Annotated in this window: 48 protein-coding genes and 7 pseudogenes; 37 read left to right on the top strand and 18 right to left on the bottom strand. The window is 57.1% G+C overall.

The annotated features are described in order from the left end of the window. Positions 1–205: 205 nt before the first annotated feature. Positions 206–1,114 (bottom strand): LysR family transcriptional regulator, encoded by a 909-nt coding sequence (locus tag VC35_RS15645; protein WP_046041267.1) that lies wholly within the window; start codon positions 1,112–1,114, stop codon positions 206–208. Positions 1,115–1,220: 106 nt separating this feature from the next. Between VC35_RS15645 and VC35_RS15640 the strand changes: the two genes are divergently transcribed. From VC35_RS15640 to VC35_RS15630, 3 genes are all read left to right on the top strand, one after another. Then, complete coding sequence (locus tag VC35_RS15640) at positions 1,221–1,817, top strand: short chain dehydrogenase (protein WP_046041265.1); 597 nt, start codon at positions 1,221–1,223, stop codon at positions 1,815–1,817. A gap of 110 nt (positions 1,818–1,927) precedes the next feature. After that, positions 1,928–2,596: a COG3650 family protein gene (locus VC35_RS15635; protein ID WP_046041264.1), complete on the top strand. Its 669-nt coding sequence runs from the start codon at positions 1,928–1,930 to the stop codon at positions 2,594–2,596. A 95-nt stretch (positions 2,597–2,691) separates the two neighbouring features. Beyond that, positions 2,692–4,305: an NAD(P)/FAD-dependent oxidoreductase gene (locus tag VC35_RS15630; protein WP_046041263.1), complete on the top strand. Its 1,614-nt coding sequence runs from the start codon at positions 2,692–2,694 to the stop codon at positions 4,303–4,305. 134 nt (positions 4,306–4,439) lie between these two features. Here VC35_RS15630 and VC35_RS15625 read toward each other — a convergent pair whose 3' ends face one another. Beyond that, positions 4,440–5,537 (bottom strand): PLP-dependent cysteine synthase family protein, encoded by a 1,098-nt coding sequence (locus tag VC35_RS15625; RefSeq protein ID WP_185754795.1) that lies wholly within the window; start codon positions 5,535–5,537, stop codon positions 4,440–4,442. A 247-nt stretch (positions 5,538–5,784) separates the two neighbouring features. Here VC35_RS15625 and nhaA point away from each other — a divergent pair, with 247 nt between their 5' ends. Beyond that, positions 5,785–6,972: a Na+/H+ antiporter NhaA gene (nhaA, locus tag VC35_RS15620; RefSeq protein ID WP_046041260.1), complete on the top strand. Its 1,188-nt coding sequence runs from the start codon at positions 5,785–5,787 to the stop codon at positions 6,970–6,972. 104 nt (positions 6,973–7,076) lie between these two features. Here nhaA and VC35_RS15615 read toward each other — a convergent pair whose 3' ends face one another. Further along, positions 7,077–7,541, bottom strand: coding sequence for an outer membrane lipoprotein (locus VC35_RS15615; RefSeq protein ID WP_007992400.1), 465 nt, complete (start codon positions 7,539–7,541; stop codon positions 7,077–7,079). 165 nt (positions 7,542–7,706) lie between these two features. Between VC35_RS15615 and VC35_RS15610 the strand changes: the two genes are divergently transcribed. Then, on the top strand, positions 7,707–7,943 hold the full coding sequence (locus tag VC35_RS15610) for a hypothetical protein (RefSeq protein WP_046041257.1): 237 nt from the start codon (positions 7,707–7,709) through the stop codon (positions 7,941–7,943). A gap of 5 nt (positions 7,944–7,948) precedes the next feature. Here VC35_RS15610 and pdxH read toward each other — a convergent pair whose 3' ends face one another. The 5 genes from pdxH to dinG form a co-directional block, all read right to left on the bottom strand. Next, positions 7,949–8,596 carry a pyridoxamine 5'-phosphate oxidase gene (gene pdxH / locus VC35_RS15605; protein ID WP_046041256.1) on the bottom strand — a complete coding sequence of 216 codons (648 nt, stop codon included), beginning with the start codon at positions 8,594–8,596 and terminating at the stop codon, positions 7,949–7,951. A 24-nt stretch (positions 8,597–8,620) separates the two neighbouring features. Continuing rightward, on the bottom strand, positions 8,621–9,628 hold the full coding sequence (locus tag VC35_RS15600) for an OmpA family protein (RefSeq protein WP_046041255.1): 1,008 nt from the start codon (positions 9,626–9,628) through the stop codon (positions 8,621–8,623). 112 nt (positions 9,629–9,740) lie between these two features. Further along, positions 9,741–10,886 (bottom strand): EstA family serine hydrolase, encoded by a 1,146-nt coding sequence (locus tag VC35_RS15595; RefSeq protein ID WP_046041254.1) that lies wholly within the window; start codon positions 10,884–10,886, stop codon positions 9,741–9,743. Positions 10,887–11,004: 118 nt separating this feature from the next. After that, a complete protein-coding gene (locus VC35_RS15590; RefSeq protein ID WP_046041252.1) occupies positions 11,005–13,392 on the bottom strand; it encodes a beta-galactosidase in 2,388 nt (795 codons plus the stop codon). 96 nt (positions 13,393–13,488) lie between these two features. Further along, on the bottom strand, positions 13,489–15,633 hold the full coding sequence (dinG, locus tag VC35_RS15585) for an ATP-dependent DNA helicase DinG (RefSeq protein WP_007992389.1): 2,145 nt from the start codon (positions 15,631–15,633) through the stop codon (positions 13,489–13,491). 368 nt (positions 15,634–16,001) lie between these two features. Here dinG and VC35_RS15580 point away from each other — a divergent pair, with 368 nt between their 5' ends. Then, entirely contained in the window at positions 16,002–16,466 is a 465-nt protein-coding gene (locus VC35_RS15580) for a CopD family protein (RefSeq protein WP_046041249.1), read from the top strand. Between the two features lie 178 nt (positions 16,467–16,644). On the opposite strand, the gene VC35_RS15575 is transcribed toward VC35_RS15580, so the two are convergent. The 4 genes from VC35_RS15575 to VC35_RS15560 all read right to left on the bottom strand — a co-directional run bounded on the left by VC35_RS15575 (position 16,645) and on the right by VC35_RS15560 (position 19,309). Continuing rightward, positions 16,645–17,403: a hypothetical protein gene (locus VC35_RS15575; protein WP_046041247.1), complete on the bottom strand. Its 759-nt coding sequence runs from the start codon at positions 17,401–17,403 to the stop codon at positions 16,645–16,647. Then, complete coding sequence (locus VC35_RS28970; protein ID WP_080925321.1) at positions 17,396–17,674, bottom strand: DUF1145 domain-containing protein; 279 nt, start codon at positions 17,672–17,674, stop codon at positions 17,396–17,398. Before VC35_RS28970 ends, VC35_RS15575 begins: the two co-directional genes overlap by 8 nt. 148 nt (positions 17,675–17,822) lie before the next feature. Continuing rightward, the gene (locus VC35_RS15565; RefSeq protein ID WP_046041244.1) at positions 17,823–18,530 is read right to left on the bottom strand and encodes a PA1041 family peptidoglycan-binding anchor lipoprotein; all 708 of its coding nucleotides are present in this window, start codon (positions 18,528–18,530) and stop codon (positions 17,823–17,825) included. 89 nt (positions 18,531–18,619) lie between these two features. Beyond that, the gene (locus VC35_RS15560; RefSeq protein ID WP_046041243.1) at positions 18,620–19,309 is read right to left on the bottom strand and encodes a PA1041 family peptidoglycan-binding anchor lipoprotein; all 690 of its coding nucleotides are present in this window, start codon (positions 19,307–19,309) and stop codon (positions 18,620–18,622) included. A gap of 189 nt (positions 19,310–19,498) precedes the next feature. On the opposite strand from VC35_RS15560, the gene VC35_RS15555 reads away from it, so the two are divergent. The 10 genes and pseudogenes from VC35_RS15555 to VC35_RS15505 all read left to right on the top strand — a co-directional run bounded on the left by VC35_RS15555 (position 19,499) and on the right by VC35_RS15505 (position 30,495). Further along, positions 19,499–19,996: a DUF6231 family protein gene (locus tag VC35_RS15555; RefSeq protein ID WP_046041242.1), complete on the top strand. Its 498-nt coding sequence runs from the start codon at positions 19,499–19,501 to the stop codon at positions 19,994–19,996. Between the two features lie 424 nt (positions 19,997–20,420). After that, positions 20,421–20,870 carry a site-specific integrase gene (locus tag VC35_RS30040; RefSeq protein WP_259674437.1) on the top strand — a complete coding sequence of 150 codons (450 nt, stop codon included), beginning with the start codon at positions 20,421–20,423 and terminating at the stop codon, positions 20,868–20,870. Continuing rightward, positions 20,770–22,420 (top strand): annotated as a pseudogene (locus VC35_RS15540) (hypothetical protein). The gene VC35_RS30040 and the pseudogene VC35_RS15540 overlap by 101 nt, the downstream one beginning before the upstream one ends. Beyond that, a pseudogene (locus tag VC35_RS15535) lies at positions 22,417–24,308 on the top strand (site-specific integrase). The pseudogenes VC35_RS15540 and VC35_RS15535 overlap by 4 nt, the downstream one beginning before the upstream one ends. Further along, the gene (locus tag VC35_RS15530) at positions 24,305–24,733 is read left to right on the top strand and encodes a hypothetical protein (protein WP_046041237.1); all 429 of its coding nucleotides are present in this window, start codon (positions 24,305–24,307) and stop codon (positions 24,731–24,733) included. Before VC35_RS15535 ends, VC35_RS15530 begins: the two are co-directional and overlap by 4 nt. A gap of 800 nt (positions 24,734–25,533) precedes the next feature. Beyond that, complete coding sequence (gene rfbB, locus VC35_RS15525; protein ID WP_046041236.1) at positions 25,534–26,604, top strand: dTDP-glucose 4,6-dehydratase; 1,071 nt, start codon at positions 25,534–25,536, stop codon at positions 26,602–26,604. A 1-nt stretch (position 26,605) separates the two neighbouring features. Next, positions 26,606–27,499 carry a dTDP-4-dehydrorhamnose reductase gene (gene rfbD / locus VC35_RS15520; RefSeq protein ID WP_046041235.1) on the top strand — a complete coding sequence of 298 codons (894 nt, stop codon included), beginning with the start codon at positions 26,606–26,608 and terminating at the stop codon, positions 27,497–27,499. After that, positions 27,496–28,389, top strand: a complete 894-nt coding sequence (rfbA, locus tag VC35_RS15515) for a glucose-1-phosphate thymidylyltransferase RfbA (RefSeq protein ID WP_046041234.1) — start codon at positions 27,496–27,498, stop codon at positions 28,387–28,389. Before rfbD ends, rfbA begins: the two co-directional genes overlap by 4 nt. Further along, positions 28,386–28,952: a dTDP-4-dehydrorhamnose 3,5-epimerase gene (gene rfbC, locus VC35_RS15510; RefSeq protein WP_046041232.1), complete on the top strand. Its 567-nt coding sequence runs from the start codon at positions 28,386–28,388 to the stop codon at positions 28,950–28,952. The genes rfbA and rfbC overlap by 4 nt, the downstream gene beginning before the upstream one ends. 376 nt (positions 28,953–29,328) lie before the next feature. Next, a complete protein-coding gene (locus VC35_RS15505; RefSeq protein ID WP_046041231.1) occupies positions 29,329–30,495 on the top strand; it encodes an acyltransferase family protein in 1,167 nt (388 codons plus the stop codon). A gap of 661 nt (positions 30,496–31,156) precedes the next feature. Here the strand turns inward: VC35_RS15505 and ltrA are convergent. Beyond that, positions 31,157–32,266 carry a group II intron reverse transcriptase/maturase gene (gene ltrA / locus VC35_RS15500; protein ID WP_221174488.1) on the bottom strand — a complete coding sequence of 370 codons (1,110 nt, stop codon included), beginning with the start codon at positions 32,264–32,266 and terminating at the stop codon, positions 31,157–31,159. A gap of 565 nt (positions 32,267–32,831) precedes the next feature. Between ltrA and VC35_RS15495 the strand changes: the two are divergent. Then, positions 32,832–33,087: pseudogene (locus VC35_RS15495) on the top strand (transposase domain-containing protein); the annotation flags it as partial. 142 nt (positions 33,088–33,229) lie between these two features. Here the strand turns inward: VC35_RS15495 and VC35_RS30035 are convergent. Then, positions 33,230–33,538 (bottom strand): annotated as a pseudogene (locus VC35_RS30035) (transposase); the annotation flags it as partial. Here VC35_RS30035 and VC35_RS15485 point away from each other — a divergent pair. From VC35_RS15485 to VC35_RS28950, 10 genes and pseudogenes are all read left to right on the top strand, one after another. Further along, positions 33,474–33,705: pseudogene (locus VC35_RS15485) on the top strand (HU family DNA-binding protein). The pseudogenes VC35_RS30035 and VC35_RS15485 overlap by 65 nt on opposite strands. Before the next feature lie 255 nt (positions 33,706–33,960). Next, on the top strand, positions 33,961–35,028 hold the full coding sequence (locus VC35_RS15480) for an LPS O-antigen chain length determinant protein WzzB (protein ID WP_046041226.1): 1,068 nt from the start codon (positions 33,961–33,963) through the stop codon (positions 35,026–35,028). A 31-nt stretch (positions 35,029–35,059) separates the two neighbouring features. Continuing rightward, on the top strand, positions 35,060–35,317 hold the full coding sequence (locus VC35_RS30030; RefSeq protein ID WP_259674436.1) for a nucleotidyltransferase substrate binding protein: 258 nt from the start codon (positions 35,060–35,062) through the stop codon (positions 35,315–35,317). After that, positions 35,265–35,483: a nucleotidyltransferase substrate binding protein gene (locus tag VC35_RS30025; RefSeq protein ID WP_311132822.1), complete on the top strand. Its 219-nt coding sequence runs from the start codon at positions 35,265–35,267 to the stop codon at positions 35,481–35,483. Before VC35_RS30030 ends, VC35_RS30025 begins: the two co-directional genes overlap by 53 nt. Further along, complete coding sequence (locus VC35_RS15470) at positions 35,480–35,803, top strand: nucleotidyltransferase domain-containing protein (RefSeq protein WP_046041225.1); 324 nt, start codon at positions 35,480–35,482, stop codon at positions 35,801–35,803. The genes VC35_RS30025 and VC35_RS15470 overlap by 4 nt, the downstream gene beginning before the upstream one ends. 93 nt (positions 35,804–35,896) lie before the next feature. Beyond that, the gene (locus VC35_RS30020; RefSeq protein ID WP_259674435.1) at positions 35,897–36,154 is read left to right on the top strand and encodes a polysaccharide biosynthesis protein; all 258 of its coding nucleotides are present in this window, start codon (positions 35,897–35,899) and stop codon (positions 36,152–36,154) included. Beyond that, positions 36,114–37,376 (top strand): oligosaccharide flippase family protein, encoded by a 1,263-nt coding sequence (locus VC35_RS15465; RefSeq protein ID WP_046041224.1) that lies wholly within the window; start codon positions 36,114–36,116, stop codon positions 37,374–37,376. The genes VC35_RS30020 and VC35_RS15465 overlap by 41 nt, the downstream gene beginning before the upstream one ends. Before the next feature lies 1 nt (position 37,377). Further along, complete coding sequence (locus VC35_RS15460; protein WP_046041222.1) at positions 37,378–38,730, top strand: O-antigen polymerase; 1,353 nt, start codon at positions 37,378–37,380, stop codon at positions 38,728–38,730. Then, a complete protein-coding gene (locus VC35_RS28955) occupies positions 38,720–39,535 on the top strand; it encodes a glycosyltransferase family 2 protein (protein ID WP_185754791.1) in 816 nt (271 codons plus the stop codon). Before VC35_RS15460 ends, VC35_RS28955 begins: the two co-directional genes overlap by 11 nt. A 1-nt stretch (position 39,536) precedes the next feature. Beyond that, positions 39,537–39,906 (top strand): annotated as a pseudogene (locus VC35_RS28950) (polysaccharide biosynthesis protein); the annotation flags it as partial. Positions 39,907–39,954: 48 nt separating this feature from the next. Here VC35_RS28950 and VC35_RS28945 read toward each other — a convergent pair. Then, positions 39,955–40,233 (bottom strand): annotated as a pseudogene (locus VC35_RS28945) (IS66 family transposase); the annotation flags it as partial. A gap of 146 nt (positions 40,234–40,379) precedes the next feature. On the opposite strand from VC35_RS28945, the gene VC35_RS15445 reads away from it, so the two are divergent. The 3 genes from VC35_RS15445 to VC35_RS15435 all read left to right on the top strand — a co-directional run bounded on the left by VC35_RS15445 (position 40,380) and on the right by VC35_RS15435 (position 41,691). Next, entirely contained in the window at positions 40,380–40,901 is a 522-nt protein-coding gene (locus tag VC35_RS15445) for a YchJ family protein (protein ID WP_046041219.1), read from the top strand. An 86-nt stretch (positions 40,902–40,987) separates the two neighbouring features. Next, positions 40,988–41,482, top strand: coding sequence for an LEA/WHy family protein (locus VC35_RS15440; protein ID WP_046041217.1), 495 nt, complete (start codon positions 40,988–40,990; stop codon positions 41,480–41,482). Further along, positions 41,479–41,691: an SEC-C metal-binding domain-containing protein gene (locus VC35_RS15435; RefSeq protein WP_015093814.1), complete on the top strand. Its 213-nt coding sequence runs from the start codon at positions 41,479–41,481 to the stop codon at positions 41,689–41,691. Before VC35_RS15440 ends, VC35_RS15435 begins: the two co-directional genes overlap by 4 nt. A gap of 155 nt (positions 41,692–41,846) precedes the next feature. On the opposite strand, the gene VC35_RS15430 is transcribed toward VC35_RS15435, so the two are convergent. Continuing rightward, the gene (locus tag VC35_RS15430; protein WP_046041215.1) at positions 41,847–42,404 is read right to left on the bottom strand and encodes a cysteine hydrolase family protein; all 558 of its coding nucleotides are present in this window, start codon (positions 42,402–42,404) and stop codon (positions 41,847–41,849) included. Between the two features lie 191 nt (positions 42,405–42,595). On the opposite strand from VC35_RS15430, the gene VC35_RS15425 reads away from it, so the two are divergent. From VC35_RS15425 to VC35_RS15400, 6 genes are all read left to right on the top strand, one after another. Further along, positions 42,596–45,046, top strand: a complete 2,451-nt coding sequence (locus tag VC35_RS15425) for a penicillin acylase family protein (RefSeq protein ID WP_046041213.1) — start codon at positions 42,596–42,598, stop codon at positions 45,044–45,046. A 373-nt stretch (positions 45,047–45,419) separates the two neighbouring features. Next, positions 45,420–46,202, top strand: coding sequence for a transporter substrate-binding domain-containing protein (locus VC35_RS15420; protein WP_046041211.1), 783 nt, complete (start codon positions 45,420–45,422; stop codon positions 46,200–46,202). Between the two features lie 56 nt (positions 46,203–46,258). Beyond that, the gene (locus VC35_RS15415; protein WP_046041209.1) at positions 46,259–46,987 is read left to right on the top strand and encodes an ABC transporter permease; all 729 of its coding nucleotides are present in this window, start codon (positions 46,259–46,261) and stop codon (positions 46,985–46,987) included. Next, positions 46,984–47,694, top strand: a complete 711-nt coding sequence (locus VC35_RS15410; protein ID WP_027925663.1) for an ABC transporter permease — start codon at positions 46,984–46,986, stop codon at positions 47,692–47,694. Before VC35_RS15415 ends, VC35_RS15410 begins: the two co-directional genes overlap by 4 nt. A gap of 27 nt (positions 47,695–47,721) precedes the next feature. Then, the gene (locus VC35_RS15405; protein WP_046041205.1) at positions 47,722–48,840 is read left to right on the top strand and encodes a succinylglutamate desuccinylase/aspartoacylase family protein; all 1,119 of its coding nucleotides are present in this window, start codon (positions 47,722–47,724) and stop codon (positions 48,838–48,840) included. A 13-nt stretch (positions 48,841–48,853) separates the two neighbouring features. Further along, positions 48,854–49,618, top strand: coding sequence for an ABC transporter ATP-binding protein (locus tag VC35_RS15400; RefSeq protein ID WP_046041204.1), 765 nt, complete (start codon positions 48,854–48,856; stop codon positions 49,616–49,618). 70 nt (positions 49,619–49,688) lie between these two features. On the opposite strand, the gene VC35_RS15395 is transcribed toward VC35_RS15400, so the two are convergent. Continuing rightward, a complete protein-coding gene (locus tag VC35_RS15395; RefSeq protein ID WP_008052149.1) occupies positions 49,689–49,898 on the bottom strand; it encodes a hypothetical protein in 210 nt (69 codons plus the stop codon). Between the two features lie 107 nt (positions 49,899–50,005). Then, entirely contained in the window at positions 50,006–50,572 is a 567-nt protein-coding gene (gene dcd, locus VC35_RS15390; protein ID WP_007940589.1) for a dCTP deaminase, read from the bottom strand. A gap of 353 nt (positions 50,573–50,925) precedes the next feature. Between dcd and VC35_RS15385 the strand changes: the two genes are divergently transcribed. Beyond that, entirely contained in the window at positions 50,926–51,135 is a 210-nt protein-coding gene (locus tag VC35_RS15385; RefSeq protein ID WP_002554837.1) for a cold-shock protein, read from the top strand. The last annotated feature ends 95 nt before the right edge of the window (positions 51,136–51,230 follow it).

Here is a 51,230-nt window from a genome sequence, read left to right as displayed (position 1 = left end):
CTTGCGGCCAAAGGTCAAGCAGTGAGGCTTAACTGATCGGCATTAGCCTTCGGGCCGTTTTTTATGTCTGGCACAACCTCACCAACAACACAGAACCCTGTAGGAGTGAGCCTGCTCGCGATTGCGGTGGGTCAGGTAACATCTCTTTTGAACGTGAAATTGCTATCGCGAGCAGGCTCACTCCTATAGAGGTTCGAGTGATGATTTAGAGCCGATCCAACACCTCGCCGCTGCGCTTGAACCACCCGATCAGATAATCCGCCAGCACCTGCGTGCGCTTGGGCAAACCGCCCTGATACGGATGCACCAGATACATCGGCATGCTGCGGGTCTGATAATCGCGCAGGAGCCATCGCAATCGCCCGTCCGCCAACTCCGTTGGCAAACAGTAGGACGGCAGGCGTGCAATACCGGCGCCGACCAGCGCGGCTTTCTTCAACAGGTTGTAGTGGTTGCTGGCGAACGGCCCCGACACCCGCACCCGCAACAACTCATGTTGCTGGTGATACAGCCATTCTTCGCGGCCACTGTAATGACTGTTGAGCAGGCAGCGATGCTCGGCCAACGCCTGGGGAGTTTGCGGTTCACCGTATTGCTCCAGGTAAGCCGGGCTGGCACAGGTCAGTTCCTGCCACGCCAGTAGTGGACGCGCCACCAGTCGCTGGTCAATGGCCACGTCGGAACGAATCGCCAGATCGAAGCCGTCGCGAGACAGTTCACGGTAGCTGTTGTTGAGCTCCAACTCGATCTGCACCTGGGGATACTTGGCCGAGAACTCCAGCAGCAGGCCATCGAAGAAGGTTTCCCCTAGCGACACCGGCACCGTCATCCGCACCGGGCCGGCCATGTCGTCTTTCAGGCGCGCCAGGGCCTGGCGTGCCCGTTCGACTTGCACCACCAGCGCCTGGGCCTGCGGCAACAACGCAGCGCCAGCGGCGGTCAGGCTCAAGCGGCGGGTGGTACGTTGCAACAACACCACGGAAAACTGCGCTTCCAACTGGCTGATGCGCTTGGACAGCTGGCCTTTGCTGCAACCAAGCTGCTGCGCCGCCAGGGTAAAACTCCCCGCTTCGATCAACACCGCGAACGCGGCCAGATCATCCATCTCGCTCATGGATTGTTTCCATTTGAAAACCAAAGGTTGCCTATTAGTGCGCTTATCTAGAGAAAAAACCACCCTAAACTGATACCTCGTTCAACCCACACGAGGACAAGCTCCCATGAAAATTCTTTTGATCGGCGCAGGCGGCACCATCGGTTCGGCCGTCGACAAGGAACTGTCGCAACGCCACGAAATCATCCGCATCGGTCGCACCAGCGGCGACTTTCAGGTGGACATCAGTGACAGCGCCTCGATTCGCAAACTGTTCGAGCAGACCGGCAAATTCGATGCACTGGTGTGTGCCGCCGGCAACGTGACCTTTGCACCGCTCAACGAGATGACCGAAGAGAGCTTTGCCCTGGGCCTGAAAGACAAGCTCATGGGCCAGGTCAATTTGCTGCTGATTGGCCGCGAGTTCGCCAACGACGGCGCTTCGTTCACCTTCACCACCGGCGTACTCAGCCACGATCCGATATACAGCGGTGCCTCGGCAGCACTGGTCAACGGTGCACTGGACAGCTTCGTCCGGGCCGCCGCCATCGAACTGCCGCGCGGCCTGCGAGTGAATTCGATCAGCCCGAATGTCCTGGTCGAAGCCATGGGTAAATACGCGCCGTACTTCCGTGGCTTCAAGCCGGTTCCTGCGGCGGATGTGGCATTGGCCTACGCCAAAAGCGTGGAAGGCCTGCAAACAGGTCAGACCTTTCACATCTGAAAGTGAAAAATCGCAACCTGCGTCAGCGCCAATACAAAGTGGAGACGATAACGGGTTGTGATGAACGGTCAGGCTGAGTAACGTGGCGGCACCTGTCAGGAGACCCCAAGATGCGTGTTGCCCGTTCCCTAGTCCTCGTTGCCCTGCTTCCGCTGTTCGCCGCTTGCCAGTTGTTCGACGGTGAACGGCAGAGCGCCTCCCATGTCGGCCAGACACGCATGCAAGGCGAGTTGACTGCGGCGGATGGCAAACTGCTGTTCCAGCCGTGCAACCAGACAAACCGCTACGTGGTTAACGACACGGGCGGCACCAGCGTCCTGCAACAGGCCGCAAACCTGGCGGACAAGCAAGGCAAGCTGTTTGCCGACGTGCGCGGGCGGGTTGTGGCTGGCAGCGGTGGTGACGGCCAGCTCGATCTGGAGCAGCTGTACCGCGTCGAGCGCTCGGGCACTGCGTGCGATGATCCGAATTTCAAACTGCTGATCCTGCGCGCCGCCGGCCACACACCGGAGTGGAGCGTGAAAGTCAGCGGCAAAGGCATGGTCCTCGACCGGGCCGGCCAGCCGCCGTTGGCCGTGCCTTACGTCGAGGAGCAACTGGGCGATGGCCGTTTCAACCTCAGCACCGAAGCCAACAACCAGCACATCGAACTGTGGGTTGCACCGCAACGTTGCGTCGACAGCAGCACCGGCAGCATCCAGCACATGAGTGCCGAACTGCGCATCGACGGCCAGGTACAGCGCGGCTGTGGGTATTTCGGCGGATCGCGCGACGACTGATCGTTTAAGCCTCACGGGGCTGCGCCTTTGAGGCTTATAATCGCGGGCTTCAAACGCCCTGGCGCAGTTGTGCGCCCCGCGAACCGGATCCCGCCATGTTACGAATCACCGAACTCAAGTTGCCAATCGACCATCCCGAAGAAGACCTGCGCCCTGCCATCGTGCAGCGCTTAGGGCTTGCCAGCGATGACCTGCTCGATTTCACCTTGTTCAAGCGCAGCTACGATGCGCGCAAAAAGTCCTCCGAACTGTGCTTCATCTACACCATCGACCTTGAAGTTCGCGATGAGGCGGCGGTGCTGCACAAGTTCGCCGATGACCGTAACGTCAGCGTGGCGCCGGATGTCAGCTACAAAGAGGTCGGCCAGGCGCCGGTCGATTTGAGTGCGCGTCCGATCGTCGTCGGCTTCGGTCCGTGCGGGATTTTCGCCGGGCTGTTGTTGGCGCAAATGGGCTTCAAGCCGATCATCCTCGAACGCGGCACCGAAGTACGCCAGCGCACCAAGGACACTTGGGGCCTGTGGCGCAAAAGCGTGCTCAACCCGGAATCCAACGTGCAGTTCGGCGAGGGCGGCGCGGGGACATTCTCCGACGGCAAGCTCTACAGCCAGATCAAGGACCCGAAATTCCTCGGTCGTAAAGTCCTGCACGAATTCGTCAAGGCCGGTGCCCCGGAAGAAATCCTCTACGTCAGCAAGCCGCACATCGGTACGTTCCGTCTGACCGGCGTTGTGGAAAACATGCGTGAGCAGATTCGCGCCCTGGGCGGTGAAGTGCGCTTCCAGCAGCGTGTCACCGACGTGCTGATCGAAGACGGTCAACTGGTCGGCGTCGAGCTCAATGGCGGTGAGCAGATCCACTCCAGACACGTGATCCTGGCCCTCGGCCACAGCGCCCGCGACACCTTCCGCATGCTCCACGGCCGTGGCGTGTTCATGGAAGCCAAGCCGTTCTCGGTGGGTTTCCGCATCGAACACCCGCAGTCGCTGATCGACCGTGCGCGCCTGGGCAAGTACGCCGGCCACCCGAAACTGGGCGCCGCCGACTACAAACTGGTGCACCACGCCAAGAACGGCCGTTCGGTCTACAGCTTCTGCATGTGCCCGGGCGGCACCGTGGTGGCGGCGACGTCCGAGCCGAACCGCGTGGTCACCAACGGCATGAGCCAGTACTCGCGTAACGAGCGCAATGCCAACTCCGGTATCGTCGTCGGCATCACCCCGGAAGTCGATTATCCGGGCGGCCCGCTGGCAGGTATCGAGCTGCAGGAACGCCTGGAGTCCCACGCCTTCGTGCTGGGCGGCAGCAACTACGAAGCCCCGGCGCAACTGGTCGGCGATTTTATCGCGGGCAAGCCGTCCACCGAACTGGGCAGCGTCGAGCCGTCCTACAAGCCGGGCGTAGCCCTGGGTGATCTGGCGCTGGCGCTGCCGGCGTTCGCCATCGAAGCAATTCGCGAAGCCTTGCCGGCATTCGAGAAGCAAATTCGTGGTTACTCGCTGCACGACGCCGTGTTGACCGGGATCGAGACCCGCACCTCGTCGCCGCTGCGCATTACCCGTAACGAGTCGCTGCAGAGCCTGAACGTGAAGGGCCTGTTCCCGGCCGGTGAAGGTGCCGGATATGCGGGTGGGATTCTGTCGGCGGGTGTTGACGGGATTCGGATTGCAGAAGCTGTGGCTCGGGATATCCTTGGCCTGGAAGCCTGATACGCGATACCGGAAACAATGCAAGAACCTGTGGGAGCGAGCTTGCTCGCGATAGCGGTAGATCAATCAACATAAGTGTTGAATGTGACGCCGCCATCGCGAGCAAGCTCGCTCCCACATTGGTATTCAGCGCCTTAGATATTGGCGCGCAGCACGCTCGCCGGCAACGGCTCACCCCGCTCCACCGTCGCCGCCACCGCAGCCATCAACCCGCTCAACTCATACCCCTGAGCCTTGAGCCAGTCCTGATCGTAATAGGTCGTAGCATAGCGCTCGCCGCTGTCACACAGAATCGCCACCATCGACCCCGTCTCCCCCGCCGCCTTCATGTGCTGGGCAGCCATCAGTGCGCCGACCAGGTTGGTTCCGCTCGACCCGCCCACATGCCTTCCCAGACGCTCCGCCAGGTAGTGCATGGCCGCCAGTGACAAGGCATCCGGCACCTTGACCATCGCGTCGATCACCTTGGGCAGAAACGACGCTTCCACGCGCGGCCGGCCGATGCCTTCGATACGCGAGCCGTGGTCCAGTCGCAGGCTGGCATCGCCGGTTTGGTAGTAATCGAAGAACACCGAACGCTCGGCATCGGCACACAGCACGCGGGTGCCATGCTGGCGATAACGCACGTATCGGCCCAGGGTGGCCGTGGTGCCGCCGGTACCGGGGCTGGAAATCAGCCAGCTCGGTTCGGGATGCTGCTCGAAACGCATCTGCTGAAAGATCGACTCGGCAATGTTGTTGTTCGCTCGCCAGTCGGTGGCGCGCTCGGCGTAGGTGAACTGGTCGATGAAGTGTCCATCGTGTTCACGAGCCAGGCGCTCGGACTCGGCGTAGATCTGGGTCGGATCGTCCACCAGGTGGCTTCGGCCACCGTAGAAGGCGATCTGCGCAATCTTCTCCTTGGACGTGGTCGCCGGCATCACCGCAATGAACGGCAAGCCCAGCATGCGAGCGAAGTACGCTTCGGAAATCGCCGTGGAACCGCTGGAAGCTTCAATGACCGGCGCACCGGGTTTGAGCCAGCCATTACACAGCGCATACAGGAACAGCGAACGGGCCAAGCGATGCTTGAGGCTACCCGTGGGGTGGCTGGATTCATCCTTGAAGTACAACTCGATGCCCGGAAAACCCGGCAGCGGCAAGGGGATCAAGTGGGTGTCGGCGCTGCGCTGGAAATCGGCTTCGATGATCCGGATCGCTTCGCGGGACCACTGTCGGTTGTCGCTCATGATGGTTTTCTCGTTGTATCGGGCAGGAGTCGGCCTTTTAACAAGGCTCATCCGACAAGCTTAGGAAAAAACCTGCGTCCAGCACAGGTACAGATGAAATCCAATACGCCCGGCAACTGCTAGGCTCTGGTCGGTGCTGAGGGATCAGTCTGTAACGACATATAACAAAAAAGAATATAACTTTTGTTTTAACAACTAACAGTACTTGTTAGGGTGTAACACCTTTTGAACTCACAGATGGAGAGCGACCTTGCCTCTGCGTAGCACTTTCACGCGTTTCTTTCAGTTGGAAGCTGCCAGCGGTCTGTTACTGATCGCCGCTGCCGTTCTGGCTCTGATTATCAACAACTCGCCGCTATCGTGGCTGTACAACGGCCTGCTGGACACCCCCGTGGTGGCCCAGATCGGCGCGCTGAAAATCGCCAAACCGGCGTTGCTATGGATCAACGACGGCCTGATGGCACTGTTTTTCCTGCTGATCGGTCTGGAAGTGAAGCGCGAAGTCCTCGACGGCCAGTTGTCCAATCCGTCGCAAATCGTCCTGCCCGGTGCCGCCGCCATTGGTGGCATGGTGGTGCCGGCGCTGATCTACTGGTACCTCAATCGCGACACGCCAGCCGCCCTGAACGGCTGGGCAATTCCGACCGCCACCGACATCGCCTTCGCCCTTGGCGTGCTGGCGCTGCTGGGCAAGCGGGTTCCGGTGTCGCTGAAACTGTTCCTGATGACCCTGGCTATCATCGACGACCTCGGCGCGATCATCATCATTGCGATCTTCTATTCCGGCGCGCTGTCGACCCTGTCCCTGGCGCTGGCCGCGACCTGCATTGCGGCGCTGATCGGGATGAACCGGCTCGGCGTGGTCAAGCTCGGACCGTACATGATCATTGGCTTGATCCTCTGGGTCTGCGTGCTCAAGAGCGGTGTCCACGCCACCCTGGCCGGCGTGACCCTGGCTTTCTGCATTCCGCTGCGCACGAAAAATGCCGAGCCTTCGCCATTGCTGGCCCTGGAACACGCCCTGCATCCGTGGGTGGCCTATGGCATCCTGCCGCTGTTCGCTTTTGCCAATGCCGGCCTGTCCCTGAGCGGTGTCACCGTCGAAAGCTTCACTCACCACGTTCCCATGGGCATCGCCATCGGGCTGCTGCTGGGCAAGACCGTCGGCGTCTTCGGCCTGACCTGGCTGGCCGTGAAAACCGGTATCGCCACCCTGCCCCAAGGCGCCAATTGGGGCCAGATACTGGGCGTGGCAATTCTCTGCGGCATTGGTTTCACGATGAGTCTGTTTGTCGGCTCGCTGGCCTTCGAGCCGGGCGTGAGTGATTTCGCCGGGATGGACCGCATGGGGATCTTGACCGGTTCGATTCTGGCGGCGCTGATCGGTTATGTAGTGACGGCGATGGCGAGCCGCAAGAACACCACACTGGCCTCCTGATAAACCGCGATAACGCCTGGCGCCAATCAAGACTCGCCTGAGCTGAACAACAAAAAACCCGATCAGTCGCCTGATCGGGTTTTTTGTTTATCCGGTGTTTGCGCTTAGTGCGAAACGCGGCTGGTGCCATTCACACTTGCGATGCGCACACGCTCGCCAACACGGAACACTTCGTTCGGCTGAACTTCCTGAACGTAGGCGCGCATGCTGCCATCGTCTTCGCGCACGGTGATTTCCACGCCCTGGGTGCGGGTCAGGCCTTCTTCAGCGGCCGAACCGAGCAGACCGCCGGCCACAGCACCGATGACGGCAGCAACGACGCTGCCTTTGCCGCCACCAATGGAGCTGCCGCCAACGCCGCCGACCACTGCGCCTGCAGCGCCGCCGATCGGGGTTTTGGTGCCTTCGATTTTCACCGGACGCAATGCTTCGATGGTGCCCATGCGAACGGTCTGCACACGACGCGCCTCGTCACGGGAATAGGAGTCACCGGTCAGGCTCGATTGGCAACCAGTGAGCAACATCGCCATCGTGGAAAAGGAAGCAACCAGCAGAACAGACTTACGCATAGCATCAACTCCAAAGAAACAGTTGTTCATTAAACTCCGCAGCTTGACGCCTGTCACGGCATCGCCCGGGTAAAATTGGTTTGATTCAGGCTCCGTTAAGGCGCCTCCACGAACTCACACAGTAGCGGCAAATTCGCAAAGCTGCCCCACTGGCCAAGGATTTCAATGGACTACTTTATCATCGTCGTCACGACTGTTGCCGGTTTGTACTTCCATTGGTGGCTGTACGTGCGGATCAAACGCTGGATGGACCGCGACCTGGCGCTAGCGCTGGCGGGCAAGGACGAGCAGAAAAAAGCCTTCATGCTCGAACGATTGGCGAGTGCTCAGGCGCAGAAGATCAAGCGTCGAGACCTGCCGAAGTGGCTGGAGGCCGCTGCGGCAGGCTATCCCGATCGGTAGACTGCTCAGGGTGCCAGACGTTCAAGCATCCAGTCGGCGCCCTGCTGGCGGTAATTGAGGCGGTCGTGCAGGCGGCTTGGGCGACCCTGCCAGAATTCGATGCGCTCCGGCAGCAGGCGATAACCGCCCCAGTGTTCCGGGCAATGCGGCTGGGTGTCGCTGAAACGTTGCTCGGTGTCCTTGAGCAGCGCTTCGAGTTCGCCACGATCGGCGATCACCCGGCTCTGCGGCGATGCCCAGGCCCCCAGGCGACTGCCCAGCGGACGGACCTGATAATAAGCGTCGGACTCTTCAGGCGTCACCTTCACCACCCGCCCTTCGATGCGCACCTGGCGCTCCAGCGCCGGCCAGAAAAACGTCATGGCCGCGAACGGATTCGCAGTCAGTTGCTGGCCCTTGGCGCTTTCGTAGTTGGTAAAAAAGGTGAAACCCTGCTCGTCCAGGCCCTTGAGCAACAGAATGCGACAGTGCGGTCGACCGTCCTGGTCGACGGTGGCCAGGGTCATGGCGTTGGCTTCCACCGGCGCCTGTTCGGTTTTCACCGCGTCGGCGAACCACTGGTGGAACAGCGCAAACGGCTCGGCCGGCGCTTGTGCCTCGGTCAGGCCATCACGGGTGTAGTCACGACGCATATCAGCCAGGCCCTGGGTCATGGCGCATTCCTTTTGGTTAACGAATCACTGCTTTGCAGTATCAGTGGCGGCGACTTTCTTGTCAGCCGTGGAGGCTTTGGCTGGCGTGGTTTTCTTCGCTGGCGTTGCAGTTTTCGCAGGTGCTTTCTTGGCCGGCGCTTTTTTCGCGGGGGCTTTTTTCGTCGCTGGAACCGCAGCCTTTTTAGTCGCAGGGGCCGGTGTCACAGGCTTGGCGACCGGCTTGGCGTCCGCGGCAGCAACCATGGTCACAGGTGCCGGAGCCGGCATATTGTACTTGCTCAGCAGCGCGACCATGGTGTTTTGCGGGGTCACCAGCAGTTCCACGCGGCGGTTCAACGCACGGCCTTGCACGCTGTCATTGGCGGCACGCGGCGCATCACCGCCCAGGCCACGCAGCATCAAGCGATCACGCTGCAAACCACTGAGACGGAAAATCGCCGCAACGGCCTGGGCACGCTCCTGGCTCAGCTTGACGTTGGCAGGCGCAGCGCCGGACGTATCGCTGTGGCCAAGGATCAACACAGCGGTCTTTGGATCGGCTTCAAGGATCTTGGCAACGCGGGTGAACGGACCGAGCGTGACCGGCAGCAGCATGGCCGGACGATCCGGGTTGAACGAGCCTTCGACCGGCGCCGTCACCACCAGCACGTTTTCGCGACGCTCGAGCTGCATGTTGCTGCCCTTGACCGCCTCGCGCAGACGCGGTTCGTAGTCGTCAAGCCAGGCTTGGGTGACTTTCGGGTCTGGCATCGGCACAGCCTTGGCGGTGCTCTGCTCACGACCGCCGAACGGCCACCACCACTTGTTGCCGCTATCGGTTTCGGCCTTGGCCACCGCAACGGGTTTGACTACGGGTTTCACCTCCGGCTTGGCCACGGGCTTGCCGGCGCTGTCGTCGGAACCGAACGGCCAGTACCAGTGGCTGGCGCTTTCAGTCTTGGCGACAGGTGCCGTCACGTCTTTCTGTGGAGTCTGTGCGCAACCGGTAATAGCGAAGCACAGGGCCAAAGCGAGGGTTTTATTGGATGACATTGGATATCCACAAAAATGAAGTCAAAAAATCAGGCCACATTGGCCGGTAGAAGCAGACAGTTTGAAACTGGAATGGCTATCGGGTTCCAGCCCTGGCACCCGATAGTCGTTTTTACAGACAAGTGGCCAGAACCCGCACCAGCTTTTGCGCGCGCGGGTCCATCAAGACGTACGGCCCCAGGGTATTTGTCACAAATCCAAAAGCCACATCGTGCTCCGGGTCGGCAAAACCGATGGAACCGCCGGCACCCGGATGACCAAACGCCCGCGGACCAAGGCCGAAGGTAGCATTGGCAACGTCCGGTTGATCGAGCATGCAGCCCAGGCCGAAACGGGTCCGGGTCAGTAAAGTCTTGTCCTCGCCGAGGCTGTGCTCGCGGGTCAATTCATCGAGCATTTCGCTTTCCAGCAGGCTGCCGTCCAGCAGGCCGGCGTAGAAGCCGGCCAGGCTGCGGGCGTTGCCATGACCATTGGCGGCTGGCTGTTGCATGCGTCGCCACTCGGGTTTGTTGGTGCTGGTCATGATCGACGGTGGGTTAGTGAACGCCCGGGTCGTCATGGCCGTTGGCTCACGCATGGTCACTTGCAGCAGGCGCTGAGCGGCGGCATCGCCGACATTGCCCTTGCCCCGCGCAATGTGGGCCACGCGATAGAACTCTTCGTCGGCCAGGCCGACATGGAAGTCCAGGCCCAGCGGCTTGGCGACCCGCGCAACGATGGATTCACCCGGCCCGCGACCGTCGGCACGGCGCAGCAATTCGCCGATCAGCCAGCCATAGGTGATCGCCGCATAACCGTGGCCTTCGCCCGGCGTCCACCATGGCGCTTCGGCGGCCAGGGCGTCGACCATGGTTTGCCAGTCGTAAAGGGCTTCGGGGGCCAGCAACTCGCGCAATGCCGGAAGCCCGGCCTGATGGCAGAGCAGTTGACGCAGGGTGACGGACTCTTTGCCGGCAGCGGCAAATTCGGGCCAGTAGCGCGCAACCGGGGCATCCAGTTGCAGCTTGCCTTCGGCCACCAGTTGCAGCGCGGTGACGGCGGCAAAGGTCTTGGTGCAGGAGAACAGGTTGGCGATGGTGTCGCTGTGCCAGGCCTCGGCCCCGTCCTTGTCCGCAGTGCCGGCCCACAGATCGACGACGGTTTCGCCGCCGACCTGGATGCATAACGCTGCGCCACGCTCCTGGGGATCGTCGAACAGCGCCGCGAACGCCTCTCGCACCGCTTCGAACTTAAGCTCGTAATGACCCTGAATCTGCACCCGCAACTCCCCGGATTAACGCTCTACAAAGTGGTCGGCATTGTTCCAGCCCTTGAGGGTTTTGGGAACAGGGTTGGGCCGGATGGTTGTCTTGCCACCAAGCTTTTGTGGCGAGGGATTAATGGCCTTTGCCAGAATGCCCGCCAGCGCCCTTCCCCGGCCCCTTGCCGGCTTCGGCCTTGCGGCCGCCCTCGGCGTCGTGGCTGGCTTTGTCGGCGGCGGCCGCAGCCTTCTCGGCCTCTTTGCCCAATTGCTCGACTGTCGCCAGGTTGCTCTTGCGCACGCTGTCGACAAATCCCTGGAACGGCAGATCAGTGATGCCCACCAACCCGAAGTGGCCGTTTTCACCGTCAAGCAGGCGCCCGGTGACCGGTTGATCGAGATACTGGAACCAATGCACGCCGACAATCGACGGCTCGCTCAATGCCTGCTTGAGGAAGTTGGCGTACGCCGGACCGCGGTCTTCCTCCTTGGCCAATGGCGTGACGCCCCCCCAGAACGGGCCACGATCAGACGAACCGAAATTGAACTCGGTGATCAGCACCGGTTTGTCGAGACTGCGCAGCTTGGTGAAGTCGTAACCATCCTGGGGTTGCAGGGTGTACATGTTGAAGCTCAACACATCGCAATACTGGGCGCAGGACTCCACCGCTTCCGGCGTGCTGATCGCGAAACGGCCACCGAGCAGCAACTGGTTCGGCGCGTGCCACTTGAGTGAGTCGGAGATGGTCTTGAAGTAAGTGTCGGCAAAGACCTTCTGGAAGTATTTGAAGTCGGCTTCGATTTCCGGGTGCTCGGCGCTCGGGAGCGGTGGCTCGAACCCTGGATCTTCCATCAGCTCCCAGGCTGGCAGATCAATGCCCCAGGCCTTCGACAGGCCGGCCTGATTGCGGTACTTGTCACGCAGTTGCTTGAGAAATGCGCGCTTGGCCGGCACGTCAGTGGTCATTTTCAAGGTGCCGTAGGCCAGCGCATAACGGGCTTTCGGGTCGTCGCCGGGACCGGCCCAGGCCAGTTCGTTGTCTGCGTAGTAACCGATCAGCCACGGATCGTCACGATGGTCGCGGGCAGCAATCGCCACTGCACGCTCGGTGGCCATGGCGAAACGCGGGTCGAACGGGTCGGGCATGCCGCCCCACCAGTCGGTGCCGGTGCTGATGCTGGCGTAGTCACCGACGATCGACAGCGGCAAGGTGTAGGGCAAGCGATCAGCGTCGCCCAGTACGGGTGCGCTCCAGTTGCCGATAGTGTTGAAACCCCAGGCCTGCAAGCGATCAAGGGTGTGACTGGCCCAGCGCTGTTCGTCGAACAGCGCCTTGCACAGTTCGGCAGGTTTTTGCTCAGCGGCTTGCGCTACCGTCGCTTCAATCGCATCCGCCTTGGTATCGCCACCCTTCACGCACGGATCGCCATACAAACGCTGCAGGTTGGCACCGTAGAAGTCGTACCAGCGCCCGGCATTGTAGCCACGCCCTTGATCGGCACCGTTGCCGCCACGGTTGTCACCTTCGCCGTAGTGGCTGGCGAGTGCGTCATCTGCTTTGGGCAGGGATTCGAACATCCACTCGCGACCGGCAACGTAGGTCGGGTTGACGTCTGCAGCGACGGTGTTAACCCCGAGCGAATAAAACGGATGGCCTTGCGGCGTCACCAGATACCAGCGTCCGTCACGTTTCTCGGTGCGGAAAAAGCCACTGGCCTTGAATGACGGGCCTTTGGTCAAACCACCGAACTTGTCCAGGGAGGACTTTTCGCGCTCGACCAGCCAGGTTTTCAGTTGCTGCTGCTCCTTGCTCGCGGCACTTTTCAGTTGTTCGTCGCTGCTGATTTTTTCCGGCCATTTGGCCCGGCTCGACTGGCCGTAAGCATCCACCAACCCGCCATACACGGCCTGGGTGACCGACTCGCCGTCCTGCACACCAAAGCGTTCCAGCAAGATGCTTTGCGCGGCTTTGGGCTGGTCCATCGACAAGCTCACCGACACCACCTGGCTGCGATCCAGTTCGCCGGCGCTACTGGCCAACAACACACGCTGGCCCTCGACGGTCATCGGCATCGGTGGACCAGCCTTCATGCCCTGGCTCAGCGGTGATGTCGCTTGCAAAGGCACCAACAGGGTTTGCGCAGGCCCCGCCGGCAAATCAACGCGGCTGACCAGTGTCTTGCCATCGTTGCTCTGGATAGTCACATACAGGGTCAAGGCCCAGTTCATCGCGCTCTGGATCCGCAGGCTCATGACGCCCGACTGCGACCAGTCCCAGGCGCCTGTTTGCGGGGTCAGGCGCAAAGTCGGCCGGGCGACCGGGTTGAACGTCACCCGGCGCAGCACTTCGCCCTCGGGGGTTTGCTCGGCGTTGGATTGCGGCAGGCTGGCGTCCTGAGTCACCACCTGGACCACGTCAGCGGGGCGCACAAAGTTGAACAGCGTCTGCTGGCTGGCGGGGGCGGCCAATAGCGGTGTTGCGAACATCAGGGCAAAAACAGCAGGCAACGAACGGCAAATCATGAGAACGAAATTCTCCCTAACGACCTTCAATGGGCCAGTGGAAAAGCGATGGCAGAGAGATAGACAACGCGGCGGGCAAAACTGCCCACCGGTGCTTCAGGAAATTTCTCGACGGAACGGCGGCAACGCATTGAGGATGGCTTTGCCATAGCGCTGAGTCACCAGGCGCCGGTCGAGCAAGGTGATGGTGCCGCGGTCTTCTTCGGTGCGCAGCAAGCGGCCGCAGGCCTGGACCAGCTTCAGCGAGGCGTCCGGCACGGAGATTTCCATGAACGGATTGCCGCCACGGGCTTCGATCCACTCGGCCAGTGCGGCCTCGACCGGATCATCGGGTACCGAAAACGGAATCTTCGCGATCACTACGTGCTCGCAATAGGCACCGGGCAAGTCGACCCCTTCGGCGAAGCTCGCCAGGCCGAACAACACGCTGGAATCCCCGCCATCGACCCGCGCCTTGTGCTTGTTCAGGGTTTCCTGTTTCGACAGGTTGCCCTGGATGAACACTTGCTTGCGCCAGTCGCGGTCCAGGCCGTCGAACACGTCCTGCATCTGTTTACGCGAGGAAAACAGCACCAGCGTGCCCCGCGAGCCTTCGACCAACTCCGGCAGATCACGAATGATCGCGGCGGTATGCGCAGCTGCATCACGGGGATCGGCGTTCAGGTTCGGCACCCGCAGCACACCGGCGTCCGCATGATGGAACGGGCTTGGCACTACTGCCGTCACGGCCTTTTTCGGCAGACCGGCGCGCATGCGGAAGCGGTCGAAAGTGCCGAGGGCCGTCAAGGTCGCTGACGTCACCAGGCAGCCATACGCCACGTTCCACAGGTTGCGGCGAAGCATTTCCGCCGCGAGGATGGGGCTTGCATTGACCTCGATATCGAACAGCGAACCGCTTTCGGCCAGGGTCAGCCAGCGCGCCATCGGCGGGTTGTCTTCCGGGTCTTCGACGGTGAAGGCGGTCCACAGCTCCCAGTTGCCGGAAGAACGCGACAACAGACTGCCGAACAGCGGATACCACTCTTCGGCCTGGTTGCTGGCGATGCCGATGTTGACCTCGCCGTCCATGCCTTCCTTGAGCAACTCGGTCAGGCGGGTGAACAAATCGGTCAGGCGGGCGAAGCCTTTCTTCAGTTCGATGCCCATTTCACGCATGTGCTCGGGAATCACCCCGCCGACGAAACGGTGACGCGGGCGCTCGCGGCCTTCGACGTCTTCGCCGGGTTTGAAATCGGCAATCTGCTCGCAGGCGGTGAACATGAACTGCTGCTGGGTCTTGATCTCCCGCGCCAGCTCCGGCACCTGTTCGATCAACTTGCCCAGGTCCCCCGGCAGCGGGTGCTGGGCCAGAAGCTTGGTGAGGTTCTTGGCGGTGGTTTCCAGCCAGTCGGCAGTGGAGCGCAGGCGCGTGTAATGGGCGAAGTGGCCGATGGCCTTGTCCGGCAGGTGATGGCCTTCGTCGAACACGTAGATGGTGTCGCGCGGGTCCGGCAGCACGGCGCCGCCGCCCAGGGCCAGGTCGGCCAGCACCATGTCGTGGTTGGTGACGATCACGTCGACCTTGCCCATGCCTTCGCGGGCCTTGTAGAAGGCGCACTGGCCGAAGTTCGGGCAATGACGGTTGGTGCACTGGCTGTGGTCGGTGGTCAGGCGCGCCCAGTCGGCGTCTTCCAGGGCGGTAGACCAACTGTCGCGGTCGCCGTCCCACTTATTGCCGGCGAGCTTCTCGATCATGCTGGTGAACAGCTTCTGACTGGCCTCATCGACCTCGATCTTGAAACCTTCTTCTTCGAACAACTGCGCCGTGGCGGTTTGCGCGTGACCTTCCTGGAGCAACATGTCGAGCTTGGAAAGGCACATGTAGCGCCCGCGTCCCTTGGCCAGTGCAAAGCTGAAATTCAGCCCGCTGTTGCGCATCAGGTCAGGCAAGTCCTTGTAGACGATCTGCTCCTGCAGGGCCACGGTGGCCGTGGCGATCACCAGGCGTTTGCCCGCGGCCTTCGCCGTGGGAATCGCTGCCAGACTGTAGGCCACGGTCTTGCCGGTACCGGTGCCGGCCTCCACCGCGACAATCGCGGGGTCGCCACTGCGCCGGCCTTCGTCGTCGGTGTCGATATCACCCAGGACCTTGGCGACTTCGGCGATCATCAGGCGTTGGCCGTAGCGCGGCTTGAGGCTCTTGGCTTCGAGAAAACGCGAGTAGGCGCCCTGGATCGTGGTTTTGAGTTCAGTGCTGATCATGGATTGTCGGGCGCAAAAAACGCTGGATAAATTTTCAGTAGTTTGAGAGGGCGTTCTCAGTTAGTTTCCACGCCGCGTTGTCGCCTTAAAGCGAGCCAGGCAAGGCGCAGGCCGCTGGGAATGGTTGTTCCCTTTCCAAGGCCTGCAACGCAGTCTGGCTCGCTTTAAGGCACAACCCGAAGGGCCGGGCCTGCTGTTGTGCAGGGCTGCGTTGCTCGAAGCTTATTTGGAATGACCAAACTACGCTTCTCGCGCCTTGCCCTGCACAACAGCAGACCCGGCGCGGCGCGGAAACTAACTGAGAACGCCCCCTGAATCGGCCGCTATCATACCCCGCTAATGAATCCCGCGCAGAACGGAGTAACCCAATGACACCTTTTAGCCTCATTTATAGCCTGCATGTACTGGCGGCCCTGGTCTGGGTCGGCGGCATGTTTTTCGCCTGGATGGTCCTGCGCCCCGCCGCGATCAAGGCACTTGAAGGCCCTGCCCGGCTGAAGCTGTGGGTAGAGGTGTTTCAAGGTTTTTTCCGCTGGGTCTGGGTGGCGGTGGTGCTGTTGCCAGTCAGCGGCGTGGGCATGCTGCATATGCATTTCAATGGTTTTGAAGCCGCGCCGCGTTATGTGCAGGTGATGATGGGCCTGTATTTGGTGATGACCGCGCTGTTTATCCGCATTCAGGCGCTGATGCTGCCGGAACTGCGCACCGCCGTGGCCGAGCAGGATTGGCCAGCCGGTGCAGCGATACTGGGGCGGATTCGTCGGTTGGTGGGGATCAATCTGTTGGTGGGGTTGGCTTTGGTGGCGATTGCTGCGGCTCGGCCGATGTTTTGAATCTGCCGAGCTTTTGTGGCGAGGGGGCTTGTCGGAACGCCGCATCGCCCCGTTGGGTTGCGAAGCGGCCCCAATTCCGGCAATCGCAATACTGCTGAAGGTTAGCGGTGTCTGGTTTTACGACTGCTTCGCAGCCGAACGGGGGCGAGCCCCCTCGCCACAGGGCTCTCGGTGTTGCTTACAACCGCTGCACGGTCACCAAACCCGCCGCGCCTTCCGGCCCAGGCTGACCATCAACCCCGGGTTTACCGCTCTTGCCGCCATCGGCCTTGTAGATCAGGCAGCCCTTGGCCTTGCCACCCGCACCCGGTTTGCCGCCAGGGCCGGCCAGGCCACCGGCACCGCCGGCTACCTGAACCTTGATCCGGTCTGCCGGGAAGTCGTGCGGTACTGCCAGCTTGACCAGCGCCCCCGGTGCTCCCGGCTGGCCATTGCTACCATCACTGCCATCGGCACCGCGCCCCGCCTGACCCCAGGTGCAGCCCGGTTCCTGGCCGTTGCCCCCATCAAGTCCAACGAACCCCGGTGCGCCCGCACCACCGCGAGCATCAACGATCAATTGCGCTGCGTTCAGTGCCTTGATCTGCAAATCAAGGTTGCGCCCGGATCGAGCGGCCTTCTGGTAAGTCCCGGGGGCGCCACGGGAGGTGATCTGGCTGCCTTCGGACAAATCAGCGCGACGGACCTTCAGGGCCAGCGCCTGTTCTCCCGGCACGATGGCAATGCGCGCTTCACGCCCCAGATGCAATTCACCCACGGTGACTTCCGTGACGTTTGAAGGAATCAGCAAGGTGCCGTAATCGGCCACTTCCAGGCGTTCCAGTTGCAGGGCGCTGGCGGTGTTGGGCAAGCGCATCAGCGAGTTGGTTTCGACACTCACCACCTGAGCGCTGGCCAATGGGCTGATGAGTGCGGCGAGCAGACAGAGTTTACGCATGGGAAGCCTTCGAAGCGGTGGGGGCTGGAATGGTTTGCAGATGGAATACGCCAAAAATGACGATCTTCAGGCGGTCAAGCCAGGGATGTGCGCGACCTCGAAGGCTGCGATAGCACAGCAACGCTTCCAGAAGATGGATGACTCCCAACAGGCCACCGGCCAGGTTGACCAACGGGTGCAGCGGAAAGACAAACGGTGTAAGCAGATTGACCAGCACTACCGCCCAGAACAGCAAGGTCAGTAACCGCCCCAGTCCCCATATGACTTTCATACGCGCCCCCGATGAGAATTATTGTTTGCGCGCACAGTAACGGCTTCCACGCGGGATAAGCCAGAGGGCAACGGAAAAATCTTCATGAAGGCCGCCAAACGGCCGTCGCAGCGATCACACCCGTCGCCCGACGGCTCTATCTCTTGGCTCAGCGGTTTATATGCAGCTCCACACGACGGTTTTTCGCACGGCCCTCTTCTGTTTCGTTGTCAGCAATCGGTTGGCTCTTGCCCTTGCCTTCGCTGGTGACTTTGTTCGGCGCCACACCCTGGCTCAACAGGTATTCCGCCACGCTGCTGGCACGCCGCTCCGACAAGCTCTGGTTATAGGCATCCGAACCGACGCTGTCGGTATGGCCGACCACCTTGATGCTGACCACATCGGCATCCTCGAACTTGCTCATCAACGCGTCCAGTTGACTCTTCGCCGTCGGGGTCAGGTCGGATTGATTGAAGACAAACAGTACATCGCTCAGCGTAATGACTTCGGATTGCGCAGGCTCGGCCTGGACGCTGTCCGGGTACTGCGGCGCCGGGCAACCGCGATGGTCGACCGGGGTATTGGCAGGAGTATCAGCGCAACGGTCGCGCCGGTCGAAAACGCCGTCACCGTCTTCGTCGCCATCCTGGGCATAGCAGATCAAGCCGCCGGACAAGACACCCAGTGCAGCCCCACCCGCGGCCCAGGCACCACTCTCGATTGCGCCCAGACCACCACCGACCAGGCCGCCGATGAGGCTGCAAATTGGCCAGGTGCGTTGATTGAGGGGGGCAGTGCCATCACTGTGGGTCGCGCAGCCGGTCAAGAGGCTGCCAAGTAGCAGAACCGGCAAGACGGTCCTTGTGAGAACGATCATATTGAAAGCTCCTGTGTACCGGCCCATACCGGTTACACAGGAGTAAAGACCCGCATCCGCGACTGCACAAGGCGCGGATGCGAGGGGGCTTAACGCTGGATTTTGATTTCGGTGCGACGGTTCTGAGCACGACCGTCAGCGGTTTTGTTGTCAGCAACCGGCTGGCTTTCACCGGCACCGACAACCGACACGAAGTTGCTGCGAGGTACGCCTTGCTCGATGAGGTATTCAACCACCGAGTGGGCGCGTTTATCCGACAGTTTCTGGTTGTAGGTGTCACTGCCCACGCTGTCGGTATGGCCGGTCACGGTCAGTTGAGCGGTAGGGGCTTCGGCTTTCAAGCGAGTGGCAATCTTGTCGAGTACCTGTTTGTCGGACGAGGTAAGCGTGGCTTTATCAAACTGGAAGTGGACATCGCGAATGACGATGGTTTCTTCCTTGACCACAACCGCCTCTTCGACCACAGGTGCTGGAGGAGGGCAACCGTTGGCATCGACCTGAACGCCTTTTGGCGTGCCTGGGCACTTGTCGCGACTATCCGGCACGCCATCGCCGTCTTCGTCGCCATCACCGTGTACCCAGCAATAAGCCGCTGCCGTACCGCCGACGAGCAGAGCACCATACCCTGCCCATGCCGAGCTTTCGGTCGCACCGAGGCCCGCCCCCACGACACCACCAACCGCCGCACAGGTCGGCCAGTCGGTTTTCTGCAAACCTGCGCAACCAGTCAAGACACTGGTTAACAGAACCAAGGGTAATGCTGTCCGAACTATGCTCATCTAGTTTTCTCCTGTTGGATCGGCTTAGAACCGATTCAGGTAGTAAAGACCCGAGTTTTAAACTCCGCCAGCAATAGGCCATGCTGTTTATTCGCGTATTAACGGCAGGTTGGCGCTTTTGTCGTCAGGGCGCTCTAGGCCCGAACGTTAGGGCAGGCTAGTCTTGGCAGATCTGATTGAGGATCTTCGATGATTGCAGGTATTTCTTCACGCACGCCACAACAGGCACTGGCCGCGTTACTTGACCGATATGCCCCCGCACGCCTGTTGTTGATCGGCGCCAGCGAATTCCCGGCACTGGAGGCTTTCAAGCTCGCTCACCCGGACAGCTGCGTCGCTTTCGCTGCCCCCGGGCCATTGCCCGCCGAGCTGGCTGCCCGCCGTTTCGACCTGGCCCTGGTGGTCGATTGCCTGGAGCATTTGCCCAAGCGCGACGGCCTGAACCTGCTGGGCGGCATCCGCAACCTCAACGCCAGCCGCATCGCAGTGCTGGCGGATCTCCCGGCCTGCGGCTGGCAGGAAACGGACTTTTTCTCCCTGGCTCTGCAAGCCAGCGAACGCTTTCAGAGGGACGAACAGGTCCTGACCCTGTTCACCTATGATCTGCTTGAATACAAACAAGTCCCCGACTGGCTCAATTCGCGATTCTGGGCCAATCCGGAAAACTTCGGGAAATACTGGTGGTAATGCAATGATCTGACACCTTGCAAGCGTTAGATTCCCATTGTATTAGAAGGCAGCCCCTTACGAACTCATTGTCTGAGCTGGTGATTAAGGGGCGATCTAATGGCCCTGAATCTGTAAAAGCAGACTTCAGGGATTGGGTGTCTGGTCAATGCAGGGGATGGTTGATGGAGCTTGTGAGGGCAACTCAAGATTTTGTGATTGCTGGGCAACCTTACCCGGGATTCCCCATTCTTCTGTGGGACTCGATGGAGAGTTGTATCCCCGTCAAAAGGAGGGGTGGGTGAAGCGTGTGCCCTTCACCTACGAAGAACGCAACGTAAAGCGTGAAGCGAGCTTCCTTGCGCATGTAGATGCCAGTGGGGGCAAGACCATGGCAAACGATGTAATGCCCCTTACCTAAAAGACCCTGCCCAAGTTTCTGAGCATGGCCGAGATCAAATCGCTCCTGACCGCAGCGGAGAACCCCCATCATCGGATGATGGTGCGCCTAGCGCTGTATACGGGCCTTCGCCGCGAGGAAATCGCTGCCTTCCCGCCGGTCTATGTTTTCGACCCGGACAAGGCTGGACAAACCGATCGCAACCTGCTCATTCGGCTCGATCCGTTTGACGGCAGTGGCATGGTGACCAAAGGCAGCAAGCGGCGAGATATTCACGTTAGTCGCCGATTCATATCCGATCTCTATCGCTATGTGACGAAGGTGCGCAGCGAGCGTGCCTCGCTGAGCAAGAACCCGCAAAAGGCGTTGTTCCTCAATAAGTCCGGGGAACCTTATGGGGTTTACAAAGACCGACCTCAGCGTCCCGCAAATCGAGTACAGCCGCGACATGGCAGGCAATGTGGTCATCCTGCCCGAGGCCATTCCGCCAAGTAACACCTTGATCAAGTTCAGGCGGAACGCCACCACCAGCCGTAGCTTCGATTTTGCCCGCTGGTACGGCGCTGGCATTGACCCCATCACCTACGCCTGCCAGCTCCAGATCGAGCGCTTCCTCTCTGATGGGGAGGCAGTCCTCGTGACCAGCACGGTGGCTGGCTACTGTGACGGACTGCGCTATTTCCTCGACTACTGCATGGTGCGAGCGACGGCATTTGGCCGAGAATTGGCTTTGGCCGATGTAACCCGCGACCTGATCGACGGTTATCTCGGCCATCTCGCTGGGCTAGGCGTGGCAACTATCAGTCAGAAGAACCACTACGCGAAGATCAAGTCCGTACTGCTTGCCTTAGGGCGGCGTGGGCGGATCAACCTGGTCACCTCTGGCGATGCGGCCACTTTTCCGAATAATCCCTTTCCGAACATCAACCGCAAGGCTAATGGCGAGACCGCGCTGTCCAAGCGCGAGCATCAAGCGTTAACCGTGGCGCTGCGGCAGGCCATCAAGCCGATCTGGGACGACGATGCACATGTGACCGGTGAACTCCTAAGCCTTATCCTGCTAGTCGTAGCACTGCACACTGGGCGAAATACCACGCTATTGCTGGAAATGGGCCGCGACTGCCTGCGCCCGCACCCTAAGGACAACACCGTGTTCCTGGTGCTATGGAAACGGCGTGGTTACAGCTCCAGCAAAGTGGCCCTCCGCGCCGCGTCAGACGCCGAACGCCTTTTGGAGTCCACGCCGAGCGTCAGGACCACTGTGGAACGGCTGATCCGTCGCGTGATGACTCAATGCAGTGGCTCCGATCGACCTCAAGGGCCGCGTGTGGCTGTTTCGCAGTCGCTCCAGGAGCAATGCCGGCGAAGTCATTGCGTTGAATGACTCATCGTTGATAGGGGCAGTAATCAGCCTTGTAGCTCGCTATAACCTGACAGATAGCGATAGAAAGCCATTGCGCATTAACATCTCGCGCCTGCGCAAGACCTTCGCCAACCGCATCTTCGAGCTGACCGATGGCGATTTGGCGACCACTGCCGCGGCCCTCGGCAATACCCTGCGGGTAGCCGACCAAAATTACTTGGCGCCAGGCGAAGTTGCCCATCGCAACTGGCAGTTCATGGGTGAGGTATTGGTGCAGGAGTTGCTAACCCAGACCATTGGAGCGACCTATAAGAATACCCCGATGGGCCACTGCTCCGATCCAGTGAAGGGCCAGTACGCTCCGAAGCGCGAGGGCGCGACCTGCATGAACTTCATAAACTGCCTGCGGTGCAGTCACTATGCAGTGACCGCCGAGGATCTGTACAAACTGTTCAGTTTCTACTTCCGCGTGCTAGCCGAGCGCTCGCGCATGAACAAGCGACGCTGGGCACGAGAGTACGCCCACATCCCTCGTTTAATCGACCACTACATCGTTGCAGAGGGTCTTCGTCGCGGCACATTCAAGGCCGCCGTCGTGGCGGCCGCCCGTGAGCATGCCCGCACCCTACCGCATCCATTCTGGTCGGTTGATCTGATTGACAGCCTTGAAGTCTTTGCATGAGCGAAAACAACTCGGTGGCAACAACCTGTGCCTCCTTTGCAGCCCAACCTGGCGATGTGCGTGGACTTTCCGAATTCGAACGCGACGCCCTAATTGTCAGCAGCACTCAGGTCGATGGAAAGTGGGTCATCCTCAGCCGCTACGGAGATATTACGTGGCAACTCGTCGGTTTCACGAGCAACGTGCCTATGAGCAGGCGGCGGCTGGACTTCAGCACCGTACCGCCGGCGTTTCGAGTGGTGATGAAGGCGATGTTGTACCGCTACCTACGACGTGGGCGCAAAAACGGCGTGCGACCTAAAGGCGGCGCGATAAAAAACTTACTCCTATGTGCACTGCCATTTTTACGCCAATTAGAGGCGCTTAAGCTCGATCACATTGGCGCGACGACGCCCATGGTCTGCGGGACCTATGTGAACACCCGCAAGGCGTATGGGCAAACCATGCAGTTTAAGGGTAAGCCACTTTCGCAAAGTGGAATGGAATCCCGTTTCCGAGCCGTCGAAGCGCTCCATGAGCTCAGTCAATACACCGACGACCGGATGCCGAAGCATCCATGGCCCGAGACTTCAGCGGCGGCATTGGCAGGGCTCACCGGCCGTGGACTCAATTACAGCAGCAAAACACATCTGATTCCCGATGATGTGTTCTGCATTCTGTTCGAGCGAGCCTACCAGCAAGTTGAACGTGGTCAGCAACTGCTTGATCTCCGGGATGCATTGGATGCTCTAACAACGCAGCGAAAAGGGCAACCTACCAGTACCGTCTATGCTGCCAAGAACCTTCAGCTTGGCTCCCTTGGTTGGGAGGGCGGTCTGAACTCACTCAATAAGGCACTACTCGATCTGCGGACGTCTTGTTACATCGTCGTAGCCAGCACCTCCGGCTGTCGAAACCATGAGCTGACCAACCTACAGTCAGGCGCACACCACCGCACCGAGGACGATGAAGGCACCATATACCACTGGATGCGCTCTCGGTCGGAAAAAACCGATGCTGGTGTGCATGACTGGATGATCCCCGAAGCCGCTTAGCGCGCCCTGCGCCTGATGGAGCGCTGGAGCGCCCCCCCTATCAGGCCATGATCGCCGCCGAAATCATGCAGCGGAGACGCGCCAATCCATATGATCCGCAGATCGTGGAGGCACAGAAGCACCGCCATGCGCTCTTTATCGCTGTGGATCTAAAAACCAATCAGGCACGCACGCTTTGCAACAGAACTTGGAATGAGCGCCTTAAGGCATTCACGAAGGATTGCGGTCTGAGTTGGAACCTCACTACCCATCAATTCCGCCGCAAGTTCGCCAACTATGCCGCGCACAGCCGTTTCGGCGACCTGCGCTACCTCAAAGAGCATTACGCGCACTGGTCGTTGGACACGACCTTGGGCTACGCCATGGACGATAGCTGGGGACAACAGCTGGACCTTGAACTGTACGCCGATATTCAAGGTGAGGTGGAAGACATAAAACTCAGCGTCGTAGACAAATGGCTAGGTGACGAACCCTTGGCCGGGGGCTATGGCAACACGCTGAAGAAGTGGCAGCGAGAGCCTCAGAACCTGCTGATCTTCAAGGATCACGCCTCGATGCTGAAGTCCATTAGTGAGAGTACCGCAATCCGTAGCAACGGCCATGCCTGGTGCACGGCGGACAATGACGGTGGCGTCGGCAACACCCTTGAATGTACCCACTGCGGCGACTGTAACCATGCCGTGATTGGACGTGGCCACGCGCCCATCTACCAGCGACTCTACGATGATTTGAAAGGGTTGCTGCATTGCCCGGACATTGGCGAGGGCGGTCATCAGCGCGTTGAACGCAACCTGAATCGCTGCCGTGAAGTACTGATACAGTTGGGAATGGACCGGGAGACTTTAATCGCATGAAACTCAAGGACAAAACGGCCAACTACAAGCCTGCTGAAGATCGCGAGAAGGATCTGAAGCTTGCACTCCTCCGCATCCAGAAGGGACGTGCCCACACTAAGGAATCCAAGGTTACCATCGCGGCAGTCGCCCGTGAGGCGGGCGTATCGACGGCGCTGATCCACAACCACTACCCACGAATTGCCGAGGTTATCCGAGAGGCTCAAGGTCGCTCCAGTCGCGCTATGCGTGATGTGAAACAACAAGACTTGATTGTGGAACGCAAGAAGTCCGTAGCGTACCGTCAGGAGATCGAGGAATTGCGGGCCAAGGTCGCCAGTCTCGCATCCATCAACGAGGTGCTGATGGACGAGAACCGTGTGCTCAAAGCTAAGATGAACGACCCTAAGGTGGTCGAGCTGACTTCAAGGAAGCCGCATGGATAGGTCGATTTTGCATAGCATGCATTCGCACCCTTTTGCGTCGAGAGAAAGGTCAGTACAGAAACATCCTTAGTAACCGAGGCCTATATTGCTCCGTGTAAACCACTTTTGTTCCTTTTTAACCACGGTGGTTTGTGCATGTATTACCGAGGTCGACTCGTCAACAGCCTCAACGCCATGCCAGGCGAAAGCGGGCATAATGTCGTGATTATCGATTGCAGGCGTCGGATACGACGGGAGGTTTTGACCAACCTAATGCAATGCAATGCAATGCAATGCAAGTATGTCGAGTTTGGGCATTAGCAATATACAATTCGAGCCGCAATGACTTCTGCGCAAGGCTATTAGGCTTACACCAATCGAAAAGGTTGGTATGAGTTTGTGTTCGACGTGATCAGGGTCACATTGATACACGGCGAAAAACGACCCAAAGAGGCTCTACGCGATATGCTCGGAAGGAAGAGTGGCAGCCACTGAGCTAGCAGCACGATCACCTTTGCAACGGGATGAGTCCCGCTAGAAATCGAAAAAGATTCGGCCCTAATTGAAATTCAGCCCTGGCGTGAAACAGGACAGAAGGGTCGATGAACCATACGGTTGCCGCAATGCCATGCGCTGCGGCGTAATAACGCACAGGCTGGTGGTAGCATATGTCGTTCAGGTTTGTTGCACTGACGTCATGAAACACATAACGCGGGTCTGCTCGACAGCGACCCTTCACTCATGGCCGCCTGCCGTGGGTAGCAGCATGAAATCAATCATGAATAGCGCGAGCAAGCGTGTTCGATAGCAGGAAGAAGACATTGAAGATACTCGTTACTGGAGGTGCAGGGTTCATCGGTTCGGCATTGGTGCGTCACATCATTGCCAACACGGGTGATTCGGTCGTCAACGTCGATAAACTGACGTACGCAGGCAACCTGGAATCACTACTGGATGTGGCTGACAATGAGCGTTACGCGTTTGAGCGCATCGATATTTGCGATCGCGAACAACTCGACCGTGTCTTTGCACAGCATCGTCCAGACGCAGTGATGCACCTGGCGGCAGAGTCTCATGTCGACCGTTCTATCAGCGGTCCTTCCGATTTCGTCCAGACCAATATCATCGGCACCTACACCTTGCTCGAAGCCAGTCGTCAGTACTGGAACGGTCTTGCACCAGAACAGCAAATAACGTTTCGCTTCCATCATATTTCCACCGACGAGGTTTACGGTGACCTCGAAGGTCCGGAAGACCTCTTCACGGAAGAGACCCCCTATCAGCCAAGCTCGCCTTACTCGGCAAGCAAGGCCAGCTCCGATCACCTGGTGCGCGCCTGGACCCGTACATACGGGTTGCCGACCCTCGTCACCAATTGCTCCAATAACTACGGGCCGTTTCATTTCCCTGAGAAACTGATTCCGCTGGTGATCCTCAACGCCCTGGAAGGCAAACCCCTGCCTATCTACGGCAAGGGTGATCAGGTGCGCGACTGGCTTTATGTAGAGGATCACGCGCGAGCGCTCTATACAGTAGTGACCGAGGGACAAATCGGCGAGACGTACAACATTGGCGGCCACAACGAGAAGAAGAACCTCGAAGTCGTGCTCAAGTTGTGTGAGCTGCTTGACGAATTCCGCCCCAATTCGCCACATGTACCACACGCCCAACTGATCACTTACGTTCAGGATCGGCCAGGTCATGACCAACGCTATGCGATCGACGCTGCGAAGATCCAGCGGGAGCTTGGCTGGGTGCCAGAAGAGACGTTCGCGACCGGCATCCGCAAAACTGTCGAGTGGTATCTGAATAACCAGCAGTGGGTGGAACATGTGAAAAGCGGCGCCTACAAGACCTGGATCGATCAGAACTATTCAGAGCGTCTTGCCTGACATGAAAATACTGCTGCTCGGAAAGAACGGCCAAGTCGGCTGGGAACTGCAACGCGCTTTGGCGACGCTGGGCGAAGTGGTGGCGCTTGACAGGCATCCGGTGGACGGTTTGTGCGGCGATCTCGGCAACCTGGAGTTGCTGAGCAGGACGATCCGCAACATTTCCCCGGACGTTATCGTCAATGCCGCAGCCTACACCGCTGTAGACAAGGCCGAAACCGATCGAGACAACGCTCGCCTGATCAACGCTCAAGCCGTGAAGCTGCTCGCACAGGAGTCGGCGCGGCTGGGATGCCTGCTCGTGCATTACTCGACCGATTACGTCTTCGATGGCAAGGACGTTAGGCCGTGGCGCGAGACTGATGCGGTTGCCCCCGTCAACTTTTACGGGGCTACAAAACTGGAAGGCGAGCAAGCCATACAAGCTTCAGGGTGCGACTACCTGATTTTCCGCACCAGTTGGGTATATGGTGCCCGAGGCAACAACTTTGCACGCACCATGCTCAAACTGGCTACTGACCGGACCGAGCTCAAGGTGATCGCCGATCAGATTGGTGCCCCCACTGGCGCAGATCTGATTGCCGATGTCACTGCCATTGCGATCCGACAGGCCAAACACGACAACAGCGTGTGTGGTATCTATCACCTTGCCGCATCAGGCTTCACCTCTTGGCACGAATATGCCACGCTTGTGATCAACATGGGCCGTCAAAGCGGTTTGCCCCTGGCAAATGAGCTCGTCACACCGATCCCTACCGAGCAGTACCCAACGCCCGCACGCCGCCCACTGAACTCAAGGCTCAACACTGAAAAGCTGCGCCAGACTTTTTCCATCCATCTGCCCACTTGGCAGAGTGGAGTAACCCGGATGCTAAAGGAAGTATTAGACAAATGACGGTCATCAATCGCAAAGGCATCATCCTCGCTGGCGGCTCTGGTACGCGCCTGCACCCGCTGACTCTGGGTGTGTCCAAGCAAATGCTTCCAATCTTTGACAAGCCGATGATCTTCTACCCGTTGTCAGTTCTGATGCTTGCCGGGATGAAAGAAATTCTGATTATCTCCACCCCTGAAGACCTACCTTGCTTTAAGAAACTGCTGGGTGACGGGAGTCAATACGGTATTCAGTTGAGCTATGCCGAGCAGCCAAGCCCAGACGGTTTGGCCCAGGCCTTCATCATTGGCGAAGAATTCATCGGGCAGGACCCATGCTGCCTGATCCTGGGTGACAACATTTTCTTCGGCCATCACTTCTCCCAAAATCTTAGTGTGGCAATGTCGCAGCCTTCGGGCGCCACTGTGTTTGGCTATCACGTGTCGGACCCCGAACGTTTCGGCGTGGTCGAGTTCGACAGTACAGGCCGCGCACTTAGCATCGAAGAAAAACCGCTCAAGCCAAAATCCAACTACGCAGTGACCGGGTTGTATTTCTATGACAACCGCGTTGTTGAAATAGCCAAGAACATCAAGCCCTCCGACCGTGGCGAACTTGAAATCACTGACGTAAACCGTGCTTACCTTGAAGACGGTTCACTGAACGTTGAAATGCTTGGCCGTGGCTTTGCCTGGCTGGACACAGGTACACACGAGTCGCTGCTGGAGGCGAGTCACTTCGTGCATACCATCGAACAGCGCCAGGGCTTGAAGGTTGCTTGCCTTGAGGAAATTGCATTCCAAAACGGATGGATCACACCGGACGAGCTCCGGGCCCAGGGCGAAAAATTGAAGAAAACGGGCTACGGCCAATACCTGCTGAAAATTCTGGCTGAGGCCAACGACACATGAAGCTGATTCAAACTTCGATTCCGGATGTAGTCATCATCGAGCCAACCGTCTTCAGTGATGAACGCGGCTGGTTCATGGAAACCTTCAACGAAGCCCAGTTTCACTTGGCGCTGCAGGCCCTTGGCCTGCCAACGCCGCGTGCGTTTGTTCAAGATAACCATTCTTCTTCGGCGAAAGGGGTTCTACGCGGCTTGCATTTCCAGCGGGCACCGCACGCTCAGGGCAAACTGGTACGCGTGGTCAAAGGCTCTGCCTATGACGTAGCTGTCGATATCCGCCCGGATTCCCCAACCTATGGGGCATGGGCAGGGGTCGAACTCACCGCTGCGAACAAAAAAATGCTTTGGATTCCCGAAGGTTTCGCCCACGGTTTCCTCTCGATGGAAGACGACACTGAGTTCCTTTACAAGACCACAGACTATTACGATAAAGCGTCGGAAGGCGCTATTCAGTGGAATGACGAAACGATTGGGATTGAATGGCCAGTGTCCTTCGCACCAATCGTCAGTGCCAAGGACCAAGCAGCGTGCCGGTTTTCAGAACTGACCAAGGCGGGAAAATGAGGCTGGCCAAATGGCTGAGTTTTCAGGTCTAGATTTTGTGCAAAATCCCTTGTAATGCGCTGACGTGTACGGGCGAGGGGTCGTCAAGGGGTATCGATACCGTTGTGGCCGGGCATTTTTTAGAAGTGCTGCAATAGCAAGCCATCGATGCATTCAGTGGCCAACTGCATGGCTAGCACGCCGGGGCTGGCCATGCTTTTTTCGATCAGCTGCGCCGGTTTGTCAGCAGAGGCGAAAACCTAGCTGATGTATGTGATCACACAAATCTACATCAGCGCGATTATTATCGGATCGTGGTGGAGTAAGGCAAAAACTTACAAACCAAGAATTCTCGCCCGGTACTTATAGCAATCCAAGAGAGCTATCAAAGGAAAAAATGTCGCAAACCCTCGAAGTCGTTGCCCTGTATGCGGTGAGCATTTTCCTCTTGGATAAGCTGTACAGTCACATAAAAATTCTCTCCCCCGATACACTCAAGCGATCCTCTCCGCTTGATGCACTCCGTGGTTTTCTAGCAACCTCGGTAGTATGCCATCACTTCACGATCACCTATTTCTGGAAGACAACGGGTTACTGGGCTCGGACGGGCAGCCCTATCATTGACAACATGGGCAGTGTGTCCGTATCTCTGTTCTTCATGATCACGGGCTTCCTGTTCTTCGATAAAATATATCAAAAAAAGCCGAACTGGCCGACCCTGCTAAAATCAAGGATCAAAAGAGTTTATCCACTGTATATTTTTGTTGTGTTTCTGGTCATGGTACTCAGCCTCTATAAAACAGGATTTATTTCCACACCAACAAGCACGATCATCAAAGAAACCTACAAATGGCTGATTTTTTTAGGATCCCCTTTTAATGGCTACCAGGATAGCAATTTAATAACCGCCTATGCTCACTGGACATTGAAGTACGAGTGGTTATTTTATATTTCACTGCCTGTCATTGCCCTGATTGCAAACTTCAAGGCACAAGGTACGACCTTGGTTTTATCCCTACTCGGCACCTTGGCTTTACTGCACATTTACGGCAACACTGTAGACGTCAAATTTTTCACATTATTCATCATCGGCTTTGTGCCGGTACTCATTAAAAATCATTTCCCCACGCTACTGCCCCACTTAAAAAAGCCGATATGCTCAGCAATAGCCTTACTTGCTATAGCGCTTAGCTTATTTTTCAAAGAACCCTACCCGATATCTCAGATGCTACTTCTCGGCATCCCTTTCCTTATGTTTTCCCTCGGAAACGATCTATTCGGCATCCTAAGCAGGACCGGACTCAAAGCACTTGGAGAGATCAGCTACAGTATTTACCTACTTCACGGCACCCTACTGTTCTTCACCTTCTCAATCCTGCCTATCTACAATTTTACAGACTCGTCATTTTCCCGGTTCGCTCTGCTGCTGCCTCTGATCCTCCTCATTGTTTCGGCCATGTCAACGTTTACCTACTTCGCCATTGAAAGACCTTTTCTACGGAAAAAATCCCTCTATGGCTCAGCTGCGACAGCTCGTCCCGGCAATATTGACAATCGTACATAGAAGGAACGTACAGCTCCGCTGGTGCCTGTTCGAGTACAATTCAGAGTAGTATCGACTCATAAAAAGCAGACGACCAGACTGGCCACATCGCGTGGCCGCAGCCTCGGCGTTTATTCTAGGCATGCTTGGCATGCCGGTTGTAAGCGATCCACCGTGTACACATACAAAGCTGCCAGTTGAAGCCTGATGCTGTGCTCCCGGTTCCCATCAGGAGCCCGCAACCATTATGCGTCCCGAGGCCAAAGTCGAAAATCTATGGTCCCCTCCTTTTTTGCAACCCTGATCAATGATGGTTAGTTGGCTTGCCTAAATCTATTCGGCGTCTGGTTGGAGCTGCCTTAAACGCTGGGTAGCGCTGACACGCTACCTGGAAGATGGGGCAGTGCCCATCGGTAGAGTCGGGATGTGGCGCGGTGGCTCGCGCTCCGTTTCCACACCCCGCTCGTCAAACCGGACGTGCGCTACTAACGCATCCGGCTTTCGTCCGAAATCGATATACCTTCGCACTCGACACATCGGCCATTCGCACAGGCAACTGATGCAGGCCTAGCTTTCCATATAGAAATGCATATGGGTATAGACGGTACCCAGAGCGGCCTCGCCGCTTATGCTTCTTGACCAACCAGCGTCGGATACGGCGTTCAGTGTAACGTTGCAGAATTCAGTAGTGCTTGAGCACAGGCCCTTGATCGAAGTAACCAGCCCAGCCTCGAAGGATCGAGTTGAGTTCAGCTATCCGGTGCTCTACCGCATCCCACGTCATGCTAATCGCTGTTTCGTCATGGATTTTGCTAATAATCGACTTCATCGCCCCTTTCGAAGGCTGAGTGCCGATATAGGCTTTCCCATGACGATCGTATTGCCTGCCTAGGTTGTATCCCAGAAAGTCGAGTGACTGTTCCGGGAGTTTTACCAGCGCCGTTTTTTCTTCGTTGACCGTCAGCCCCAGCCGCGCCATCAAACCACTCATCAGCACCATTGCCTGCTCTCCACTGCCGGGGCGGCAGCAGATCACCATATCGTCCGCGTAATTCACAATCCTTGCATGCAGACGTCTGGCGTAGCCAAACTTTTCCCAGGCCAGAATGAAGCGCCTGAAATACACATTGGCTAGTAGCGGCGAAATCACCGATCCTTGAGCGCTGCCACGGTGCGTGTGCTTGACTTCGTTGGTGCGTCGAGGCTTTCCGTCAATAAGTTCGATAACGGCCACCTCAAGCCATTGCTTGATCAGCCGCAATACCCTGCCATCCGAGATACGCCGGGCCAGACATTTCATCAAAGGCCCGTGTGGAATGGTATTGAAATAGTCACGAAGATCCGTATCGACAACGTCTCTCAACCCAACCCGCGCGGTGTAATGGTGCACCTGCCTCACGGCTTCCTTGGCATCTCGACGAGGTCTGAAACCATACTGTGATGGCTGCATATCCGCTTCGAAAATCGCTTGGAGTGTGAGATTAAGGGCCATTTGAACAACGCGGTCTCGAATGCAAGGAATTCCCAAGGAACGAAGTTTGCCGTTCTTTTTGGGAATCCGTACCCGCCGTAGGGGCTGAGGTCGATATCCACCCGACTTCAGCTCCTCGCGTAGCTGAGCCAGCCACTCCATAGACCCTATGCTTTCAATGTCTTCGAATCGCTGACCATCCACACCGTGGCTGCCTCGGTTTGCGCTGCAACGTTGGTAGGCAATGACCAAAACATCGATTCGATAGACTTTGTCCCACAGGCTGCAGAAGCGAAAGTCTGGCTCTGTCTTAGCTTTCACATACAGGGCACGCTGTAGCTTCCGAACGCGATTTCTTACTTGGGTTAATAGGCCTGGGGCCAATCCCATCGTTCTTGCTACTTTGTAGTCCCCTCTTGAACCAGGGCTCCTTTCCTACTCCGGCATTACCCGGCCTCAACGATACTACGAGCCCATCCGCCACCTGCCCGAGCCAGAGCCATCCCTCACGGGCGCTCTGTTTGTATGGCCGTGTCTGACGGTCATTTCACCCTGGCAGGTTTCCCCTGTTTCGTATGAGTTCTCTTCTGTACATGCCATCACCACTACCCCGGCGGCAGTGCCAAGTTCGTCTGACGCTCGATCCCTCGGCACTATCAACCTTCCCCGTTATTATGGCGGGTCGGCTACCGCAAGGCATTTTCGGGGCCTGCTCGGTGTTCGCTGCGCGCTACGGCCTGCATAGTCACTGACTTCCTAAAGAAGCCTTTTCTTCAGATACTTCAGCCCATTCGTTGCCTCCTGAACTGCTCCAAAGTGCTTCCGGCCGGAGCCACAGTAGCCGGGTGGGATTCGCACCCACTAAACTCATACGCCTTGTCAGGGCGTACACAACAACGCCGCGGAAAGAGCGATAAAGCCGTTTGTGATTGGTCGCAAGGCCTGGCGGGCTGTTCAGCGATACGCCCAAAGGTGCTACCGCCAGCGCCCAGATCTACAGCCTGGTCGAGACCGCAAAGGTCAACGGCCAAGAGCCCTATACGTGGCTGCGCCACGTACTGGAGCGGTTGCCGCACGCCTCGTCGATCGAAGACTACGAAGCCTTGCTGCCGTGGAACTGCTCGCCAGAGACGCCACGGTAAACGGGGAGCGCACCTTGCGGTAGGTGTACTTCATGGATCGGATACGTCCTTTCAGTGAATGAGGAAAGAAGGTCTCGTCGGCTTCGACGATGCCTTCCAGGCGCTCGGCCTTGATTTGGGCGGCTTGGCGCAGAAAACGGTGGCGCCAACGAAAGGCCGTATTCTTGTCGATACCGCAGTGGGCCGCCGCCCGACGCACCGTCAGCCCATCGCTCAGTGCCTCGACGTAACTCAGCCACAAGGACTTGTGGCGTAGATGGGCCAGCTCAATGCCCGACAACGCGGAAAAGGTGTGTCCGCAGTTTCGACAGCAATAGCGCTGCAAACCCGAGCGCTGACCCCAGCGGTAAAACGACGAACTAGCACAGTGAACACATGGCGCCAACTTGTTGATCGAGCGGATCGTTACGCACCAAGGGCTGCTGTCGCCGAAGGATGTCGAGCTGGCCATCAAGACCATGCTCGAGCAGATGTCGCAGGCACTATCGACCGGTGATCGTATCGAAATCCGTGGATTTGGCAGCTTCCCTCTACATTTTCGTGCGCTTGGATGGTAAATTTGTGCCGCATTTTAAGCCGGGAAAGGAGTTGCGCGATCGGGTGAATGAGGAGGAATAGTAGGGCGTAGAGCCTGACGGCAAGGACGATTTTACGCATCCTGCAGCCTGTCAGGCCTTGTAATAGTTCATATATCTGAGAGAATATCGCGCTGAGTTTGTAGCTCGTTTCGGCAGTGAGGATTCTCTACTTTGGAGCGTCTCGAGGAGAGGCTGTTACCTAGGCCAAAGAATCAAAGGGTTGCGAGCGGATTTTTTAGTCCCCATCCCATTGCTGAGCTGCCGATATTAATTTTTTTATCAGTTCGGAGTTTCAGTGAGCCAGATTCCCCCTGCTAGCAGCAACATACCCTCGGACGAGATTGACTTAGTTGAGTGGCTTGAGCATCTCTGGAAGCAAAAGCTCCTGATCGCTCTTGTTACACTGATAATCACAGTCGTAGCCGCTAGTTATGCCTTTTTGTCCGCGCCAGTCTACGAGGCAAAAACCAGTTTGTTGCCGCCGCGCTTGGCAGATATTGCTGGTTATAATCTGGGTCGAGCTGAGGCCGGGCTTCCAGAATTTACTGTGGAAAAAATATACTCTATTTTCACCCAAAACCTTCGCTCAGAAAATCAGCGCAATAGTTTTTTCCAGCAGATCTATCTTCCTGCGCAGGCAGCTGAGATTGGCTCAGGAACGAAAGATCAGCTTCGGGAGACTCTCAACAAGAAGCTAGTCGTCAGCAATCCAGATGTTAAAAACACCCCCGATCGATTCGAAGTGACAGCGCAGTCCGCAGTGCCGAGCAGGGCGGCAGAGTGGGCGAATTTGTATGTTGAGCGGGCGGCGAGCAAGACCCGGCAAGATATGGCTGATACGGCCGCGACTGAAATCAGTATGCGAGTTCAGTCGATCAAGAGTCGAATTGAGGTGTTACGTGAGAGTGCCAAAAAGCTTCGCGAGGACCGCATCGCTCGCCTGAATGAGGCTTTGATCGTTGCGGATAAAGTGGGTGTGCAAGCGCCACAGGTCAAAGCCCTCAGAACATCGTCGGATGGTGAGTTGGAGCAGTTCGTTGATGGCAACTTGATGTATAAGCTTGGTGCCAAGGCCATTCGCGTCGAACTGGCAGTATTGCAAAGCCGTACGAATGACGACCCATTTATAGCCGATCTACGTGATTTTGAAAATCGATTGGATTTTCTCTCCAAGGTTAGCGTGAGTCCAAGTAACGTTGCGGTTTTCACCTTGGATAATATTGCCGAAGCCCCCGAGACCCCAATCAAGCCTAAAAAAGCGCTGATACTAGCTCTGGGTGTTGTTCTTGGTGGTATGTTAGGCGTGTTTATTGCTCTGATCCGTGGTATGTGGGTGAAGCGTCGTCAGCCAAGCCTAAGCTAATCGATTCCCTTGTCTCTGGTTAAAGATGACCTTGAATACTGAAGATATCCGCTGGGAACAACGCTTACACAACTTCTGCAAAGCCTTTGCGCAGTTGGACGAGGCTGTTGCCCTGGTGCAGGTTCGAGAACTCTCTAGGCTGGAGAAGCAGGGGGTTATCCAGGCCTTCGAGTACACTTACGAGCTGGCTTGGAACACCTTGAAAAAATTCCTGATATTGCAGGGCATGCGAAGGCATTACCGGCTCACGGGATACTATCCGAGAAGCCTTCAGCAAGGGGCTCACTGAAGAGGGGCAAGGCTGGATGAACATTCTGGCCGATCGCACTAGAACGTCGCATGCCTACAACGAAGAAACGGCAGAAGCTATTCTCGGGAACATCCGCCTGCAGCACCATGCGTTGCTGAAGGCACTGGAAAAGGCACTGCTTGCCAGAGTCGCACGAAAAGCATGAATAGCCTGCCGGACAGCGGCTTACCGGTAGCTGGCGTCCATGCCATCTGCCAGGTGTTTGAGCGTTACCCAGGCTTGACGCAGGCCGTCCTTTATGGTTCACGAGCCAAGGGCACCTCCAGGCCCGGATCGGATATCGATCCGACCTTAAAGGGTGAGCTGAGTGATCAAGAATTGTTGAACCTGTATGGTGACCTTGACAACCTGCTGCTCCCGTACAAGTTCGATCTGTCGCTCTACCGGCAGTTGGGTAATCCGGGCCTGCTCGAACACATCGAACTTGTTGGGCGGGTGTTCTATGGCAGAGGTCAAGAGTGTTAGTCAAATTTCGCGTTATAGGTTAAGCGTCGGGTTAGCCGCAGGCGTAACTCGGCAAACGAATTAAATTTTAAGCATCCAGAGCTCGTAGACTAAATGAAAATTTTTGTCACCGGCGGTGCCGGATCTATTGGCTCTACGGTTATTCGCCAGATCATTCACAACACCAACACTGTAAAAATGCGGGTTATTTTTGGGGTTTTGAGTGTTTCGATAATTCGGGGCGAGGCTCGGTTCTCCAGAGTTGCTGCAAAGTTGGGTAGTTGTTTTTTATTGGTTTTTTATGCATTGCGCGCAAAGGTTAAGACAGTGAATGATTCTGAAAGGGTATGTGCATTTGCAAAAAAATATTGATAATTTGATTAACTTAGCTTCACTGGCAGCTATTCAAGGGGGGAACGCTCTTCTGCCATTGTTCTTGTTCCCTTATTTTTTGAGTGTAATAGGGGCGGAAAAGTTTGCCGGCGTAGTGACTATGGAGGCTGTCGCGTTTATTGTCTTGACCTTCGCTTTGTATAGTTTTGATATCAGTGGTTTGAAGCAGGTAATTGAATCGATAGGTAAAGGACAGGTCGAAGAATCTGAGGTGTATTATTCAATTTTGTATGCACGCTTAATTATGTTGAGTGGGGTTTCGATCGTATTGATTGGGTTTGTGGTTTTTTTGTTTCCGTCGTTTCTTGAGCTTGCGTTAATTTGGCTTTTATTTCCTTTGGGGGGCGTGTTGCAATCGTCTTACTATTATCAGGCGCTTGGGAAGAATAAACCATTGGCGGTGTTTGTGGTTGTTCCTCGGTTGCTCTCATGTTTATTGGGAGTAATTTTTGTTGACGGTGCATCTGATAAAAATTTTGTTTCAGGGTTTATTTCTGTAAGTTATTTAATATCAGGTTTTTTTTCGTTTTTCTATATTGCGTCGAATATCGGGTTTTGTTCGCCGCTAAAATTACTCAAGCGATCCGTTGAGTTGCTATTCAAGGGGCGGGCGCTATTTGTCGCAAGTGTTTCTGTGCTGTTGTATCGTGCTAGCAATACATTGCTCTTGTCTATAATGTCGGTCGGTCCGTTGGCGATTTCTGCATATGCAATTGCGGAGAAATACGTTCGTATGATTCAGGCTCTTACTTTTCCATTAAGTCAGTTATATGCGGTCCGCACCGTAGTTGATTTGTCTTGCCCGAGTGCTGAGTTGAGTATTTTTACTGTGCTTTGGAAGAGTGTAAGGGTTCAGCTTTTTGTATCATCTATCGTGATATTTCTCTTTTTTCTGTTTGCAGGCATGTTGCGATTCTGGGGTGTTCTTCCGCTCTCCACTGAGGTTATGGCTCTCATTGGAGTCATGATTGGGTCGGTTTTGTTTGGGGTGGCTAATTATATTTATGGTACGATGGCCTTGAGTACGCTTGGGAAGGAGCGAGTTTACGCAAAAATTGTCGCGGCTACGGGGTTCGTGACGGTCACGCTCTCTGCGATTTTAATATCGTTTTTTTCCGAGCAAGGGGCTGCTGTAGCGTATATTTTTGGTGAGGCGTTTCTGTTTATGTTGATTTTGCTGACGCTGAGGAGGGCCGCTTAGAATGGAATTGATTATACCCTGGCTTGTTGGGCTTTTTTCGTTACTGTGCCTAGGAGCCATTTTTTTTGCTGCGTGGCGTAAGACAGGAATTTGGTTTAATCCAGCATCGTTGTTTGCAATGGCGTGGGTCGTATATGTTGCGGTGCCGTTACTGATTGGCTTTGGTGTTGATTTTAATCCTGCTGCAGCAATATATATTGTGTTTTTTGTTTTTTGTTTTTCTTTGACCGTCTTTGGCATGCAGTGGAGTGTGGTGGTTGACCAAAATAAGTTTAAGGTTTTGTTGGGAGGTATATTCTCGCACAAGTCGCTTATTTATTTTTTTCTGTTGTTGTTAGTTCTTGCTGTGATATTTCACCTTCTTGATCTTAGCGCGCAGGGGTTGGCGGTGAACTTCGATGCTCTTTCAAGTGCGGGAGAATATGCTAGTCGGCGTTATGCGGGTGAGCTTAACGAAAATATTTTTCAAAAGCTGGCTTTGCTTGCAAGTTTCCAAGTTGTTGTTTTTGGTGGTCTTGTGTTTGGTGGGGCCTCTCGGAGAAGTGGTAAAATTATTGTTTTGCTTCTTGCTTTTATTCCCTCGGTGCTTGTTATGTTATTGCAAAGCGCTAAGGGGCTTCTGTTTTTGTCCGCTGCCTTATTTATTGGTGCTTGGCTAGTTACTAGAGTTTTTGCAAATGATTTTCGGCTACCTCAAGTACCGCTTGTACCTGTATTGCTGGGAGTGTTGGTGTTGTTTGGGTTGGTTGTCGCATCGTTCGTTGCTCGATTTGGATCTGATGTGGATATATTGCGGTATTATCTGGCTTCGTATTCGTCGGGGCATTTCTTTGCTTTTTCGGACTGGTTTTCTGATAGGTACTTTGGAGGGGCGCTGTTTCGAGGTTATGATCAGTCTGAGTTGCAAGTAGGATTCTATACGTTTATGGGCTTTTTTCGTGCGCTTGGGGATGCGCGTCCTGTGCCACTGGGTGTTTATGATGAGTATTTTGTAATTGACGGTGTGCTGACTACTAATATATATACGGCTTTTCGTGGTTTGATTGTTGATTTTGGACTTTTTGGCTCCCTCTTGTTTGCAGTCTCGGCTGGGTTTGTAGCTAACCTGTCGTTCTATTTTTTGTTATGTAAGAGGTTCGCTGTTACTGCTGTTGTGATTTTCATATATATGGTTGGTGTGATCTATCAGAGTTATGTTGTAAGTTCTCTCACTTGGATTTCGGTTCCAGTTTCAGCGGCTATTAGTGTCGCGTTGATTTTGCTCTTTAGGATGTCTATGCGGTATTCTATTGTATTGGGAAAATCTCGAGTTTCAGAAGTAATTAACTTGTCAGGTGGTGCTTGTGACTCCTAGGTTCGCGTTTGTTGGCGTGGTATATAATAACTATCAAGATACGTTTGATTTTTGTCACTCATTGGCGGACATCGTGTCTGGTGGTTCTCGCCTTGTCTGTGTTCTTGTTGATAACTCGGATCGGCTGGAGGCTCAAGAAAAAATAGACTCGCTGGTGGTTGACTTTCCATTTATAAAAATATTGCGGCCTGACCGCAATCTTGGGTATTTTGGTGCGTTCAACTGTTTTTTCGAGAGTGAATTCTTTGAGCGTGAAGATATAGTTGTATTGTGCAATAACGATCTGGTGTTTGCGCGCGAATTTTGCGAAAAATTCTTGTGTGCTCGCTACCCTGATGATGTTTTTGTGGTGTGTCCGGATGTGATAACGGTTGATGGTGTTCATCAAAATCCCCATGTGTTGACGCCGTGGGGAAGAATTGCGAGATTAAGATTAGATTTGTATTTTACGCATTATTATCTGGCGTGCGTTTTAAGGTGGGTCCAGCGATGCCTGCATCGCTTGGGTGGGGGCAAGAAAAGAGTTGAGCCATCCCCTCCTGGTTATCTTCATCTGGGCATAGGCGCTTGTTATATTTTGCTTCCCGCATTTCTGCGTAGGTTTTCGCGCTTGGATTTCCCCCACTTCCTCTATGGTGAGGAAGCCTACTTGACTCGGCAGGTTCATTCCGCTGACGGAAAGCTTTATTATGATCCGAACTTGAAGGTTCTACATAAGGAGAGCGCAACTCTATCAAAACTACCGTCACGTGTAACTTACGAATTTGGACGGGAAGGGTATTGGCATTATAGGGGTTTTTACTGAGATGAGTTTTGCAAATAAACGTCTATTGATTACAGGTGGCACTGGTTCCTTTGGTAATGCCGTGCTTAAACGTTTTCTCGATACGGATATTGCTGAATATTCGTATCTTCAGCCGTGACGAAAAGAAGCAGGATGACATTGGCAAGCGCTATGCCAATTCCAAGCTGAAATTCTATATCGGTGATGTGCGCGATTATCAGAGCATCCAGAATGGCGTCAAGCGCGTGGTATGTCTGAGCACCGATAAGGCCCTGCATCCGATCAATGCCATGAGGATTTCCAAGGCGATGATGGAGAAGGTCATGGTGGCTAAGTCACGCAACGTTGATGATGACAAGACTATGATCTGCGACACGCGCTACGGCAACGTTAAAAGCTGCCTCTCGCTAAGGAGAGCAATCGGCCAAGGCGGCCGCTCTCGCAGACGGATAGTGTCCGCTCATGCGCGCCGACTGGATCAAGCTCATGATCGTCGCCGAGCGTTTTCCGCTGCGTAGCGAGCCGGCAAACAACCAGTTTGGGCACCCAAGTGCCCACAGTCGGATCTGGTAATCGACCTTATTGTTGTCGATGGGTACAGCCCGTCATCTAAGTTAGCGCTTAAACGCTACCCAGCGTTTAAGGCTGAAATCCTAAGCATTGGCCGCAGCCGATCCATTGCGCACCAGATCTCGCTGAGCCAAGATCCAGTCATGCAGCGTTCGTTTCCATCGTAGGCTAGCCTCCATCTCTAACGATCGCTCAAATGATTGCCATGGGTTTGCAATGAGCCTGATTGGCAGTCACGCACTCCTCCTACGCGTAGAATGCGTGAAAAAAGTTAGATTAGGTAAGTGGCTGATTTATGGAAAATAAAACCAAAGTAACAGTTAGCAAGGCTCCGGAAGAAACGAGTACATCCATTTGCCCATGCGGCAGCGGCACCCTGCTCGACGCCTGCTGCGGTCACTACCATGAAGGACACCCGGCACCGTGCGCGGAAGCCTTGATGCGCTCACGCTACAGCGCCTACGTGCTGGGGTTGGTCGACTATCTGGTGGCCACCACCCTGCCCGCCCAACAGGCCGGCCTGGACCGTCAATCGATCAGCGACTGGAGCGCGCAAAGCACGTGGCTGGGCCTTGAGGTGGAAAGCTCCGAAGTGCTGGGTGGCCAGCCTGAACACGCTTTCGTGACCTTCACCGCGCGTTGGCACGACAGCAATGGCGAGCACAGTCATCGAGAGCGTTCGTCATTTGTGCAAAACACCGGTCGCTGGTACTTCATCGACCCGACCGTGCCACTCAAGACTGGACGCAATGACGCCTGCCCGTGCGCGAGCGGGCAGAAGTTCAAGAAGTGTTGTGCAGGGTATTTCAGCAGCTAGGACATGGAGTGACTGTCCACCGCGCAAGAGCGGTCGAAGGCTGCGATCTTTTGGGTCTAGACTGGGCTCAAGGGAGAAACACCACGATGATCATCCGCCGCGGCGCACTCTGTCTGCTCACGTTGTTCCTGACACTGGGACTCGGCGGCTGTGCGTCGTGGTTCGACGACGACTTGCCGGACCCCGAGGTCCATCTGGTGAAGGTCGAGGTGGTGAGCGCCAAACTGCTGGAACAGAAATTCCTCCTGCACTTTCGCATCGACAACCCCAACGACAGCGACCTGACGGTGCGCAGTCTGGAGTATCGCGTTCACCTGGGTGACATACTGCTGGCCGACGGCGAGTACGAACACTGGTTCACCATCAGCCCCATGCACAGCGCTTACTTCAAGGTGCCGATCCGCACCAATCTGTGGTCCAAGGTCCGTGAAATGGCCAAACTGCTGAAAAAAGCCGATCAACCCATCCCCTATCGTCTGGAAGGTGAACTGGAAACCGGTATATTCATCGCCCACTACGTGCACCTGGCGCGCAATGGCGTGATAATCGCCGCCGATTTAATTCCGGAGCAACACCGATGACCCAGCAACCCCATGTCCACGGCCCTGACTGCAACCACGATCATGATCATGACCATCACCACCATGATCACGACCACGGCCATGTCCACGGTCCGAACTGCGGCCACGCTCACCAGGAACCGGTGCGCAATGCCCTGAAAGATGTCGGCCGCAACGATCCGTGCCCGTGCGGCAACGGCAAGAAATTCAAGAAGTGCCACGGCGCTTGATGCTTCGGGCGAAGGCTTGCTTCGCCTGTTGAATCACCACCCCCTCCTGTGGGAGCGAGCCTGCTCGCGATGACGGCAGCACATTCACCATGAGTGTGTCAGTCAGACTGCCATCGTCGGAACGCCGCCCGGAGCAAGCTCACTCCCACAGTTGCTTAGTCGGCTGACAGAATCTGTGCACTGCTGACCACCGTCGCATACTCACCGTGCAAATTCCCCAGCGACATCCCATGCACCTCTTCGGCGCTATGGGCATGGCCGAAAAAATCAGCCTTGTCGAAGGTAAAGCACGCATCCTCGGCCACCCACGTATCAAACCCCAGGTTGCCCGCGGTACGCGCCGTGGATTCCACCGAGTTGTGGGTCGCGACGCCGACGATGACCAACTGCCCGATCCCCGCCTCGCGCAACTGCGCCTCCAGCCCAGTCGAACAAAACGCATCCGGCACCTGCTTCTGGATCAAGCGTTCACCGGCCATTGGCTGAAACCGTTCCTGAAACTCCACCCCCGACTGCTGCGGCCAGAATACCGAGTCCTCCGAGCGGGACAGGTGCTGCACATGGACCACCGGCCGGGCGGTGCGCCGCCAATGGCCGAGCATTTCCAGCATGCGCGCTTCGGCCTCGGGATTATTCCTGCGGCCGAGCCTGGGATGCAGGATGCCTTTTTGTTGATCGATGATGATCAGTGCCGCGTTTGCCTTGAGCTCCATGCCGACTTTTCTCCAGAATTGTTGAGCGTGTCGCACTTCAACATCCCCCATTGCGACTGGCAAGACTGCGATCTTTCCGGTTTATCAGACAAATCCCGAAATAACCTTGTACCCCGCTTGCGCGGCCACCTCCCGCTCACTAACGTAGCGCCTTTATTTCGCGCCGCCTCTACCCCCGCAGGAGCTTTGCCATGGCCTCGCCAGCCCTTACTCATTTTCTACCCCGGTTCGGCGTTGCCGCAGCAGTGGCCGGTGTGTTGAGCCTGACCGGTTGTCAGAACTTCAACGCCCAGGACACCCTCCCGCCAACCTCCGGCGTACAACCACTCAAGGGCCTGGCGCAGAGCGTTTCGGTGCGCCGTAATGCCATGGGCATGCCGTTGATCGAAAGCAACAGCTTCCACGACGCGCTGTTCACCCTCGGTTACGTGCATGCCAGCGACCGCATCACCCAGATGGTCACCCTGCGCCTGCTGGCCCAGGGCCGTTTGGCCGAGATGCACGGTGCCGACCTGCTGGATGCCGACCGCTACATGCGGGCGGTCAACCTGAAGAAAAGTGCTGGCGAGTTGTACAAGGCTTCTTCGCCGCGCCTCAAGCGTTTCTTCGAAGTCTATGCGCGGGGGGTCAACGCCTACCTGTTCCGCTACCGCGACAAACTGCCGGCGGATCTGGCAGCCACCGGCTACAAGCCTGAATACTGGCAGCCGGAAGATTCGGCGCTGATTTTCTGCCTGCTGAACTTCAGCCAGTCGACTAACCTGCCGGAAGAAATTTCCTCGCTGGTGCTGGCCCAGACCGTCACCACCGACAAACTGGCGTGGCTGACGCCGTCGGCTCCCGACGAAAAACTGCCGGCCACCGAAAGCGAAAAACTGCAAGGCCTCAAGCTCAACGGGCAAGTACCGGGGCTGGCCGAACTCAGCAAAGCCACGGGCCAACTGTCTGATCTCAACCTGCTGGGCGCCACCTCGTCGAACAACTGGGCCATCGCCCCGCAACGCAGTCGCAGCGGCAAGAGCCTGCTGGCCAGTGACAGTCACGGCCCGCTGGGCGTGCCTTCGTTGTTCAGCTACGTGCAGATTCGCGCGCCGAAGTATCAGGCTTCCGGCGTGACCATCGCGGGCCTGCCGATGGTGCTTGGCGGTTTCAACGGCAAAGTGGCGTGGAGCATGACGTCCGTGATGGGCGACAACCAGGACCTGTTCCTGGAGAAGATCAAGCGCCAGGGCAACGGGCTCACCTACGAAAACGCCGGGAAGTGGCAGCCGGCGATCGTGCGCAACGAAACCTACTTCGTCAAAGGCCAGCGCTCGATTCGCGAAGCCGTGTACGAAACCCGCCATGGCCCGCTGCTCAACAGCGCTCAGGGCACCACGCTGGCCAATGGTTTCGGCCTGGCCTTGCAGACGCCGAACTTCACCGACGACAAGACCCTGGACGCGTTCTTCGACCTGTCCCGCGCCCAGAGCGTCGAGAAAGCTTCGGATGCCAGCCGCGAAATCCGCGCCATCGCGCTGAACCTGGTGTTTGCCGATGCCAGCCACATCGGCTGGCAGGTCACCGGCCGTTACCCGAACCGCCGCGAAGGCGAAGGCTTGCTGCCCTCGCCGGGCTGGGAAGGTCGTTACGATTGGGACGGTTATGCCGATCCGATGCTGCACCCGTACGACCAGGACCCGGCCCAAGGCTGGCTCGGCACCGCCAACCAGCGGGTCATTCCCCATGGCTACGGCATGCAGTTGTCCAACTCATGGGCGGCACCGGAACGTGGCGAGCGCCTGGCCGAACTGGCTGGTGCAGGCAAACACGACAGCCGCAGCCTGATCGCCATGCAATACGACCAGACCACCACCTTCGCTGCCAAGCTGAAGAAAATGTTCGAGGCGCCGGGCATGGCCCAGCCGCTCAAACAAGCCATGGACGCCTTGGCGCCGGCCGATCGCGCCAAGGCACACGAAGCCTACAGCCGCCTGATGGCGTTCGACGGCAAGCTCAGCCCGACCTCCACCGATGCGGCCATCTACGAGTTGTTCCTGCAGGAAAGCACACGGCAGATCTTCCTCGATGAACTGGGCCCGGAAAGCAGCCCGGCGTGGAAAGCCTTTGTCGCCGACGGCAAGCTGTCCTACGCGGCCCAGGCCGATCATTTGCTCGGGCGTGAAGACAGCCCGTTCTGGGATGACGTGCGCACCGCACAGAAAGAAGACAAACCGGCGATCCTCGCTCGCAGCCTCGCCGCCGCGATCAGCGCAGGTGACGGCCAGTTGGGCGGTGATCACAAAGCCTGGCAGTGGGGCAAACTGCATCGCTATGAATGGAAAAACGCCAGCGGCCAGACCGTACGCGGACCGCTGCCGGCCGGTGGCGATCACACCACAGTCAACACCGCTGCCTTCGCCTGGGGCCAGGACTTCAACACCACGCTGGCGCCAGCCATGCGCTTTATCGTCGACTTCGGCCAGTCCGAACCGCTGATGGCACAAAACGGCACCGGCCAATCCGGCAACCCGGCCAGCCCGAACTACCTCAACAGCATCGAACCGTGGCTCAAAGGCCAGTACATGAGCCTGCCGATGCAGCCGCAGAACTTCGACAACGCCTATGGCAAGGCGCGGTTGACGCTGACCCCAGGAAAGTAACCCCGCCCTTTACCTGTGGGAGCGAGCCGGCTCCGGGCGGCGTTCCGACGATAGCGATTCAACATTCAAAATAGAGGTTGAATGTGGAATCGCCATCGCGGTTGCGCTGACGCAAGGACAAGTCGTGTCGACGAGGTAGAGAGCCTGGCGACCCGGCTCAGTCAAACCGTTTTTTGTGGCGAGATGATTTGGTGCACCCATTTCCCTGCGCCCGTTTTCGTGCATAAATCTGTTTCCGGCCATTTCCAAGTACCTTTTAAAACGCTTGTTCGGCACTCTGGTTCGGAAATTGCTACTTTCAACAGGTCTTACGCTTTCCAGTAACAATAATTCTGCGCCACAAGCGCTCATATTGGTTTTTAGGGATTGAATAATGAAAAAAGCATTGCTGACCCTTTCTGCACTGGCGTTGTGCATGGCTGCTGGCTCCGCCATGGCGAAGGAGTACAAAGAACTGCGTTTCGGCGTTGACCCTTCCTACGCACCGTTCGAGTCGAAAGCGGCCGATGGCAGCCTGGTAGGCTTTGACATCGATCTGGGGAACGCGATCTGCGCCGAACTGAAGGTCAAGTGCAAGTGGGTCGAAAGCGATTTCGACGGCATGATTCCGGGTCTGAAAGCCAATAAATTCGACGGTGTGATCTCGTCGATGACCGTTACTGAAGCCCGCGAAAAAGCCATCGACTTCTCCAGCGAGTTGTTCTCCGGCCCTACCGCCTACGTGTTCAAGAAAGGTTCCGGCGTGACTGAAGACGTTGCCTCGCTCAAGGGCAAAACCGTCGGTTACGAACAAGGCACCATTCAGGAAGCCTATGCCAAGGCCGTTCTGGACAAGGCCGGGGTGAAAACCCAGGCTTACGCCAACCAGGATCAGGTCTACGCCGACCTGACTTCGGGTCGTCTCGATGCAGGGATCCAGGACATGCTGCAAGCCGAACTGGGCTTCCTGAAGTCTCCACAGGGTGCCGACTACGATGTCACCAAGCCGGTCGACAACGCTTTGCTGCCAGCCAAAACGGCCGTTGGCATTAAGAAAGGTAACACCGAGCTGAAAGCACTTTTGGATAAAGGTATCAAAGCGTTACACGATGATGGCACCTACGCCACCATTCAGAAGAAACACTTTGGCGATCTGAACCTGTACAGCGGCAAATAATGCCCGGCGCCCATCTCTCGATGGGCGCTTTTTTCATCCGATCAGGTTGCTGATTTATGTTCGAAAACCTATTAGAAAATCTGGGGCTCTCTGCCTTCAGCCTCAAGGGCTTCGGTCCGTTGCTGATGCAAGGCACCTGGATGACGATCAAGTTGTCGGCGTTGTCGCTGTTGGTAGCCGTGTTGCTCGGGTTGCTCGGCGCCAGTGCCAAGCTGTCAAAAGTCAAACTGATGCGCGTGCCTGCCCAGCTCTACACCACACTCATTCGCGGCGTTCCGGACCTGGTCCTGATGCTGTTGATCTTCTACAGCCTGCAAACCTGGCTGACTTCTTTTACCGATTACATGGAATGGGAATACATCGAGATCAACCCGTTCAGTGCCGGGGTCATCACCCTGGGTTTCATCTACGGTGCGTATTTCACTGAAACCTTCCGTGGCGCGATTCTCGCCGTCCCACGGGGTCAGGTCGAAGCGGCCACCGCCTATGGCCTCAAGCGCGGCCAGCGTTTCTGGATCGTGGTGTTCCCGCAGATGATGCGTTATGCCCTGCCGGGTATCGGTAACAACTGGATGGTAATGCTCAAGGCCACCGCGCTGGTGTCGATCATCGGCCTCGCCGACCTGGTCAAGGCTGCCCAGGACGCCGGCAAAAGCAGCTATCAGCTGTTTTACTTCCTGGTAATTGCAGCGCTGATCTATCTGGTGATCACCAGCGCGTCCAACTTCATTCTGCGCTGGCTCGAACGTCGTTACTCCGCTGGTACCCGGGAGGCCGTACGATGATCGAACTTCTGCAGGAATACTGGAAACCCTTCCTCTATAGCGACGGCAACAACATCACCGGCCTGGCCATGACCATGTGGCTGCTCAGCGCGTCGATCTTCTTCGGTTTTATCGTGTCGATCCCGCTGTCCATCGCCCGTGTATCGCCGCGCTTCTACATCCGTTGGCCGGTGCAGTTCTATACCTACCTGTTCCGTGGCACGCCGCTCTATATTCAGCTATTGATCTGTTACACGGGGATCTACAGTCTGGCCGCCATTCGAGCTCAGCCAGTACTGGACGCATTCTTTCGCGATGCGATGAACTGCACGATCCTGGCCTTCGCCCTGAACACCTGCGCCTATACCACGGAGATCTTCGCCGGGGCCATTCGCAGCATGAACCACGGTGAAGTCGAAGCGGCCAAGGCTTATGGCCTGACTGGCTGGAAACTGTATGCCTACGTGATCATGCCATCGGCCTTGCGTCGCTCGTTGCCGTACTACAGCAACGAAGTGATCCTGATGCTGCACTCGACCACCGTGGCCTTCACCGCGACCATCCCGGACATCCTGAAAGTCGCGCGGGACGCCAACTCGGCGACCTTCCTGACCTTCCAGTCGTTCGGCATCGCCGCGCTGATCTACCTGACCGTCACTTTTGCGCTGGTCGGCCTGTTCCGCCTTGCCGAACGCCGATGGCTGGCCTTCCTCGGCCCGACCCACTAGGTCTCAACCAGCTTCAGGAAACAACAGATGCGCCACCAGAAACATGACCTGCTGGCCCCGCTGCCGGGGACCGCACGACAGATCCACAGCTTTCACTTCGGCCCCCAACCGGCCAACGGCAAGATCTACATCCAGGCCTCCCTGCACGCCGACGAAATGCCCGGCATGCTGGTGGCCTGGCACCTCAAGCAACGCCTGGCGGAGCTGGAAGCCGCCGGTCGCCTGCGCAGCGAAATCGTGCTGGTACCCGTCGCCAACCCGGTGGGCCTGGAACAGGTACTGATGGATGTGCCGCTGGGTCGCTACGAGCTGGAAAGCGGCCAGAACTTCAACCGCTGGTTCGTCGACCTCAGTGAGGAAGTCGGCAACGCGATCGAAGGCAAGCTCGGTGACGATCCGCAGCACAACCTGCAACTGATCCGCAGCAACCTGCGCGATGCGCTGGCCCGGCAGACCGCCGCCACCCAATTGCAATCCCAGCGCCTGACCCTGCAACGATTGGCCTGCGACGCCGACATGGTGCTAGACCTGCATTGCGATTTCGAAGCGGTCGCTCACCTCTACACCACGCCGGATGCCTGGCCGCAGGTCGAGCCGCTGGCCCGTTATATCGGCGCCGAAGCCAGCCTGCTGGCAACCGATTCCGGTGGTCAGTCGTTCGACGAATGCTTCACCCTGCTCTGGTGGCAGTTGAAGGAGCGCTTCGGCGAGCACTTCGACATTCCGCCAGGCAGTTTTTCGGTGACCGTCGAACTGCGCGGTCAGGGCGACGTCAATCACCCGCTGGCGAGCCTCGACTGCCAGGCGCTGATCGACTACCTGATCCATTTCGGCGCAATCGCCGGCGAACCCGCGCCCCTGCCCGACCTGCCCTACCCGGCGACTCCGCTGGCCGGTGTTGAGCCGGTGGCCACGCCGGTGGGCGGGCTGCTGGTGTTCACCGCGTTGCCGGGTGAGTACCTGGAAGCAGGGCAACTGATCGCCGAGATCATTGATCCGGTCAACGATCTGGTCACTCCCGTTCATTGCGCCACAGCCGGGCTGATGTACGCCCGCTCGCTGCGCCGCATGGCCACTGCCGGCATGGTGATCGCCCACGTCGCGGGCACCGAAGCCTATCGCAGCGGCTATCTACTTTCGCCTTGAGGATGCACGCCCCATGTACAAACTGACCATCGAAGGCCTGCATAAAAGCTACGGCGACCATGAAGTCCTCAAAGGTGTTTCGCTCAAGGCCAAGACCGGCGACGTCATCAGCCTGATCGGCGCCAGCGGCTCGGGTAAAAGTACCTTTCTGCGCTGCATCAACTTCCTGGAACAACCCAACGACGGCGCCATGAGCCTCGACGGGCAGAACATCCGCATGATCAAGGATCGTCACGGCATGCACGTGGCCGACGCCGATGAACTGCAGCGGATTCGCACCCGCCTGGCCATGGTGTTCCAGCATTTCAACCTGTGGAGCCACATGACAGTGCTGGAAAACATCACCATGGCGCCGCGCCGGGTGCTGGGCTGCGACAGGAAAGAAGCCGAGGACCGCGCCCGGCGTTACCTCGACAAGGTGGGGCTGGCCTCCCGTGTGGCGGACCAATACCCGGCCTTCCTGTCCGGTGGTCAGCAACAACGGGTAGCGATTGCCCGCGCACTGGCCATGGAGCCGGAGGTCATGCTGTTCGACGAACCGACCTCGGCGCTGGATCCGGAACTGGTGGGTGAAGTGCTCAAGGTGATCCAGGGCCTGGCCGAAGAAGGCCGGACCATGATCATGGTGACCCACGAAATGAGCTTCGCCCGCAAAGTGTCCAGCCAAGTGCTGTTTCTGCACCACGGCCTGGTTGAGGAAGAAGGCGCGCCGGAAGACGTGCTGGGCAAGCCGAAAAGCGAGCGGTTGAAGCAGTTCCTCAGCGGCAACCTGAAGTAACGTCTACTGCAAAACCTGTGGGAGCGAGCAGGCTCGCTCCCACATTATTTTGATCTGTAGTAACTGATAATCAGACGACAGGCGCAGGCGGTGGCTCATCCGGCAGCGTAGGCTCGCCCGGTTCATTGGGCTGTTCATTCGGGGTATCAGGATCAGGCTGGCCGGGAATACCCCCTGCCATGCTGACGGGCGGGTGTGCCAACAAGGACCAGGCCAGAACGCCAACCTGATTGGGTTCAAGCCTTGCCAGTTCGGCACTGATTCGCGGATCGATCTTCATTCGGCACTCCTGAGCGATGGCCCGACCCGCCTTGCGCGGATCGGAACAGTACACCCCATAGAGTGTACGCTCGCTCAGGAATTCCCGACATTTGTCAGACGGTTGACTCAGGTGCGCGGCAGGGTCACGCCACGCTGGCCCTGATACTTGCCGCCACGGTCCTTGTAGGACACTTCACACTCTTCGTCAGACTCAAGGAACAGCATCTGCGCCACGCCTTCGTTCGCGTAGATTTTCGCCGGCAGATTGGTGGTGTTGGAGAACTCCAGGGTCACGTGGCCTTCCCACTCAGGCTCGAGCGGCGTGACGTTGACGATGATGCCGCAGCGCGCGTAGGTGCTTTTACCCAGGCAAATGGTCAAAACGTTACGCGGAATGCGGAAGTATTCGACGGTGCTGGCCAGGGCGAACGAGTTCGGCGGAATGATGCACACGTCGCTGTGGATGTCGACGAAGCTGCCGGCATCGAAGTTCTTCGGGTCGACGATGGCCGAATTGATGTTGGTGAACACCTTGAAATGATTGGTGCAACGCACATCGTAGCCGTAGCTCGACACGCCGTAGGAGATCACACGGCTATCGTCGCTGCCGCGCATCTGGCGCTCGACGAAAGGCTCGATCATGCCGTGTTCCTGCGCCATGCGGCGAATCCACTTGTCCGATTTGATGCTCATGGCGGGTGTCCTGAATAGCGAGGTCGAAAAATTCTGTCCGGCATCTTACCGGGCGCGCCGCCGGGTTCAAAGTCCGCGGTGCATTTCTCGCCGAACAGGCAGGAATTACCTGCTCTGGCGACGAACCGTCACACCGCCGATCCTTAAAACAGAGAAACCTGTGCAAGAAGCATTGGCACGTTCCGGAAAAAGGGTTAAGGTGGCGTCACTGTGCTGCTTGTGTCACTGAGAATCTCTACACGATATGTTGAATTTCGATCCAACCATCTACAAGAATTTTTCCTGCTCTTTGCACTCAGTCTCGGCCAGGGTTCTTCCTGAGTCGCAGTTATCTTTGTTCAAGGAGTTACACCATGTCTAATCGCCAAACCGGTACCGTTAAGTGGTTCAACGATGAAAAAGGCTTCGGCTTCATCACTCCACAATCCGGTGACGACCTGTTCGTTCACTTCAAAGCTATCCAGTCCGACGGCTTCAAAAGCCTGAAAGAAGGCCAACAGGTTTCTTTCATCGCTACCCGCGGTCAGAAAGGCATGCAAGCTGAAGAAGTTCAAGTTATCTAACTTGTACTTGCTTTAGTAAAAAGCCCCGCCCTCAACAGCGGGGCTTTTTTGTGGGCGGGTGTTTTGTCCACGCCAAAAAAGATAGCCGCCTTCGA

The organism is Pseudomonas fluorescens, from assembly GCF_000967965.1.
In the GTDB taxonomy this organism is placed as follows: domain Bacteria; phylum Pseudomonadota; class Gammaproteobacteria; order Pseudomonadales; family Pseudomonadaceae; genus Aquipseudomonas; species Aquipseudomonas grandcourensis.
This window is presented reverse-complemented; position numbering and strand designations above follow the sequence as displayed.

What these genes read in the sequence shown, in the direction of transcription:
- VC35_RS15430 (WP_046041215.1), bottom strand. Translation starts at nt 42,404, where the DNA reads ATGGAGCTCAAGGCAAACGCGGCACTGATCATCATCGATCAACAAAAA.
- VC35_RS15465 (WP_046041224.1), top strand. Translation starts at nt 36,114, where the DNA reads ATGATTCTGAAAGGGTATGTGCATTTGCAAAAAAATATTGATAATTTG.
- VC35_RS15610 (WP_046041257.1), top strand. Translation starts at nt 7,707, where the DNA reads ATGGACTACTTTATCATCGTCGTCACGACTGTTGCCGGTTTGTACTTC.
- VC35_RS15415 (WP_046041209.1), top strand. Translation starts at nt 46,259, where the DNA reads ATGTTCGAAAACCTATTAGAAAATCTGGGGCTCTCTGCCTTCAGCCTC.
- VC35_RS15460 (WP_046041222.1), top strand. Translation starts at nt 37,378, where the DNA reads ATGGAATTGATTATACCCTGGCTTGTTGGGCTTTTTTCGTTACTGTGC.
- VC35_RS15565 (WP_046041244.1), bottom strand. Translation starts at nt 18,530, where the DNA reads ATGATCGTTCTCACAAGGACCGTCTTGCCGGTTCTGCTACTTGGCAGC.
- VC35_RS15385 (WP_002554837.1), top strand. Translation starts at nt 50,926, where the DNA reads ATGTCTAATCGCCAAACCGGTACCGTTAAGTGGTTCAACGATGAAAAA.
- dinG (WP_007992389.1), bottom strand. Translation starts at nt 15,633, where the DNA reads ATGATCAGCACTGAACTCAAAACCACGATCCAGGGCGCCTACTCGCGT.
- VC35_RS15445 (WP_046041219.1), top strand. Translation starts at nt 40,380, where the DNA reads ATGGAAAATAAAACCAAAGTAACAGTTAGCAAGGCTCCGGAAGAAACG.
- pdxH (WP_046041256.1), bottom strand. Translation starts at nt 8,596, where the DNA reads ATGACCCAGGGCCTGGCTGATATGCGTCGTGACTACACCCGTGATGGC.
- rfbA (WP_046041234.1), top strand. Translation starts at nt 27,496, where the DNA reads ATGACGGTCATCAATCGCAAAGGCATCATCCTCGCTGGCGGCTCTGGT.
- VC35_RS15505 (WP_046041231.1), top strand. Translation starts at nt 29,329, where the DNA reads ATGTCGCAAACCCTCGAAGTCGTTGCCCTGTATGCGGTGAGCATTTTC.
- rfbC (WP_046041232.1), top strand. Translation starts at nt 28,386, where the DNA reads ATGAAGCTGATTCAAACTTCGATTCCGGATGTAGTCATCATCGAGCCA.
- VC35_RS15435 (WP_015093814.1), top strand. Translation starts at nt 41,479, where the DNA reads ATGACCCAGCAACCCCATGTCCACGGCCCTGACTGCAACCACGATCAT.
- VC35_RS30020 (WP_259674435.1), top strand. Translation starts at nt 35,897, where the DNA reads ATGAAAATTTTTGTCACCGGCGGTGCCGGATCTATTGGCTCTACGGTT.
- VC35_RS15555 (WP_046041242.1), top strand. Translation starts at nt 19,499, where the DNA reads ATGATTGCAGGTATTTCTTCACGCACGCCACAACAGGCACTGGCCGCG.
- VC35_RS15615 (WP_007992400.1), bottom strand. Translation starts at nt 7,541, where the DNA reads ATGCGTAAGTCTGTTCTGCTGGTTGCTTCCTTTTCCACGATGGCGATG.
- VC35_RS15530 (WP_046041237.1), top strand. Translation starts at nt 24,305, where the DNA reads ATGAAACTCAAGGACAAAACGGCCAACTACAAGCCTGCTGAAGATCGC.
- VC35_RS28970 (WP_080925321.1), bottom strand. Translation starts at nt 17,674, where the DNA reads ATGAAAGTCATATGGGGACTGGGGCGGTTACTGACCTTGCTGTTCTGG.
- rfbD (WP_046041235.1), top strand. Translation starts at nt 26,606, where the DNA reads ATGAAAATACTGCTGCTCGGAAAGAACGGCCAAGTCGGCTGGGAACTG.
- VC35_RS15600 (WP_046041255.1), bottom strand. Translation starts at nt 9,628, where the DNA reads ATGTCATCCAATAAAACCCTCGCTTTGGCCCTGTGCTTCGCTATTACC.
- VC35_RS15635 (WP_046041264.1), top strand. Translation starts at nt 1,928, where the DNA reads ATGCGTGTTGCCCGTTCCCTAGTCCTCGTTGCCCTGCTTCCGCTGTTC.
- VC35_RS15395 (WP_008052149.1), bottom strand. Translation starts at nt 49,898, where the DNA reads ATGAAGATCGATCCGCGAATCAGTGCCGAACTGGCAAGGCTTGAACCC.
- VC35_RS15630 (WP_046041263.1), top strand. Translation starts at nt 2,692, where the DNA reads ATGTTACGAATCACCGAACTCAAGTTGCCAATCGACCATCCCGAAGAA.
- VC35_RS15400 (WP_046041204.1), top strand. Translation starts at nt 48,854, where the DNA reads ATGTACAAACTGACCATCGAAGGCCTGCATAAAAGCTACGGCGACCAT.
- dcd (WP_007940589.1), bottom strand. Translation starts at nt 50,572, where the DNA reads ATGAGCATCAAATCGGACAAGTGGATTCGCCGCATGGCGCAGGAACAC.
- VC35_RS15645 (WP_046041267.1), bottom strand. Translation starts at nt 1,114, where the DNA reads ATGAGCGAGATGGATGATCTGGCCGCGTTCGCGGTGTTGATCGAAGCG.
- VC35_RS15640 (WP_046041265.1), top strand. Translation starts at nt 1,221, where the DNA reads ATGAAAATTCTTTTGATCGGCGCAGGCGGCACCATCGGTTCGGCCGTC.
- VC35_RS15580 (WP_046041249.1), top strand. Translation starts at nt 16,002, where the DNA reads ATGACACCTTTTAGCCTCATTTATAGCCTGCATGTACTGGCGGCCCTG.
- VC35_RS15420 (WP_046041211.1), top strand. Translation starts at nt 45,420, where the DNA reads ATGAAAAAAGCATTGCTGACCCTTTCTGCACTGGCGTTGTGCATGGCT.
- VC35_RS15440 (WP_046041217.1), top strand. Translation starts at nt 40,988, where the DNA reads ATGATCATCCGCCGCGGCGCACTCTGTCTGCTCACGTTGTTCCTGACA.
- VC35_RS15425 (WP_046041213.1), top strand. Translation starts at nt 42,596, where the DNA reads ATGGCCTCGCCAGCCCTTACTCATTTTCTACCCCGGTTCGGCGTTGCC.
- VC35_RS30040 (WP_259674437.1), top strand. Translation starts at nt 20,421, where the DNA reads ATGGCCGAGATCAAATCGCTCCTGACCGCAGCGGAGAACCCCCATCAT.
- VC35_RS15405 (WP_046041205.1), top strand. Translation starts at nt 47,722, where the DNA reads ATGCGCCACCAGAAACATGACCTGCTGGCCCCGCTGCCGGGGACCGCA.
- VC35_RS15590 (WP_046041252.1), bottom strand. Translation starts at nt 13,392, where the DNA reads ATGATTTGCCGTTCGTTGCCTGCTGTTTTTGCCCTGATGTTCGCAACA.
- VC35_RS15410 (WP_027925663.1), top strand. Translation starts at nt 46,984, where the DNA reads ATGATCGAACTTCTGCAGGAATACTGGAAACCCTTCCTCTATAGCGAC.
- VC35_RS15575 (WP_046041247.1), bottom strand. Translation starts at nt 17,403, where the DNA reads ATGCGTAAACTCTGTCTGCTCGCCGCACTCATCAGCCCATTGGCCAGC.
- VC35_RS15560 (WP_046041243.1), bottom strand. Translation starts at nt 19,309, where the DNA reads ATGAGCATAGTTCGGACAGCATTACCCTTGGTTCTGTTAACCAGTGTC.
- VC35_RS15470 (WP_046041225.1), top strand. Translation starts at nt 35,480, where the DNA reads ATGAATAGCCTGCCGGACAGCGGCTTACCGGTAGCTGGCGTCCATGCC.